This is a genomic window from Pseudomonas sp. GW822-FHT02D10 (assembly GCF_058802345.1).
This window is the reverse complement of the sequence record NZ_JBXAOB010000001.1, coordinates 458734-516404: the sequence shown is the minus strand read 5'-3', so window position 1 is coordinate 516404 and position 57671 is coordinate 458734. Positions and strand designations below refer to the sequence as shown.

Here is a 57671-nt window from a genome sequence, read left to right as displayed (position 1 = left end):
GTTTTCGGGCGTGCCGGCGAAACCGATCAACAGAGCCGGTGGCAGGACATGCTCAAGGCAGTAGTCGCTCAGGGCATAGGTGTGAATATTGTGCCGGGTCAGTTCCTTGGCGATGGCGTCGTCATCCAGTTCCACTGGCAGCCAGGCGATCAGGTGCATACCGGCTTCCACTGGAGTGATCGTGAAAAAACTGCCCAGCCGTTGCTGCAGCTGTTGGACCAGCGCTTGCTGGCGAGCCTGGTACAGCGTTCGCATGCGGCGGATGTGCCCGAGAAAATGGCCTTCGCGCATGAAGTCCGCAGTCGTGGCCTGCAGAAGTGTGGGCGGGCTGCGATCCATGACCGCCCGCAGGGTGCAGAACGGTTCGACCAAGGCATGCGGCAGTATCACGTAACCCAGTCTTAGTGAGGGAAACAGGACTTTGCTGAACGTCCCGACGTAGATCACTCGCGCCAACTGGTCCATGGCATAGAGCGCGGGGAGGAGACGGCCGCTGTAGCGAAACTCACTGTCGCAATCGTCCTCGATGATCCAGCTCTGGTTGCGCGCCGCCCAGTCGATGAGTTCCTGGCGCCGCGCAAAACTCATGGTGACGCCCAGCGGATGCTGGCGAGAAGGCGTGGTAAATACCAGGCGGGCGTCAGGGCATTCGGCCAGGCCTTGCCGGATATCGATCCCCTGTTCATCGATACGCAACGGCACCACATGAGCACCCTGGGCCTGGAGCGCAATGCGCGCCGCGATATGCCCTGGATCCTCCATCCAAACGCTGTCCTGCGGATTGAGCAACAACATGCCCAGCAGGTTAAAGGCTTGCTGAGCGCCGGAAACGATCACTACTTGCTCGGCACTGCAGTCGATGCCTCGGGCATCAAAGACGTACTCGGCAATCGCCGTGCGCAAGACCTGTAACCCTTGCAGTTCGCCATAGCCGAACATGGCCTTGGTCGGCTTGTGCAAGTGGCGGTTCATTAGCCGCTTCCAGATAGATTGGGGGAACACGTCATAAGTGCTGTGGCTGGGCAGGAACGAGGTTGGACTGTCGGGGGCCCAGTCTGCATAACAAACCCCCTGGAAATGATTACTGCGTAGTGACAACACGGACTGGCTCAGGTGGGACAGGCGGGGAGGCTGTCGCTGCGAGTCATTGTCAGCGATACCACGACGTTCCCATTCGTTGCCGACATAGGTGCCGGCTCCGGTGCGCGAAGCCAGGAAACCTTCGGCGATCAGCTGAGCGAAGGCATTGAGGATAGTGATCCGCGACAGCGCCAGCTCTTTGCTCAAGGTTCGGGTCGACGGCAGACGCACGCCCCGCTGAATTTTTCCACTGAGAATCTGTTTGCGAATCTGCAAATAGAGTTGGCGGTACAGGGGGATGGAGCTGGTACGGTCCAGCTCAATACCCGACAGCAGCAAACCTGCGGGGGATTTCATTGCATGCTCGTCTGGGGGAGTGTGGATTGACCTGGAATACCGCCAGGCACCGAGGTGCGCAGGGTATCGAGAGGCATTGGATAAGTCATCCACGCGCAGGCGTTGATGCAGCGCACACTCGCCGGCTAACTGTCATGAAATGAAAAGCCATTGTCGTCTGATGAGAAGCGGCCCGCCAGACTGCGTCCTACAGTCCAATCAGCGCAAATCGACGCAGCACGCCAACATTGCAGACTGGAGAATAAGAAAACATGGCCAAAGCCGTACGCTTCTACGAAACCGGTGGTCCCGATGTTCTTCGTTATGAAGAGGTCGAAGTCGGCGAACCCGGTCCAGGCCAGGTCCGTCTACGTCATGTGGCTGTTGGCCTGAACTATGCCGACACCTACTTTCGCAATGGTACCTACCCGATCCCGATGCCCAGTGGCATGGGGGTTGAAGCTTCTGGTGTGGTCCAGGCCCTCGGCGAGGGGGTTACCAACGTACAAGTGGGTGATCGCGTCACCTACACCGGTTTTCTCAATACGCTGGGTGCCTACAGCACTGAGCGTCTGATTCCGGCCGCGCCACTGATCAAACTGCCGGAAACCATCAGTTTCGAGACGGCCGCGGCCATGACCATGCGCGGCCTGACGTCGGCGTACCTGATGCGGCGCATTTACGATTTCAAGGTCGGCGACAGCATTCTGCTGCATGCCGCCGCCGGTGGAGTCGGCCTGATCGTCTCGCAGTGGGCCAAGCTGTTGGGTCTGACGGTCATCGGCACCGTGTCCACCGAGGCTAAAGGCGAAATCGCCCGGACCCATGGCTGCGACCACGTCATCAACTACAGCCATGAAGACGTCGCCCAGCGCGTTCGCGAATTGACTGACGGCGTCGGTGTCAACGTGGTGTTCGACAGTGTCGGCAAGAATACCTTCATGGGCTCCCTGGATTCGCTCAAGCGCCGCGGCCTGATGGTCTGCGTCGGCACGGCGTCCGGCCCGATCCCGGCCTTCGATCCGGTACTGCTGGCAATGAAAGGCTCGCTGTTCCTGACCCGTCCAGCCCTGGCCGACTACATCGCCGACCCTGCGGAGAAAGCGGCCCTGGCCGGCGAGTTGTTCGATCACGTCGGCAGCGGTCGAATCAAGATCGAGATCAACCAGCACTATGCATTGCAGGATGCCGTGCAGGCCCATCGTGACCTTGAGTCACGCAAGACCACCGGCTCATCGATTTTCATCATTTAAGGGAGCCACCTGCCGTGAAAGTCGAACAACTGACCTGCAACATCGGCGCGGAACTGATCGGCATCAATCTCGCCGATGCCATCCATGACGATGGTCTGTTTGCCGAGATTCGTGTCCAACTGCTTAAGCACCGAGTGGTGTTCCTGCGTGACCAGGACATCAGTCGCGCCGAGCATGTGGCCTTCGCCCGTCGCTTTGGCGAACTGGAGGACCATCCGGTGGCCGGCAGTGACCCGGATCATCCAGGACTGGTGCGTATCTACAAAAGTCCGGACCATCCGGCCGACCGCTACGAGAACGCCTGGCACACCGACGCCACCTGGCGCGAAGCTCCTCCGATGGGCTGTGTACTGCGCTGTGTGGAGTGCCCGCCGGTGGGCGGCGATACCATGTGGGCGAACATGGTGCAGGCCTACACGCAGCTGCCTGAAGACGTGAAGGTGAAGATCGCCGACCTGCGCGCCCGTCACAGCATCGAAGCGAGCTTCGGCGCGGCCATGCCGATTGATAAACGCCTGGCGCTCAAGGCGCAGTTTCCGGATGCCGAGCATCCGGTGGTACGCACCCATCCGGAAACCGCTGAAAAGGTGCTGTTCGTCAATGCCTTCACCACGCACTTCAGTAATTTCCATACCCCCGAACGGGTGCGCTTCGGCCAGGACGCGAACCCTGGTGCATCGGAGCTGCTGCGCTACCTGATCAGCCAGGCGTACATCCCCGAGTATCAGGTGCGCTGGCGCTGGAAACCCAACAGCATCGCCATCTGGGACAACCGCAGTACCCAGCACTACGCCGTCATGGATTACCCGCCCTGCCATCGCAAAATGGAACGCGCCGGAATCATGGGCGACAAGACTTACTGATCCACCGCTTGTGAACTCTCACATGTGTCCGCCCGGCATAGCCCGCCGAGTGGGTAACAAAAATAATAGGAGCCACTCATGCAATTCTTCGACGATTCCCTGCACCCGGAAAACATGGAAAAGGTGGTGATCACCGTCGCCCCGTACGGCCCTGAATGGATGCCGGAAGATTTCCCCGAAGACATTCCGCTGACCATGGACGAACAGGTGCAAAAGGCTGTCGACTGCTACGAAGCCGGTGCGACCGTATTGCACCTGCACGTGCGCGAACTGGACGGCAAAGGCTCCAAGCGCCTGTCCAAGTTCAACGAGCTGATTGCCGGTGTGCGGGAAGCCGTGCCGGACATGATCATTCAGGTTGGTGGTTCGATTTCCTTCGCGCCCGAAAGCGATGGCGAAGCTGCCAAGTGGTTGTCTGACGATACCCGCCACATGCTGGCTGAGCTGACGCCGAAGCCGGATCAGGTCACGGTGGCCATCAACACCATCCAGATGAACATCATGGAGCTGCTATATCCGGAATACCTGGAAGGCACCTCCCTGGCCAACCCGGCCTATCAGGCCGCCTACAGCGAGATGACTGTACCGGCAGGCCCGGCCTGGGTCGCGGAGCACTTGCGTCGACTGATGGCGGCTGGCGTGCAGCCGCATTTTCAGCTGACCGGAATGCATGCCATGGAGACGCTTGAGCGCCTGGTGCGCAAGGGTGTGTACATGGGGCCGCTGAACCTGACCTGGATCGGCATCGGCGGCGGTTTCGATGGCCCTAATCCGTTCAACTTCTTCAACTTCATTCACCGCGCGCCGGACGGTTGCACCCTGACCGCTGAGTCGTTGCTCAAGAACGTGCTGCCGTTCAACACCATGGCGTTGGCCATGGGGATGCACCCACGTGTGGGTATTGAAGACACGATCATTGATCAGAAGGGCAAGCGTTTCAGCTCCGTGCAGCAGATCGAGCAAACCGTGCGCGTTGCGCATGAGTTGGGCCGTGAAATTGCTTCGGGCAAGGAAGCGCGCGAGATCTATCGCATCGGTGTGCAGTATCAGAGTGTTGAGGAAACCCTGCTGGCCAATGGCATGTCGCCAAACCGCAAGCCTGGTCAGAAAGGCGTTCCACAACGCGGCTGACCGGTAGCGGGGCGGGTGGCCGATGGCTTCTCGCCCCGCTGCATTGGAACAAGATTCAGATGCACGACAACAATAATAAGTAAAAGCAGAGTTCCAAGGAGGCAGTATGGCCTTTCACACCTGCGCAGCAGACGATGACGAGCCTGGCTCTGTCGGTGTTGCGCGCAAATACGCCTGGATCGTCTTCGCACTGACGTTCGGCCTGTTGATTTCCGACTACATGTCGCGGCAGGTGCTTAACGCCGTGTTCCCGATGCTCAAGCGTGAGTGGGCGCTGAGTGACAGCCAGCTTGGCCTGCTCAGTGGCATCGTCGCCTTGATGGTGGGCCTCTTGACGTTTCCCCTGTCACTGATGGCTGACCGCTTCGGGCGGGTCAAAAGCCTGGCGCTGATGGCGCTGATGTGGAGCCTGGCCACGCTGGGCTGTGCGTTTGCGCAGGACTACCCGCAAATGTTCATTGCCCGCTTCATGGTGGGCGTCGGCGAGGCTGCCTACGGCAGCGTCGGCATCGCAGTGGTGATCTCGGTATTTCCCAAGCACATGCGTGCTACGCTATCCAGTGCCTTTATGGCCGGCGGCATGTTTGGCTCGGTATTGGGCATGGCCTTTGGTGGCGTGATTGCCACCCGGTTGGGCTGGCGTTGGTCCTTCGCCGGCATGGCGCTGTTCGGCCTGTTGATGGCGGTGCTTTACCCGATCATCGTCAAGGAGGCGCGCATTGCTCCACAGCGCGCAGCCATGGCCGCGAACAAAGCCGCTGCGGCGGTCAAGCGTCCGTTGCGCACGTTGTTTTCCAGTCGTTCGGTAATCGGTGCCTATGTCGGCAGTGGCTTGCAGCTGTTCGTCGGTGGCACCGTGATCGTGTGGATGCCGAGCTATCTCAATCGTTACTACGACATGGGGGCGGACAAGGCCGGTGGTGTAGCGGCGATCATCGTGCTGTGCAGCGGTGCAGGGATGATTCTGTGCGGCATGCTGAGCGATCGTCTGTGCCACCAATCGCCGGAACGCAAGATTGCCCTGGCCATCGCTTATTGCCTGGGCAGTTGCCTACTGTTGTCGCTGGCGTTCGCCCTGCCGGCCGGGCCTGCTCAACTGGCGCTGATCTGCCTGGGCATGCTGATTGCTGCCGGCACCACGGGGCCTGCCGGAGCGATGGTTGCCAACCTGACCCACTATTCGGTCCACGGCACGGCTTTCGCCACGCTGACCCTGGCCAACAACATGCTCGGGTTGGCGCCGGGGCCATTCATCACCGGCAAGGTGTCCGACGTGATCGGCTTGCAGGCGGCTTTCCAGTTAGTGCCCTTGGTCAGTCTCGCGGCAGCGGCGGTGTTCTTTTATGCCAAGTGCCATTACCACAAGGATATTGCCCGGCTTAAGGGCGAGCGTGTCGACGATTCGATGAGTGAAGCGGTGTTAGAGGTGAAGGTGTGAGTGTTCGTTTACGTATTGATGTGTTCTTCGATTTCATCTGCCCCTGGTGTCTGATCGGTAAGCGCCAACTGGAACGTGCGCAGGAGCTGCTGCGCATCCAGCAACCGGAGGTGGACATCACCACGGTGTGGCACGGGGTGCAGTTGCTGCCGCATCTGACGGCACAAGGTGAACCCTTTGCCGAGTTTTACCTCAAGCGCTTGGGCAGTGCCGACGCCGTGCGCATGCGCCAGGTCCAGGTGCAGCAGGCCGCCGCCAGGCTCGGGCTGGCTATCGATCTGAGTCGCATCGCCACCATGCCCAACACCGCCGACGCCCATCGTCTGCTGGAGCGTGCCTCTGCGCTGGGCAGCACGGCTCAGCGCGATGTCTTGCTTGAGCGGCTGTTCGCCGCCTACTTCCAGTACGGCGAGGACTTGGGTTGCCGTGAGACCTTGATCGCCATCGCCCGGTCGTGCGGCTACGCCACTGATACCGTGGCCGACGTTCTGCAAGGCGACGGCGACCCTTTCGTCGGCAATGAGGCAGGGGCGTCCAGCGGTGTACCCAGCTTTCAGTTCAACCGCCAATTGACGGTGGTGGGCGCGCAGCCTGCCGAGGAGCTGCTTGGCGCCATGGGCGAAGCCTTGCTCGATAGCCATCGCGCGCGGCGTCCGGCATGAGTCGGCGTGTACCGGTGCCTGCCGGAAAACGCCCGCAGGCGGGTGACCGTGCGCTGGTTGAGTTCGAGGGCAAAAGCCTGGCGTTGTTCAACGTCGAGGGCGAGCTGTTGGCCATCGACGACAGTTGCCCGCATCAGGGCGCCTCGCTGTGTGGCGGGCGCCTCGATGGGCGGGTGATTCAATGCTGCGCCCATGGCCTGCGCTTCGATCTGCGCAGCGGCTATTTGCTCAATTCAACCCAACTCAAAGTCGCCAACTACCCGGTCGAGGTCGTCGACGGCCAGGCATTCATTGTCATCGTTTCTGAGGAGTCCGCGCCATGAGTGCCATCGCTCTCACCCATATCCATAGCCGAACGCGCGAATTGGCGCCGGGTTTCATCGTCAGTCTGATTGTCGCGGCGGCTGCCTCCTTTCTGTCCGAACACTACGGTGCGCCGGTGATGCTGTTCGCCTTGCTGCTGGGCATGGCGCTCAACTTCCTCGCAGGTGACGGCGCATGCAAGGCCGGCATCGAATTCACGGCGCGCACCGTGTTGCGCATTGGTGTGGCCCTGTTGGGCATGCGCATCACTCTCGAACAGATCGCCGCGCTGGGCTGGAAGCCTTTTGCTCTGGTGGTGATCCTGGTGGTAGTGACGATCGGTGTCTCGGTGGTGGCGGCCAAGGCGCTGGGCTTCCAGCGCTTGTTCGGCATGCTCACCGGTGGGGCTACCGCGATCTGTGGCGCTTCGGCAGCGATGGCGCTGGCGGCGGCGTTGCCCAATCATCCGCAGAAAGAGCGTGCCACGCTGTTCACTGTCATCGGGGTGTCGGCGCTGTCCACCACGGCGATGATCCTTTACCCGATGATTGCTAACTGGTTGGCGTTGTCGCCGCAAGTGGCAGGGATGTTCCTCGGCGGTACCATCCACGATGTCGCTCAGGTCGTCGGAGCCGGTTACAGCCTGTCAACCGAGACCGGCGACATCGCCACCGTGGTCAAGCTGATGCGGGTCGCGATGCTGCTACCGGTGATTCTCTGCGCCACCATGATCACGCGTATGCAGGGCGCCGACACAGCAGGCAAGCGGCCGCCGCTGCTGCCTTGGTTCGCCGTCGGTTTCCTGATTCTCGCCTGCATCAACAGTACCGGCTGGGTTGCCCCGGCGGTGCAGGGCTCGGTCAACGAACTGTCGCGCTGGAGCCTGGTGGTTTCCATCAGTGCCTTGGGCATGAAGACTCAGCTCAAGGAGCTCGCTGCGGTCGGTATCAAGCCCATCCTGCTGATGGTGGGGGAGACGGTGTTTCTTGCCGTCCTGGTGCTGCTGTTGCTGCACTGGGGCTTATAAGCTGGCTAAAACTCGTTTGATGGCAGGGCCTCACTGCGTCGACTCCTCGTCGCAGTGAGGCTTTGGGCCGGTGTCACAATCACCGGTTCTTTCGCGGCGACTGTACCAGCAGTCGCCGTTTTTTTTGCGCACCGGCTGTTCGACGGGTTCAGAATTCTTTGGGGGTAGCGGAGTCCGTCAGATTTTTTGAGGTGGCCTGTTTTTGTGCGCTGCGCCACGCGGCTGGGGGCATGCCGAACTGGGTAATGAACCAGCGTGTGAAAGAACTCGCCATGGAGTAGCCGAGCATGTCGGCAATCCGGCCCAGTGAGTAATTCGGGTTTTCCAGGTAGCGCAGCACCAGATCGCGGCGCACGTCGTTGATCAGGTCGTTGAAGGCGCAGCCGTCGTCTTTGAGGCGGCGCTGCAGGGTCCGAACGTTCATGCCCTGGGTCTGGGCGATCTGCTCGATGGTGGCGCGGCCCATCGGCAACAGCAGGTAGATGGCTTTGCGCACCTCGAACAGCATCGAGGGGCCTGCGTGGCTCAGCAGTGAGTCGAGGTAACTCTGGGCGTAGCGAGCCATGGCCGGATCGGCATGGGGGTTGGTCATGTCGAGGCTGGCATCGGAACAGACAATGCCATTGAACTCGCTGCCGAACACCAGATTGCAGCCGAACAGGCGACGATGCAGTTGCAGGTTGTCGGGGGGCTGGTGCGTGAAGTTGACGCTGTAGGGATGCCAGTGCGTGCCGAGCAGAGCGGCGCACAGGCGGAACATCACCCCGATTGCCAGCTCAGTGGCTTGTCGACAGGGCATTGGCGATTCGGTGACCACCTCTTCGCGAATGATCACCATCTTGCCGGCCTCTTCAATGAAGATGGCCAGCGAATCGTTCATCAGATGACGGTAATGCACCACGACTTGCAAGGCATCACGCAACGTACGCTGGTGGCTGAGCAGCAGACTGACCACACCAAAGTCCGAGAGCTGACGCGACTCGGCCATGCTCAGGCCGAAGCTCTGGCAGCCACTGGCGGCGGCTGAATCTTCCAGCAGACGCACGGCGGCATCGATGGGAATACGGTGTTCAGGGGCTTGCAACTGAGCTTTGCTCAGGCCGACGGCAGCCAGTAAATCGCGCGGGTTGAACCCCAGGTATTGGGTAACCTCCAGGTAGTTGGTCAAGACGGCGGCGCGAACAAGCTTGGTCATGCGAAGGTCTTTCCTGGGCCGGTTGCGATGGAAATGAGCGTGGCGACTATATCCAGCACATCATCAATTGAACAGTTGTGACGTCATCGATGGCGTTCACCCGGTTCTGTCCTGAATCACCACCGCCTCATGGGCCAATCGACTCTCACCCGTTGATTACAGGGGCCTGGGCCGGACTTGTAGTGTTTTTTGACCGGTGGTCGCGCCACTCCAACACCTGGAATTTTGTCATCAAAAGAAAAGTGACTGACGTCCAATGAAAAGCGCCTCGGGTAGGCGCTCTTTAATGTCGGTACTACAAAAAGCTTCTGGCGATAGAGCCGGTCGAGTCATCGAGAAAGCGAAGGTGTTGATGTGGACAAACTACAAACTGCCGCAACCGTTCTGATCGTGCCGGGCCTGCGAGAGCATGTTGCCGAGCATTGGCAAACGCTGCTCGAGGCCAGATTGAGCAAAGTGCGTAGCGTGCCACCGCTTGAAACCGACAAGCTCGACTGCGCCGCTCGGGTCCGGGCCATCCAGCACGAGTTGGAGCAGATCGAAGGTCCAGTGATACTGGTGGCCCACAGTGCCGGCGTGCTGATGGTGGCGCACTGGGCTGCGCGCCACCGTCGTCCAGTCAAGGGCGCTCTGCTGGCGGCTCCGCCGGATCTCGACGCCAGCTGGCCGCAAGGCTATCCGTCCCCTGAAACCCTTCGTACAAATGGTTGGGATCCTCTACCCAAAGGTGCGCTGCCATTTCGCAGCATCGTCGCCGGCAGTACCAACGATCACCTTGCCAGCCTGGACGCTGTCACTCGCCTGGCTAAAGGCTGGGGTGCCGAACTGCTCAATCTGGGCGCAGTGGGTCATCTCAATCCGGCTGCGGGTTATGGCCGCTGGCCACAAGCCGAAGCACTCATCCTGGAGCTGGATCGCTAGTTCAGGAGCCGGTTGGCCTCAAGTCATCCGGCAATTGCCCTCACTCCTGAAAAACGCAAACTCCTGAAGCAAGGGTTGCGTGAGGGCGGCTGCGCTTAAAACAAATACAAAAAGGCGGAGACAACGCAATGCACAACAATAAGCGTCACGGGTTCACACCGTCGCGTTACACCTTGTTGGCCTCGGCCATCCTGGCCGCTTCCATGCCAACGGCCCACGCCTTCGAACTGGATACCGGTAATCCCGATTGGTCAGTGCGCTTCGACAACACCGCCAAGTACAACTACGGTGTGCGCACCGAAAATGCAGACAAACGCATGCTGGGGACGCCGAACAACAACGACGGCGACTACAACTTCCGAAAAGCCGGGACCAATATTACCGATCGCGTTGACCTGCTGACCGAACTGGATGTCGTTCACCAGGGCAACAAGGGTTTTCGTATCAGCACCGCGAGCTGGTACGACAAGGCCTATGACGACGTCGGTTCCAGTTCCAACCCCTTCGTCAACGGCAATGGCGCAACGTCGGGTCTGGTCGCCAATGACCCACGCCTGGCTGCGGTCAAGGGCAATGTCGGCAATGGCAGTTCCCACCTGAGCAACTACGCCCAGCGCTACTACAGTGGTCCGTCTGGCGAAATTCTTGATGCCTTTGTGTTCTACACCACCGAAGTGGGCGATGAGTCCCAGCTCAGCGTCAAGGCCGGTCAGCACAACGTGTTTTGGGGTGAGACCATACTGAACCCGGTGCATTCGGTCAGCTACGGCCAGTCCGGCCTGGACCTGGCCAAGCTGGCGGCGTCCCCGGGTACCGAAGCCAAGGAGCTGTTCGTTCCACGTAACCAACTCTCGATGACCTTCACTGTCAATCCCGAGCTGACCCTGGGCGCCCAGTACTTCCTGGATTGGGATGCTGCCCGCCTTCCGGAGGCCGGTACCTACTATGGCGGTTCCGATCTGGTGGGGTTCGGCGCGCAGTCTTTCCTGCTGGGCAACACCAATGCCATCGTCCCCGGAAGCCCGCTGGGCTGTGGTCTGGCGCCTTGCAACGGACTGACCAACGTGCGTCGTGGTCACGATCTGACGCCGGACAAAAGCGGAGACTGGGGCGTGATGGCGAAGTGGTCGCCCGCCTGGCTGGACGGTACCCTCGGTGCCTACTACCGCAAAACCTCGGATATTTTGCCTCAAGCCTGGTTGAACGCCACCGGGCTGACGTCGGCCAATCCCAACGGAACTCCGCCAGCGGGCATGGTGCCGGCGGTCGTCAATACGCTGAACTCGCTGAGTACCAGCACCTACCAATTGGCCTATGCCGACAATATCCACATCTTCGGCCTGAGCCTGTCGAAAGATATTGGCGGCGTCAGCGTCGGCTCCGACCTGAACATCCGTCATAACATGCCGCTTGCCAGCATCCCGGCCATTCTCAGCTCTACCGGACCGCTGGGTCTGGGCGCCGGTCTGGGTCTGTTGCCTGCTCGTACGGCCCAGACCGGTATCGTCTACGACGTCCCGAGCAAGGGCGACAGCATGAGCGCCACCGGTGACACGCTGCACTGGACGCTCAACGGCCTGATGACGTTCCCCAAAACACCTCTGTTCGATTCGGCAACCCTGCTCACCGAGCTGTACTACAGCAATCTGCTCAAGCTCGATAGCAAGAACGAGGCGCTCTACAAGGGCAACAGCAGCTACCGCGGCGTTGATGCTCCGACTCGTGATAACTGGGGTATCGCCGCCAACTTCACGCCGACCTGGTACCAGGTGCTTCCTGGTGTCGACTTCAACATGCCGATGTCCATCAACATGGGGCTCGCCGGCGTATCACCGGTGAGTGGCGGCGGGGCGAAAGACACCGGCAACTATGCGGTCGGCGTCGGTGCGGTTGTTTACAACAAATACTTTGTCGACCTGAAGTACGTGGATTCCTTCGGCAAGACCGACAAGTGTGATGTCAGTGGCATGAGTACCGGCGCAGCCAATGCCGGCAGTGGCAATGGCTCAACACCGAACGCCTTCAGCGGTAACCAGAACTATGCGTGTTATGGCGGTGGCTACTCGGCCTTCTCCGGCGCTGGCGCGACCACTCAAGACCGTGGCGCCGTTTACCTGACGATGAAAACCACCTTCTGATTCACGGATGGCTTACTCAAGTAAGCAGGAGAAAAACAATATGAAATTCGTGCACTCTCTTTTGACCGCTTCGTTGACCATGGCCTTGGCCATTGATGCTCAGGCCGCTGTATCGGCTCAGGACGCGGCCAAACTCGGTAGCAGCCTGACCCTGGTGGGGGCCGAAAAGGCCGGTAATGCCGATGGTTCCATTCCGGCCTATAACGGCGGTTTGACCACCGCTCCGGCCAGCTTCAAGCCCGGTGACAGCATGCGTCCGGACCCCTTTGCCAGCGAAAAACCGCTGCAGGTGATCAGTGGCAAGAACGTTGACCAGTACAAGGGCATGCTCACTGCCACCACGGCAGAGTTGGCCAAGCGTTTTCCCAGCTACCGCATTGACGTGTATCCGACTCACCGCACGGCAGCACTGCCGCAGGCGGTGCTGGACAACGGTCTGAAAAATGCCAGCGGCGCCAAGTCCCTCGAAGGCGGGTTGGCCATCGACAACGTACTGCCCGGCGTGCCGTTCCCGATCCCGCAATCGGGTGCCGAGGCAATGTGGAATTTCCTGCTGCGCTACCAGGGCGTCAACATCAACTCCAAGTACGACTCCTGGAACGTCGACTCGGCGGGCGTGCCGAGCCTGGCTATCACTGGCGAGGCGTTCATCGCCTATCCAATTTACGAAAACCTGTCGAAGCCCATCAGCAGCTCCGACATCTACTATCAGATGAAGCTGTACTACACCGGTCCCGCGCGCCGGGCCGGCGAGTCGATCATGCTCAAGGACGCCGCCAACCCGCTGCAGCAGCCGCGCCGCGCCTGGCAGTACTTGCCTGGCCAGCGTCGCGTAAAACTGGCACCGAACCTGGCCTACGACACGCCTAACCCGGGCACTGCTGGCGCAGGCACCTACGACGATGTCTTCGTGTTCAACGGTGCGCTGGATCGCTACGACTGGAAGCTGGTGGGCAAGCAGGAAATGATCGTGCCCTACAACACCTACAAGCTGACCTATGCCCAGGATCCCAAGTCGCTGACCACCCCCAACCACCTCGCACCCGACTTCGTGCGCTGGGAAAAACACCGGGTCTGGGTTGTGGAGGGCAACCTCAAGGCGGGTGCACGGCACGTCTACCAGAAGCGCCGCATCTACCTGGATGAAGACACTTGGGCTGCTCTGGCCTCCGACGAGTACGACGCGCGTGGTCAGCTCTACCGTGGCTCTTTCGCTTTCCTCAGCCAGAGCTATGACAAGCAGGTCCCGGACGCCACTCCTTTCATGATCTACGACCTGGTTGGTGGTTCCTACAACATCAATGGGGTGGTAGGCCCATACGGTGGCATCAAGTACATCGAACCACTGTCGAAGGTGCAGTGGTCGCCGGAGTCCCTGGCGGGTGCCGGTATTCGCTAAGCACAGGGTGACGCAGCGGCCCGCTCGGTCCACTGGCTCCCCCCGGCAGTGTGGCCGGGCGACTCTCGGTGTGATGCCGAGGGGCCAGGGCGCCTGACTTCAACGCCGGGACGCACGCAGCGTGCCCCCGGCGCAGTTCCCTCAAGAGGACGCAGTATGTGTTCGTACAAGAAGTACGTGTTGCTGGCGCTGGGCGTCACGCTGGCACTGTTGCAGGGTATCGCTCAGGCAGACAGCTACGTTGACGTGCTGGATCTGCCGGCCAGGGCCAGTGCCTTGGCGGCGCGCAGTCCCTTACTGGATACGGCCCGTGCGGGTGAGCGACTGGTTGCTGTCGGACAGCGTGGCCACATTCTCTATTCCGATGATTCCGGCAAGCACTGGCAGCTGGCTGCTGTACCGGTCAGTTCAGATCTGACTGCGGTGAATTTTCCTTCAGCAACGCAGGGCTGGGCGGTCGGCAATGACGGCGTGGTACTGCACAGCAGCGATGCCGGTGCGACCTGGAGCAAGCAGCTCGATGGCCGTCAAATCGGTGCCTTGCTGGTCAAGCACTACGGTGAGTTGGCCAGTGCCGATTCGGCCAACGAACAATGGGCGCAGCTCGTCGGCGACGGCCAGCGGCTGGTGGAGGAGGGTGCCGACAAGCCGCTGCTCGGTGTCTGGTTCGCCAACGACAAACTCGGTTATGTGGTCGGCGTGTTTAACCTGATCCTGCGTACCGAGGATGGCGGCAAGAGTTGGACTCCCTTTCAGGACCGTACAGACAACCCGCAGAGTTTGCACCTCAATGCCATCGCTTCGACTGGCGACGCGCTGTACATCGCCGGAGAGCAAGGCCTGCTGCTCAAGTGGGATGAGTCCCGCCAGCGTTTCATGGCCCAGCAGACACCTTATCAGGGCAGCTTTTTCGGTGTCATCGGCAAGCCGGGCGAAGTGCTGGTTTACGGTCTGCGCGGGCATGTGTTGCGCAGCGTCGACGGTGGCGACAGCTGGAGCGAGTTGAATACCGGACTGCCGGTCAGTCTCACCGCCGCCACCCTGGACTCGAAAGGCGACTGCCGGCTGTTCACTCAGGCCGGGCACATGTTGGTTAAGCCGGCAGGCAGTGCGCAGTTGCAATCAGTGCCGCAGCAGGGCCAGTCACCCGTGGCAGGTGCCGCGCTGGCCGCCGATGGCTCGCTGGTGTTGGTCGGCAGTCGTGGTGTGCGCGCGCTTCGCGTCGAATAAGAACTGGATCAATTAGAGCGAGTACCCTGACATGGGCGACCTCAAGCAAGACACCATGCCGGTGATCCGCCACTTGCGTGACTTCGATCAGCGCTCCGGCAACCGCCTGGAACGGTGGGTGTTTAACTACCGTCCGCTGTTCATGCTGATCATGGCGCTGGTCACACTGGTGCTGGGCTATATGGCGGCGACCCGCCTTGAGCTGCGCCCCAGCTTCGAGAAGATGATTCCGCAGAGCCAGCCGTACATCCAGAACTACCTGGAGAACCGCAAGTCCTTACGCGGTCTGGGCAACTCGGTGCGGGTGGTGGTGGAGAACACTCAAGGCGACATTTTCGACCCCGAGTATCTGAGTGTGCTCAAGCAGGTCAATGACAGTTTGTTCCTTGCCGAAGGCGTCGACCGCGCCTGGATGAAGTCGCTGTGGAGCCCGGCGGTGCGCTGGACCGAAGTCACCGAAGAAGGCTTCCAGGGCGGCCCGGTGATGCCCGATACCTACCAGGGCTCGCCCGAAGACATTGAACAGCTGCGCGAGAACATCAACCGCGCCGGCATCCTCGGTAGCCTGGTGGCCAGCGACTTCAAGTCGACCATGTTGATCGTGCCGCTGCTGGACAAGACCTCGGCCACCGGCCACGGCATCAATTACTATCAGTTCGCCCAGAGTCTCGAAGAACAGTTGCGGGACAAGATCGAATTCGCCGGTGATAGCTCCGCGCGCAAGGCCGGGAAAGAAGGCCACGGTAAGTACAAGGTCCACGTGATCGGTTTCGCCAAGTTGATCGGCGACCTGATCGACGGCCTGATCCAGGTGATGATGTTCTTCGGTCTGGCTGTGATCACCTCGTTTGTCATCATTTACCTCTACACCCGTTGCATCCGCAGCACCCTGCTGGTGATCTTCTGTTCGCTGACGGCGGTGGTCTGGCAGCTGGGCATCGTGGCCTGGCTGGGTTACGCCATCGATCCTTACTCGGTGCTGGTGCCTTTCCTGATCTTCGCCATCGGCGTGTCGCATGCGGCGCAAAAGATGAACGGCATCATGCAGGACATCGCCCGCGGCACCGACAAACTGGTGGCGGCGCGCTACACCTTCCGCCGCCTGTTCATCGCCGGCGTCACTGCGTTGCTGGCCGATGCGGTCGGTTTCGCGGTGCTGATGCTGATCGACATTCCAGTGATCCAGGACCTGGCCATCACCGCCAGTATCGGCGTGGCGGTGCTGATCTTCACTTCGCTGTTGCTGATGCCGGTGGCGCTGTCCTATATCGGCGTTAGCGCCAGGGCCGCCGAGCGCGCACTGACGATTGACACCAAGGCCGCCCAGCATCGCGGCTTCGGCAAACTTTGGGACATGCTCGACCGCTTCACGACCCCCAAGTGGGCCACCGGCAGCTTATTGATCGCGGTGTTGCTGGGTATCGGAGGCTTCGTGGTCAGCCAGCAGTTGAAGATCGGCGACCTCGACAGCGGCGCCCCGGAGCTGCGCGCGGACTCGCGCTACAACCGCGACAACGCCTACATCACCAGCCACTATGCGCTGTCCAGCGACCTGTTCGCGGTGATGATCAAGACCCCGACCGAAGGCTGTCTGAACTACAAGACATTGATCCTGGCCGACCGCCTGGCCTGGGAGCTGCAGCAAAACCCGGGTGTGCAAGCGACGTCATCGCTGGTCAACGCGGTACGCCAGATCACCGCTGGCTCCTACGAGGGCAACCCCAAACTGAACAGCATCCAGCGTAATCAGAACGTGCTGAACTACGCCGCGCAGCAGGCCTCGGTCAATGCGCCCGAGTTGTTCAATACCGATTGTTCCGTGATGCCAGTGATCGCGTACCTCAAGGACCACAAAGCCGAAACGCTGGACGCAGTGGTCGCCATTGCCGACAGGTTCGCCAGGGAAAACAGCACTGAGGATCGTCAGTTCTTGCTGGCCGCCGGCACTGCCGGCATCGAGGCCGCGACCAACATCGTGGTACGCGAGGCGAACCACACCATGCTGCTCTACGTCTATGCGGCGGTGACCCTGTTCTGTCTGATCACGTTCCGCAGCTGGCGCGCGACGCTGGTAGCACTGCTGCCGCTGGTGCTCACCTCGATCCTCTGCGAGGCATTGATGGTGGTCATGGGCATCGGTGTGAAGGTGGCGACTTTGCCGGTGATCGCCCTGGGCGTGGGGATTGGCGTGGACTACGCGCTGTACCTGCTCAGCGTGCAGCTGCAGTACCAGCGCCAAGGCCTGTCGCTGTCGGAGGCCTATCGCAATGCGGTGGCCTTTACCGGCCGGGTGGTCGGCCTGGTCGGCATCACTCTGGCTGCCGGTGTGGTGTGCTGGGCCTGGTCGCCGATCAAGTTCCAGGCCGACATGGGCATCCTGCTGACCTTCATGTTCATCTGGAACATGCTCGGTGCTCTGATCCTGATTCCGGCGCTGTCCTACTTCCTGTTGCGAAGCCCCGGCACTCCGTCAATCAAGCGCCATTGATGGCCCTGTTCGAATTTTTCAGCGTGCACCCGAGAGGGTGAAATTTCCACTGATCAGGGCATGTTCAATGCCCTGACATTGCCTGAGTATTTCAATCATGTCTGATTACAAAGCACCCCTGCGTGACATTCGTTTCGTACTCAACGAAGTCTTCGAAGTCTCCAGGTTGTGGGCTGCAATGCCGGCCCTGGCCGAGGTGGTGGATGAAGACACCGCCAATGCCGTCCTCGAGGAGGCTGGCAAGATCGCTGCGGACCTCATCGCACCGCTCAATCGCAATGGAGACGAGCAGGGCTGTTCGTGGCGTGACGGTGTTGTGCACACGCCTGCCGGTTTCCCGGCGGCCTACCGTGCTTTTGCCGAGGGCGGCTGGGTCGGCGTCGGGGGTGACCCGGCGTACGGTGGCATGGGCATGCCCAAGGTGATCGGCGCGCAGGTCGAGGAAATGCTCAACGCGGCCAACTTGTCTTTCGGCCTGTACCCGATGCTCACCGCCGGTGCCTGCCTGGCCATCAACGCGCACGCCAGCGAAGAACTGAAAGCCGCGTACCTGCCCAACATGTACGCCGGCGTGTGGACGGGTTCCATGTGCCTGACCGAGCCTCATGCCGGTACCGACCTGGGGATCATCCGCACCAAGGCCGAACCGCAAGCTGACGGTTCCTACAAGGTCAGCGGAACCAAGATCTTCATCACCGGCGGCGAGCACGACCTGACCGAAAACATCATTCACCTGGTACTGGCCAAACTGCCGGACGCACCGGCAGGTCCGAAAGGTATCTCGCTGTTTCTGGTGCCTAAAATCATGGTCAACGCCGATGGCCGTCTGGGCCAGAAGAACGCGCTGTCCTGCGGGTCAATCGAACACAAGATGGGCATCAAGGGCTCGGCCACCTGCGTGATGAACTTCGACGGCGCCACGGGCTGGATCGTCGACGCGCCGAACAAGGGCCTGGCGGCGATGTTCACCATGATGAACTACGAGCGTCTGGGCGTCGGTATCCAGGGCCTCGCCACTGGCGAGCGCTCTTACCAGAACGCGGTTGAATACGCCCGTGATCGTCTGCAAAGCCGTTCGCCAACCGGTCCGCAAACCTCGGGCAAGGTCGCCGACCCGATCATCGTTCACCCGGACGTGCGGCGCATGTTGCTGACCATGAAAGCCTCGAACGAAGGCGGTCGTGCATTCTCAACCTACGTGGCCATGCAACTGGACACCGCCAAGTTCAGCGAGGACGCGACCACGCGCAAACGCGCCGAAGACCTGGTGGCCTTGCTGACACCGGTCGCCAAAGCGTTCCTCACCGATCTGGGTCTGGAAACCACTATTCACGGTCAGCAGGTATTCGGCGGTCATGGCTACATCCGCGAGTGGGGCCAGGAGCAACTGGTTCGTGACGTGCGGATCACCCAGATCTACGAAGGCACCAATGGCATTCAGGCACTGGACCTGGTCGGGCGCAAGGTGGTCGGTACCGGCGGCGAGTTGTACACGCTGTTCGCTGACGAGATCCGCCATTTCACCGCCACCGCCAGTGCCGATCTGGCCGAGTTCACCAAGCCGCTGAACAGCGCACTGGACAACCTCGACGAGCTCACCGCCTGGGTGCTGGACCGTGCGAAAAACAATCCGAACGAAATCGGTGCGGCGTCGGTCGAGTACTTGCAAGCCTTCGGTTACACCGCCTATGCCTACATGTGGGCGTTAATGGCCAGAGCGGCCATGGGCAAGGAGGCTCAGGACGATTTCTACGCCAGCAAACTGGGCACCGCGCGTTTCTACTTCGCCCGCCTGCTGCCGCGTGTCCATTCGTTGGCGGCGTCGGTCAAGGCCGGTAGCGAATCGCTTTACCTGCTCGATGCAGCGCAGTTCTGACCCGGCGAGCCGGAGATGATCTCCCAATAACAGATTCATGAAGCCCCCGTGGTGACAACAAAAATTATCCCGCCCGCACAGGGCGCGTACACCTACCCACAGCGGCGGCGACGGGAGTGGCCTGTATGGAGGCCTGGGCGCGCCACGTACCCTTCAGCTTTCGGCATCGGTTGATTTCTGACAGTCGGTCAGCCTGGAGGCAGGGGAGAGTTCTGCGACTTTCTCCTGTCTTGGCGGTACGACACGGCACGCTGGAATTCTCGCTGGATTCAACGATAAAGCCTCGATTTATTGGGGCTTTATCGTGTCTGTGGGTTGAGAGATTCGACGGCGTAATCGCTGATCTCTATGCAGCCATAGACTCTCAGGGTCGCCAAAAAACATTTGAACAGGGCTCTAGATCAATGATTTCAGGCTGAAAGCGATTGGGGCTGCCCCCATATTTGCCCCCGATTGCAAGGCGTACTCGAGCGATAGCGACGGGTTTGCTGACTCCATCCCAGTCACCTTCGATCTGCTTTCGGTCCAAGGAGCCAAGCGTTGTGAAAGACAGAGATGTGAGGTTGAAGATCACTCTTCGCCGCTCCCCACTTCTCGTTCTTCGAATGCGGAGCGCACGGCTTCCACAACACGTTCCGCCCGGTGAGCGTCGTCCAGCTGCGGATACGCTTTCTTCAATTTGCCGGATACCTGCCAGCCATTTTCCTTGAGAGAGCGAATGATGCGGTTCGCGTCCTGATCCGGCATTTCTACCACCTCTTTGAGCCGCTCCTGGGCGCGCTGGAAAATGACCAGCACACGGGCCTCATCGGCCATTTCGGTACGGATCGTATGCGCCACGACCTGTGCCGTGTACAGGACGTGTTCGGTCAAATCGGGATAGCGCCATGCGAATTGCGCGTCGTCATAGTCATCGAAGACCAGGTTGCTCGAGGTGCCATCCTCGTAGACGACGAGTTCGCCAAACCGATAGGACGCTGCGTAGCGTTGCATGAATGGCCGCGAAAACACCTCTAGCGTACGATCGTAGCGCGCCCGAAAATCGATCGAGCTCGTGATGGTGGCCGACACCGGCAGGATCACGCCATCAGGCACTGCCTTATCGCGGATTAGGGTGTCGTTGATCAGGAAGCGATGGATCCGACCATTGCCGTCCCGCATGGGGTGGATATACACAAAGGCGAAGGCGATTGCAGCTGCCCGGGCCAGCGGCTCGGCGCCCCGTGTTGCCAGCTCAAATGCTTTCAGGCCATCGAGCAGTTGCGCTAGCACCTCAAATTGCGGCGCAATGTAGTGCACGATGTCCTCGCGCATGGTCGCCTGTCCTACGAAGACCGGCGAGTGCCGCAGGCCCAGTCCGAAGGACTCTTGACCCAAAATACCGGCTTGCAACGTGTGCAGGCTATCGTTGCTCAACGGATCCTTGATATGGCCACAGTACTTGGCGATCACGTGGGCAAACCGCTGGATCCTGTCGGCTTGGTCTGCCTCTTTCTCGATCAGAAAGCTCGCACGCGACTCCTTGAACGTCAGCCAACTGGCCGTGCGCATCAGGATGTCGGCGCCAAAGGTTTGGTTCAGCTCGCGCAGTGCCGCATCCAGGTCAAATTGCAGCGCTTGCTGTACGGTATCGGTACGGCGGACCAAGGGGCAGAACTCCGGCACGCCGGGCAGATTATCGTTGATGCGCCAGCGCCGTATCCGCAGTGGCTCAACGCGGGTCAGGTACTGCTGCGATGAAACGGCATCGACATAGCCGCCATTGGTCACATCTGGCACATCCAGATGCTGTCCGGTTAGCCATTCGTACAGGAATCCGGTGCGGCGGGCATATTGGCCAAAGGGCGCTTGCCGGCACCAGGCTTCGATGGACTCTGGGCCAGCAGCCGCAAACAGACGGGCGAAAAACTCGAGGTGAATTTCTTCGTACTTGAGCCCAAACTCAAAATGCCCCGCGAAATTGTCCACCGGCTGGTAGCTGGCGGGATACTTGTTCTCGACATGTCCGTTGCTCTCGCGGCTCATCCGTGTCGTACCGATCACCGATTCGACACGTAGGGGTTGTGCAAGCGCGATAGCGTAGCGATCGGCGAGTGCCTTGAAGCCTACTTGCATTGTCGAATCCCCTAACGAGAGCTAAAAAATGATAACCAGAAGGGGATAGTACGCGAAAGCAATAATTCGATGGGCGCGAAAACGCTAACGCTCACTAAAATTTGATAACGATTCAGCTGCTCTCGCCGAAAACGATAAGGGCTGGGATACCCCGTTGGACACTTGCCCTGGAGCCAGTGTCATGGAAGCCCATGCCTTGGTGGCACGTAGAGTGCTGGGTCTGCAACTGCCTAGCAGGACGGGGGCAAGTTTGGGCCAATGCCTGTACCTACTGGGTCACTGCCATTGGTTGCTGCTTCGATGGTGGTGATCTTCCTGCCCTCGGCGGCCGCGATAGGCGTGACACAGGAACGAATGGCCTGTCCATCAAGGTGAACAGTACAAGCGCCGCACAGAGCTGCGCCGCAGCCAAACTTGGTGCCGGTCATGCCCAGCGCGTCGCGCAGAGTCCAGAGAATCGGGATGCCAGGGTCTACGTCAACCGTGTAGTCACGGCCATTGATGTTGAGGGCGCTCATAGTGGGATAGCTCTCCGTGAATGAGTGGGATCAGTGTTCCGGGCATTTGCCAACCGTAGCGCCATACCTCCTGGATCGATTGCGCGATCTGCTTCAATGATTGCCCAATTTGACGGATGAGTTGAGCGTCCAATGCGCGCGACTCACAACGCTTGAAATTCTTGAATCGGTGATCGAATCAGGCAATGAAAGAACTGGATCGGGCAACTCTATGGGCTATTGGTCGACGCATACTTTAAAAGCTGGTGGAGGACTTGGAGAGCCGAGTCGCTGCGTTCTCGTTACTGGCAGTTTGTATTCGCCCAAGGAGGGCCCCTTCACGAGCCGTGAAGAACTGCTGCGAGAGGTCAGAGCGAAGAGGGTTGAACTGACACAACATTCGTCATTTTAGGCAATGAATGCGCCGATTGATGCAGCAACCAAAAGGAGAGGCTCGACACAATAGGCACTCGTTAGAAAAGGAACAATCACATGACTGAGAAAAAAGTTTGGTTCATCACCGGTGCAGGCCGTGGACTGGGTATAGACATCACCAAAGCGGCACTCGCTGCCGGCCATGCCGTCGTTGCCACCGGCCGTGATGCCGGGAAAGTGCTGGCGGCAATCGGCGAGCATGAAGACTTGCTGACCCTCAAGCTCGACGTTACCCGTCCCGATGATGCCCAAGACGCGGTCAAGGCTGCCATCGGCAAGTTCGGACGGATTGACGTACTGGTCAACAACGCGGGTAACTTCTATGCGGGCTTCTTCGAAGAGCTCAGCCCGGAACAGGTGCGCAGCCAGATCGAAACGCTGCTGTTCGGTCCGATGAATGTCGCTCGTGCAGCACTGCCGGTGATGCGCAAGCAGCGCTCGGGTTTGTTGCTGACCATTTCCTCTACGGCGGGCATCGCTGGCGGCATGTTCTGTACGGCCTATGCGGCGGCGAAATTCGGCCTCGAAGGATGGATCGAGTCGCTCGCGCCTGAGATCGCACCCTTCGGCATACGCACGATGTTGGTCGAGCCCGGTTTCTTCCGCACAGAACTGCTGACGGCCGATTCCACCACCTACGCGCTCCCCTCCATCAACGACTATGCCCAGCGGACGCGAGAGACCGTTACGGCCTGGAGTGGCATGGACGGCAAACAGGGCGGTGACCCTGCCAAGCTCGCCGACGCGATTGTGCAGCTTGCAGGGCTCGACGAGCCGCCGGTTCGTTTCGCCGCGGGCTCCGATGCGGTGCAGATCTTCGAGGCCAAGGCCAATGCGCTACTGGCACAGGCCGACGCCTACCGTCAGTTGTCGTCCTCTCTTGCTCACGGAGACGCGTGACTCTTGGTTTTCACTCTGATTCGCAAAGGACACATCCATGACATCAACACTCTCGGGCTCCGTCGCCATTGTCACCGGAGCCAGTAGCGGAATTGGCCACGCCACGGCGCTGGCGCTCGCTGCACGGGGCGCCAGCGTCGCCCTGATTGCTCGCCGCCAGGACCGATTGGATGCTCTCGCTGCGCAAATCCAGGCGGTGGGCGGCAGCGCCCTCGCGGTGCTTGCCGATATCACCGACCGCGCCCAATCCGAGGCGGCTGTTCAGACAGTCGTCGAACGGTTCGGGCGGCTGGACATTCTGGTCAACAATGCAGGGCTGATGCTGCTTGGCCCTATCGTCGGCGCCGATCCCGAGGAATGGGAGCGGATGATTGCGATCAACCAAAAAGGCCTGTTGTACATGACCAACGCAGCTTTGCCGCACCTGCTGGCTGCAGCCGAAGACGGGCCTCGCCGGGTCGCCGATATCGTCAACATCTCATCGATTGCTGGCCGTGTAGCCTGGGCCAACTATGGCGTCTACAACATGACCAAATTCGGCGTGAACGGATTCAGCGAATCCCTGCGTCAGGAAATCACCAAGAAACATGTCCGCGTGGGCGTGCTGGAGCCTGGCGGTGTCGACACGGAGTTGGGCTCGCATAACAGCGGAACGATGCGCGACAGCATCGATGCTTTCTACGAGAGCACCGAGGTGCTGCAGGCCGAGGACATCGCCGATGGCGTGGTTTACATGGTCACCCGGCCACGCCATGCCGCCGTCAGCGAACTGTGGATCATGCCCACCGACCAGGCTTAAGGGTTCTTCAGCGAGGGGCTCTCTATGAGCAGTCCCTCTAACGAGGTCGAGGTGGTATTTCACAATCACTCACATAGAAAAGGAAACCATCATGGAAACGGGATCAAAAAAGCTTCTGATGAAGCGCTTCACTGATTTCATAAACACCGCGAGCGATGAGTTGGCCAGGGAGTTGATCTCTGCGCAGGCGATATTTTTCGTCCCGGGCCGTTCTGAGCCTTTGCGGGGGCCGGACGGCTATCAGGAGATCATTGCGATGATGCGATCCGGCTTTCCAGATATTCAGTGGACGCTTGAGGAACTGATTATTGAGGGCGACAGGGTGGCCGCGCGCTTCACGATGCGAGGTACACATCTCGGAAGCTTCCTGGGTGTTCCACCCTCCGGAAAGACTATCGAGGTCAAGGCGGTCAATTTCTATCGGTTCGCCGATGGTCAAATAGTTGAAGAGCATGGTCAGCCTGACCTGCTGGGTCTGCTTCAGCAGATCGGTGCGGTACCGCTGTAGGTCTACGGTCGGACTCAGTGCATGGTCGCCATGGGTATTTCGCACCCGTGGCCCATGCAGGACGGCGGCCTCACCGCAGCTAAAAAACTTCGCATGGCCGCTACTGAAGGCTCCGTCGTGATTACCGAAGGTTATGTGCCTGCACCGCAGTAACCCGACGCCAGGTCTTTTGCAGTCCTGACCCTTTAGCAGATATCCGGAGCCTGACATGGCCAAGCCACTCGATATGCTCGTTCTCCCAGTCAGCGAGCCTTCGCAAAGCCGCCGCAACATGCTCAAAATCGGCGCAGTGATGGCCACACTACCCGTGATTACCTCGGCACTATCCTTTGCCCAGGCAGCGGAAAAACAGCAGATGACCGCAACCAAAGAAGATCCATTCGATGCTTTTATCAACGGTCTTGCTGATTTGATGGCGCACTCGACACGTACGCCTATTCTGCGCTGGCCCAACGAATACGGCATGGAGTATGAGGAAATTTTCTTCCCGGCAATGGATGGCGTGACCATTGAAGGCTGGTTCATTCCCGGTAAATCCAACCGTTTGGTGATCTGCAATCATCCGATGCCGTGTAACCGTTATGGTTACCCCGGACACCTGGAGCCCTGGACCGACTTCGGCGGCTTCGAGGTGAACTTTCTTCCGGAGTACAAGGCCTTGCATGATGCGGGCTACAACATTATTGCCTATGACCTGCGCAATCATGGTCGAAGCGGCATGGGCAGTGGCGGCGTCAACGGGCACGGGGTGCTGGAATACCGCGATGTGGTGGGTTCGCTGCGCTACGCCAAGTCCCGACCGGATACAAAAAACATGAAAACGGTGCTGTACAGCCGCTGCCTGGGAGCCAACGCCACCATCGTCGGGATCAAGAAGCACCCGAAAGAATTCAAACACGTCAAAGCGCTGGTGGCGCTGCAGCCGGTATCGCCGAGGGTTTTTGTGGAAACAGCGGTGGAGCGGCAAAAAATCACTAATGGCGTCGATCTCTTCGATGCCGCACTGCATCGGCGCACCGGCTATCGCCTGGCGGATGTCTGGCCCATGGAATATGCCAAAGCCGTGACGTTACCGACCTTTGTCGCTCAAGTGCGCAATGACTTCCTGACCAAGCCTTCCAATGTTCAGGAGATCTTCGACACCCTGTCTTCCAAAGACAAAGAGCTGTTCTGGATCGAAGGAACGGACCTTCGATTTCAGGGTTACAACTACTTCGGACAGCACCCTAAACTGATCCTGGACTGGTTCGACAAGCACATGGGCTGACCTTGTCTCACGGGGCTGTGCTCAACACTTCCAGCGCCTGGCAGCTGTGCCGGGCGTTGGTCACTCAGCAATCTGCTTGAATCAGGCAAGCAAGTACCCGGAGGTCTTGTTCACCGACCGGATCGTCGGGTACTGGCCGATCAAGTCGAACGCTCCCGTCAGGCCGACAGGGACGATGCACAAGCCAAGATTGTCGTGTGTGAAGCCATGGGGCTGAGCGTTGCTGCCTGGAAAGGCAATGCCCTGGCGGTGTATTTACCTGATCGAACGTCTCTACTTAAGGCTATTGATCATTACGACATCGGGATAAGGGCACCGACAAGCCACGACTGGAAAATACGAATCGATGACCCTGAGTTACAGCAGCAACTGCAGGCGGGGGGTGTTGCTCTGGATGATCGGCCGCACGTCGACTACATCTTTCATCGACTGTAGAACGGGCTCATTGGATTAGGCATTAAGATGGCCTGAAATACTTCGTAATATCTGGCTACGGCTAGTTGACGTTATAAAACTCCATTGAGCGGATCAAACGCATCGGTATGCCGAAAGATCAGGTACTTGAGCGGATTCATGCACCTATCGGCTTAAGGCTGGGGAGCAAGACCCCGGCGGAGATTGCCCTGGCGGTCATGGCAGACATTGTTCGTGTAAGCAACGGTGTCGTTCGTGACCAGCTATAGACCTCGTGTTTTCAAGGAGACCACTGTGCAGCCTGCTACCAAAAGTCACCAAATTGTCAGCGACACAAGTCGTCTCGCCGGCGTCGTCAGCCAGATTGTGCGCAGTGATTGCGACCTGCTCACCGCCGTTCCCGGCCTGAGCCTGCATCGACGCAAGTCTTCCACTGCGCCTGTGCACTGTATTTACGGACTGGGGATTGGGGTGACCTTGCAAGGCTGCAAGCAGGTCATGGTGGGTGAGGAGGTGCTTAGTTACGCGCCCGGTCAGTCGATGGTTACCAGCGTTGACCTACCGGTCATTTCACATGTGACTCAGGCGAGCGTCACACAACCATTCCTGGGCATGATGCTCACGTTCGACAGCGCCACGGTGATACAGCTCGCCGAGCGCATGCGGTTGTCACAGCGCATGAAGGATGAAGGGTTCCGGCCAATCACCGTACAGGCGCTGGACGCCGCGGTGCTTGATGCGCTGGAGCGTTTGGTCGGACTGCTCAGCGAACCTGAACTGCTTGAAACACTCGCGCCGCTGATCAAGGAAGAGATCATAGCTCGCCTGTTAAGCGGCGCTCATGGTTCGCAGTTGCTACATGTCGTCGCCGCGGGCTCACCGAGCCAACACATCGCCAAGACGCTTGCCTGGCTGAAACTTAACTTTCGCCATGCGCTACGCATGGACGACTTGGCGGCGAATGCACACATGAGTCCGTCTACCTTTCGCCAGCATTTCCGCACCGTAACAGGCATGAGTCCGCTGCAGTATCAGAAACAATTGCGGCTGCAAGCGGCTCGACAGTTGATGCTAAGTCAGAATGTCGACGCAAGCAGTGCGGGGGGATTGGTGGGCTATGAAAGCTCGTCGCAGTTCAGTCGCGAATACAGCCGTCTGTTCGGAGAACCGCCGCAGAGGGACATAAAACGAATGCGCTTGCAGTAAATAAGTTACAGCTGCCAATGGCGATCTTTCGCTGACCGTGAGATCGCCAAGCGGCCGACTGCGCAGTTAGTTGCCTATACCAAACCGAAGCTTTCGTCTTGTAATGTCTCCTCCCTCTGGCCGATGACCCAATTTCGCCGCAGGCCAGATGGGAGAGCCACTTTTTCAACAGAATCGGCCGAAACCGGTCGGTCAGCCAGCCGGCTGCTTCAGCGACTATGACGCAGTGCATCAACTAGCACGCCAAACGCAGACGAATGTTCGCGCCGGTTAGGGTAGTAGAGGTGATAGCCGGGAAAGGGTTGGCACCAGTCCTCCAGTACTCGCACCAGACTCCCGTCAGCAATTTCCTTCTGCACCATATCGTCTGGCAGGAAAGCCAGCCCGCAGCCCGCGACGGCTGCGCGCAGGATGGGCAGGCTGCTGTTGAATGTCCACTGGCCTTCTACGCGGGCCTTCAGTTCGTGACCGTCCTTCTCGAAATCCCATTGCAGGAGGCTGTCGTGGGTTGGCAGACGGAGATTGATGCAGCTGTGTTCGGCAAGATCGCCGGGAACCTTCGGCGCGGATCGCCGTTGGAAATATGCGGGGGCACCCACAACCGCCATGCGTAAATCCGGACCGACCGGTACGGCAATCATGTCCTTGGCAACTTGATCGCCAAGGCGTACGCCGGCGTCGTAGCGCTGCGCGACGATGTCGGAGAGGGCGTAATCGACGGTGATTTCGACCTTGATGTCCGGATAGTCTGGAAGCACCTTCAGCAGCTTCGGCCACAGAATGTTGTTCGCCGCGTGTTCCGAGGCCGAGATCCGCACATTGCCGGCCGGGGTGTCGCGAAACTCGCTGACGGCGGCCAACTCAAGTTCAATTTCCTCGAAGCGCGGTGCCATCGACAGGTATAGCCGTTGACCTGCCTCGGTCGGCGACACACTGCGCGTGGTCCGGGTCAGCAGACGAACACCGAGCCGGGCCTCTAGTGCGCGCATCGTATGGCTGAGAGCAGATTGTGAGACGCCCAGTTGCGCAGCAGCGCGGGTGAAGCTGCCCTCGCGGGTAATGACCACGAAGGCCTGGAGGTCATTGAAGTTGGCTCGGGACATTGATGAGAGGCTCTCATGAAGGACAGGGCATTACCTAATGTAAGCATGTCACGCCGGGATGCGCGCATTTTTGTCGCGACTGCGCCTGAACTGAATGGCCGGGAAATGAACTCCCGGCCATTAATGGCAGCGCCAGGAAACGGCTTACAGGGTTCTGGCATAAAACGCGGTGAGCTTGCCTACGGCCGCATCCACGTAGCGCGGAACCCAATAGGTTTCGATATGCGTTGCCCCATCGAGCTTGAACAGTTCCTTGTCTTGGGTGCCGGTAGCTTTGGCGAATGCGTCTTCAGTCATGTACAGGCTATCGGCCTTGCTGCCGGCGATCATCAGTAACGGTTGCTGGATCAGGTCGATCTGGTTGGTGGCGTCGAAACGCATCAGGTCGAGCAGGCTGCTGGTGGTGTACTTGAAGGTTGAATTGGGATGGGCGTGGGTTTTCCAGTAATACTCGTAGCCCTGACGGTAGAGGTCGAAGGGCAACTTGGCGATCTGCTCATCCGTCAGATTGGCATCCCCTGAATAAAGTACTTTGTCGCCGGCTACTTCCTGGGCGCGTGCAGTCGATGCTTGTTGCAAGCGCAACTGGATCGTATCCAGCTGCGAGTCGGCGTAGCCGTTGCGGCGAACTCGTCCGGAGTTGAACATGCTCACCGTCGCCAGTGATTTGAAGCGCTTATCGGTTTGCGCTGCGGCCAGCGAATACCCACCGCCGCCACAGATGCCGAGCAAGCCCACGCGTTTGCCGTCGACGCCGGCATATCGAGTGATGAAATCTGCCATGCCGTGGATGTCTTCGATACGCGAAGCAGGCTTGTCGACACTGCGCGGCTGTCCGCCACTTGCACCTTGATAGGCGGCATCTGCGGTGATGGTGATATAGCCTTGTTCCGCCAGACGTTGCGCATACAGGCCTGCGACTTGTTCTTTCACCCCGCCATTGGGGTGCGCAACCACAACACTTGGATAGATTTTCTTCGGGTCGTAATTGGCCGGGGTGTAAACGTTGGCGGCGATGTCCAAACCATTGAGCTTGTAGCTGACCGGATGGATGTTGACCTTGCCCGGCTCATTTTTGGTAATGGCGCCATCGTAGGCCAAGGTGAACGGGTTCTTTTTGTAGTCCGCGGCCAGGGTTTCGCCGCCGGAGATTCCGACCATTGCCGCCATGAGCGTGGCTTTCAAAATTGTCTTTCTCACGTGAGTTCTCCTGAATTGATATGCCATGCAAAGGCGCAGTTTTCTGGTTAGTCCAAATGTTTTTCAGCGAGGAATTTCGACACGAGATCGGCGATTTGAAGGTTGTTGAGATCCGACATGGGGAAGTGGGTATTGCCCTTGATGCCGATCTCCGGCAGGTGGATCAGTGTGACGTCGCCGCCGTGTTTGTTGACGACATCGCGCCAGGAGCGAGCCATGGCCAGGCGGGTACGCCAACTGTCCTGGGCGGGCAGGGCGACGGCCTGTTCCGGGATGTTGTCGCCGTACAGCACAAGGATCGGAATCCGCGTCAGCGCCATGAATTGCGCCACGGGTACCGCCGCACCTTGCACCGTGTCGAACGCGCTGGGAATCGGTGCCGGCACCTCTCCTTCAGGGAAGACAAAACTGCTGCCCGGTTCAAACGCCACGATCGCTTTCACCTTGTCGTTCTTGATCGCCGTCAACCAGCCCGGCCCGCCGCCCTGCGAGTGAGTGAAGAGGATGCCCGGGCCGATCCGGTTGAACAGCGCCGAAACCCCGTCGGAGACCACGCCCATGTCGAACGGCCCGGTGTTCGGCGTCATTGCCCGGAAAAACTGCTCGCGCGTCTGCGCGTCGCGGGCGACCTGCACGCCATTGAAATAGTTGGGCCACAGGCCGATACGGAACTGGTTGAACCACAGCTGTTCGTCCGGCGTGGGCTTGAGCGTAGTCTCGACCATGCTGCGCCCGGCATCACCACGGCGCGGCTGGTCGATCAGGTACACACCGAACTGCCGGCGCAGAAAGATGTTCTGAAAGCCTTCGCGACCATCGGCGGTGGTTTCCCACGTCTTTGAAAACTGACCCGCGCCGTGCCACATGACAATGGGCAGCTTTCGCGCATTCATCGGAATCTGGTAGAACGCGTAGGCATGGTCACCATGGTAAGTCTGGCCGTCCGGCGCCATTGGTTTGCGTGGGTTGAAGGTGCCGGGCGCTGTGGTCATCGTCCCGCCGACAGCGAAGCTGCCCTGTTGCTGAATCAGCAAAGGCCCATTGGCCTGATTAGAATTCTGGGTTGCGCAGGCAGCCAGCAAGCCGAGCAGGGCGATGCCCAGCAGATTTTTTCCATTCTTCATCTTCAACCTCCAGACGCTGTGAGTGCCTGCGTCAGCGCTGCACTGGAACGCTTGGCGGTTTGTTCATCCATGTGCCCGGCCAATAGCTCGGTGACTTGTCGCAACTGAGCGGCGCTCAACCCGACCCGCAGGCTCGCGCGCATATGCGAACGCAGTTGCGGTTCCACACCCGGGATGACGGCGAGTGCCCCGATGGTCGCCAGTTCGCGGCTCTGCCAGTCGAGGTTGTCGCGCTCGAAGATGTCGCCAAACAGATGGGCTTGTAGGAACTGGTTGATGACCGGCGCGAACTCGAACACCGGGCCTTTGACCGGGCCGCCCGAAATGCGTGTTTGATTGGCCGTGCCAGCCACCAGCAGGGCATCGCCGGTTGGAATCGCACGACCGGGCTCACGTCCGGGCGCGTCGTCGATGCCACGTTGTTTGCGCGCCTGCACCCGTTTCATCAGTTCATCCAGCGCGTTGAGGCTGCGCGGAAAGCCGACATAGGCGTACAGCTGCACGAGGATTTCCCGCGCTTCGCTGACCGTCAGGCCGGCGTCCAAGCCTTGGTTCAGAGCCGCGTTGAGCTTGGGCATATCGCTCACGGCCATGGCGGCGGCGATGAGCGGAATCGCCTGTTGCCTGGCTGACAGCGTGTCAGATACAGACTGAGTATCGGGCAAGGTTGGCGCTGTCACGTCCGCATATTCCGCGTCTGATACCTTCTCGGCCCAGGTGACGGTTTTGCCGTCCTCGGCTTCGGCGATAGCGATGTGAGTCATACCGGTCGTGGCGGTGGCGCCATGCCAATGGCGTACGTGCGGTGGGATCCAGACTGTATCGCCTGGACGGATTTCCTGTCGCGGGCCGCCTTGTTGCTGCACATAACCGACGCCGGCGGTGACAATCAGCGTCTGCCCCAGCGGATGGGTATGCCAGGCCGTCCGCGCCCCGGGTTCGAAGGTCACGGTGCCGCCGCCGACGCGGGCAGGGGGCTCAGCCTTGAACAGACCATCGACCCGCACTGTGCCCGTGAAGTTTTCCGCCGCACCCTGGATCGATGGCTGAGCACCTGCGCGGCTGATGCGCACTTCATTGGCGGTTTCGGCAGAGGTTTCGCCGGACAGGAGCGACAAGACAAACAGCGGTGCAATCAGAGTTTTCATCGGTGGCGTCCCTGCTAAAGGGTGAGATGGATTCAGAGCCCGGTCATCTTCAGTGCAGGCTCGGGCAGACGATCGCCCTGCACCTGGATTCCGGCAGTCTGTTCGTTGATCAAATGCAGATCCTCGCGGGTCAGTTCCAACTCGACAGCCCCAAGGTTTTCTTCGAGGCGATGCTGTTTCGTCGTGCCGGGGATCGGCACAATCCACGGCTTCTGCGCCATCAGCCAGGCGAGCGCAACTTGTGCAGGGGTCGCGTTTTTACTCTGGGCGACAGCCTTGACCACTTCGACCAACGCCAGGTTGGCCTTACGTGCCTGCGCAGCGAAACGCGGCACGACGTTGCGAAAATCTGAGGCGTCGAATTGGGTATTCTCGTCAATTTTGCCGGTGAGGAAACCGGCGCCGAGCGGGCTGAACGGCACGAAGCCGATGCCCAGTTCTTCCAGCACCTCCAAAAGTCCAAGCTCAGGGCCACGCCAGAACAATGAGTATTCGCTCTGAACCGCCGTTACCGGCTGCACCGCATGGGCGCGGCGAATGGTCTCGACACCGGCCTCCGACAGGCCGAAATGCTTGACCTTGTCTTCGGCGATCAAATCTTTGAGGGTGCCGGCAACGTCTTCGATCGGCACGGCGGGATCGACGCGATGCTGGTAATACAGATCGATACGATCAGTGCGCAGGCGTTTCAACGAGGCTTCGGCCACGGCCCGGATATGTTCCGGGCGACTGTTGGTGCCGCTGCCGCGTTCGCCTGTGATCAAGTCGATGTCGAAGCCGAACTTGGTGGCCACAACCACTTGATCGCGGATCGGTTGCAGGGCCTCACCCAGCAGCGTCTCATTGCTGAAAGGGCCGTACGCTTCGGCGGTGTCGAAGAAGGTGACGCCATGCTCATGCGCCGTGCGGATCAGCTTGATCATGTCTTGCTTGTCAGCTGCCGGCCCATACGCCGACGTCATGCTCATACAGCCAAGGCCCAGTGCCGAGACTTCCAGGCCATTGCCCAGCTTGCGAGTGTTCATGTGTCTACTCCGATTCAGAAATCGAGTCGCGCGGCGGATCCGCCAGTGAGCTTGCAGTCGCTCAGCCAGACGTTGACGCGTTCCATGGTTTTGCGCTCCTGCTCACCCTCCATCACGAAGCCATCCAGAATCTTCGCCTTGGGCGCGTGGCTTTCGAGAATCGATCGGCTGTTGCCGAGGCCGTAGCCCCCCATGGGTGATGATGGGGATGATGGTTTTCCCGGTCAGGTCGTGGGCTGAGAGAAACGCGCGCACGGTGGGGGGCGTGGTTTCGCCCCAGATAGGGAAACCGAGAAACACAACGTCGTAACGCCATCAGGGGCATGCTGGCGAGCGCTGCGACGACCGTTTCTCTCAGCGCCCGACGCGCGACTTGAGAGACTCGGGATAGCGCTCGCCCTCGATGTGGATCCGCGACAGTACCGACTCGATGGCCTCGAGTTCTGCCTTGGAGAGCGAGAGGGACGCGCCGCCGATGTTTTCTTCCAGGCGATGCAGCTTGGTGGTTCCGGGAATCGGAACGATGCATGGCGCCTGTGCGAGCAGCCAGGCCAAAGCGATTTGCGCGGGCGTGGCATCTTTCTGCGCTGCAATCTCACGGATCAGCACCACCAAGCCCTGATTCGCCTGGAGGGCTGATTGGCTGAAGCGCGGCACAATGCTGCGGAAATCGTCGCTGCCGAACGAAGCGTCTGCCGCTACCGATCCGGTGAGGAAGCCCTTGCCCAACGGGCTGAAAGGCACAAAGCCGATACCCAGCTCAGCGAGGGTCGGAATGATCTCCAGCTCCGGCTCACGCCACCACAGGGAATATTCGCTTTGTAGAGCGGTCACCGGTTGCACGGCATGAGCCCGGCGGATGGTTTGCGCGCCGGCTTCAGACAGGCCGAAGTGCTTCACCTTGCCTTCCTGAATGAGTTCTTTCACCGTACCGGCGACGTCTTCGATCGGTACGTCCGGATCGACTCGGTGCTGGTAAAGCAGATCGATAAAGTCCGTTCGCAAGCGCCGCAGCGAGCCCTCGACAGCGCTGCGGATATGTTCAGGACGGCTGTTTAGAATCTGCTGTTTGTTGTCTTCGCCAAAGGTGAAACCGAATTTGGTGGCAATGACCACCTGATCACGCACCGGCGCCAGTGCTTCGCCCACCACTTGCTCATTCAGATAGGGGCCGTAGACCTCGGCCGTGTCGAAAAATGTCACGCCCAGATCAACTGCTTTGCGGATCAGCGAGATGGCTTCGCCGGTGTCAGTGGCTGGGCCGTAGCCGTGACTGAGGCCCATGCAGCCCAGACCAAGGGCCGAGACTTCAAGAGAGCTGTTGCCAAGTTTCCGCTTTTGCATAGGAGATCTCCCTGTCTGGCGGGCAGCATTGAGCTGACCGTCAGTGGTTAGGAACAGCCTGCACTTCACCTGGAGCGGCGAGTGCAGATGCGTTGTGGACACACTAGGTGAGGTGGGCAAGGGACACTAGACGGTTAAATCAGCATGGACATATGAGTTGGTTTCATAAGTCGGCGGGCGACAGGCACCACGGATGGTCTACAGATTTATGAGTTGAGCTCATCTCATCATGCGCAGTTATGGGATTAATGAATGGGTCGCGACTGGTTAGGATGCGGGGTTATTCACGAGCAGGCTCCCGTCCTTATGTCTTCACTTCAACGACGCGCAACGCCAGATACCGCTTCTGCGAGCAGCAACGAGTCGCCGCGTAAGGTTGACCAACTGGGCTTGCTACTTAACCTCAGTGCATTGATGTCGTTTGCCTCGATCTCCACCGACATGTATCTGCCGGCATTGCCCACCATCAGTCGGGCGCTGCACACCGATAACGCGAGTATCGAGCTGACGTTTTCCGCCTTCCTGATCGGCTTCAGTGTGGGTCAGTTGTTGTGGGGACCAATCAGCGACCGCTACGGGCGCAAGCTGCCGATTGCGATCGGTATGATCCTGTTCATCATCGGCTCGGTCGGCTGCGCACTGTCGACTAACGTCACCCAAATGATGGTGGGTAGGGTTTTTCAGGCGTTAGGTGCTTGCGTAGGACCGGTGCTGTCGCGCGCCATGGTTCACGATCTGTACGGACGCGAGCAGTCAGCGAAAATGCTCTCGACGCTAATTCTGATCATGGGTGTTGCGCCTTTGGCAGGGCCACTGATTGGTGGCCAGGTGCAGCACTGGTGGTCGTGGCAAGGGATCTTTTGGTCGCTGGCTGGTGTGGGGCTGGTGACGCTTTTTTCGTTTCGCAATCTTCCGGAAAGCCTGCCTCCCGAGCGTCGAACTACCGAGCCGCTGCGGCTGATCTTGCGCACATATCTGCAACTGGTGTGTGACCCACTCCTGATCCGGTACGCCTTGTCGGGTGGTTTTTTCTACGTCGGCGCCTACGCCTTCATCGTCGGCACGCCGTTCGTCTACATCGATTACTACCACGTGTCACCGCAGGCTTACGGTTGGCTATTCGGGGTCAATATTCTGGGGATGATGATTGCCAACTTCGTCAACGGTCGATTGCTCGGCCGAATGGGCAGCGAACGATTGTTCAACATTGGGACCTGGGCTTTGGCATTCTTCGGCGTGACGCTCGGTCTATGTGCCTGGTTCGGTTGGGGAGGGCTCTGGGGTCTGGTCGTACCGGTCTTTTTCTATATGTCCATGAATGGACTCATTGTCGCTAACTCCGTGGCGGGTGCTCTCGCGCACTCTCCCCAACGAGCAGGATCGGCATCGTCACTGGTGGGCGCGATGCACTATGGCAGCGGCATTTTCAGCGCCGCGCTGGTCAGTTGGTTATCCGATGGAACGCCCCGAGGCATGGCGTTAGTGATGGGCTTAGCGGGTATAGGCTGCGTGGCGACAGCCGTTACTTCTAAAGGCGCTGCCTAGTCTCTTTATGCATCGTGCGATTTTGCGCTTAACGAACGTTCGCTCTGATGCAATCTGATTGCTCCTACGCCATACGAAGGACAGTTATCTGTCTAATTCGGATAGAACAAATGTACCGGGTCATTGCAGATAAACAGGTATTCAAGGCCAAGCATGGCTTGGCCGAACAATGCCCTGTCAAACAGCCCATGCCGCTCGGAATAAATCTATCAGCTCCCAGGCGGCATCTGTCGACGTCCAGGGTAGTAGATATAAAAGGCAGGTCCGATGGGCGCCCAGTCCGGGAGAATTATCGGCAGCTCCCCGCGAGCAAAGTCAGGGTATCTATGGCGCACGACCGGGGGAATCTCTTGTACCGCCACTCAAGACAGCGTGCGCACTTGTAGACTTTGACTACTGCTGATTACTGAGTAAACCAGTCTCGGCTTTTTCATAGACTCTCAGGGTCGCCAAAGAACATCTGAATCCTCGACCTTAGCCAGCGTTCACCCGGGTCGTTGTCCTGGGAGCCGCGCCAGGCCATGTGCAACTCGAAGGTACGCATCGGCAGCGGTGGGTCTTCGGCACGCACGCCACCGGCGGCGGTCAGTGCATCGGCGGTGTAGTCGGGCACAGTGGCAATGATGTCGGTGCCGGCCAGCAATGTACTCAAACCATTGAACTGCGGAACCGCGAGCACCACGTGTCGCTTGCGCCCGAGTTTCTCCAGTTCTTCATCGATGAAGCCACTGAGGTCGCCTGCAAAGGACACCAGCGCATGCGGGCGAGCGCAGAAATCGTCGAGGCTCAAGGCCCCGGGAACGGTGTCGGCGCGCAGCAGTTTGGGCATGCTGCGACGCAGCACTTTGCGTTTGGCGTTGGCTGGCAGATCCGTGGTGTAGCTGACGCCAATCGAGATTTCACCCGAGGCCAACAATCCCGGCATCAATAGGTAGTTGACCCGACGCACCACCAGTACGATGCCGGGGGCCTCGGCACGTAGTCGCTTCAACAGCATTGGCAGCAGCGCAAACTCGACATCGTCCGAGAGACCAATGCGAAACACTGCGGTGCTGGTGGCCGGATCGAATTCGGCGGCACGACTGACCGCAGTAGAAATCGAATCCAGAGCCGGAGAGAGCAGGGCGAAGATTTCTACCGCCCGGGCTGAAGGCTCCATGCTGCGGCCGGTACGCACAAAGAGCGGGTCGTCGAACAGACCGCGCAGGCGCGATAACGCCGCACTGATGGCCGGCTGGCCGAGAAACAGTTTCTCCGCCGCGCGGGTCACGCTGCGTTCATGCATAAGGGTTTCGAACACGATCAACAGGTTCAGGTCGACACGACGCAGGTCATTACGATTCATCTGGAGTCCTGGCAGAGTCAGCAAACTTGACGGGAGCGGCCATATGAGAACAATGGCCGGCATGAATCTTACGGGGAAAGGCTGGTACTCTGCACCGAGTAATTCAGTTTTCCCACAATGCTGGTTCGGTTTTCTACGTTGATTGACGTATTGCCGGAGCTGCGGAATCAATGACAGGCATGTCGACTATTAATAGCCACTGATGGTCTTGGTCAGAAAGCCCAGATAGAGTTCAGGGCATTAGAGGTTACTTTGACGAGGTTTGCGATGTCCCGCACGATCCGTTTTCACAAGTTTGGTCCAGCCGAGGTGCTCAAATGCGAAGAGCATGCGGCAGCTCTGCCAGCGCCGGGCGAAGTGCAGGTGCGTGTCGAGGCGATTGGCATCAGCTGGTATGACATCCTCTGGCGTCAGAACCTGGCGTCTTCCCATGCCCGGTTACCGTCTGGCCTTGGTCATGAAATGGCCGGCGTGGTGACGGCCATCGGCGAAGGTGTCGATGATCTGGCGGTGGGTGACAAGGTCGCCAGCTTCCCGGCAGAAAGCCCCAATGACTATCCCGTTTATGGCGAGCAAATCGTTCTGCCGCGTTCGGCGCTGACGCGTTACCCGGATGTGCTGAGTCCGATCGAAGCCTCCGTGCATTACACGCCGCTGTTGGTTGCCTACTTTGCTTACGCCGATCTGGCACGGGTCAAGCCGGGGCAGTTTGCACTGGTAACCGATGCGAGCCACTGCGCCGGACCGTCCTTTGTGCAACTGGGCAAGGCTCTGGGTGTACGGGTCATTGCCGCGACCAAAACCGCCGAAGAACGCGAGTACCTGTTGTCCCTCGGTGCCGAGAAGGTGATCGTCACTGAAGAGCAGGATCTGCTCATGCAGATCAACAAGCTCACCGACAACCGCGGTGTCGACGTGGTATTCGACGGCCTTGGCGGTCCACAGATGTCGATGCTCGGTGACGTACTGGCGCCTCGTGGCAGCCTGGTGTTGTATGGTCTGCAAGGCGGTAACCAGACTCCATTCCCGGCGTGTGCAGCGTTCCAGAAAAACATTCAGTTCTTCGTCCACTGCATCGGCAATTTCACCGGCAAACCGGAACTTGGCATCGTTCAGGATCAGGTCGCACTGCAACGGGCCTTGCGCGATATCAACCAGTTGACGGCTGACCGTGTTCTGCGGCCACTCAAGACTCGGGTCTTCCCGTTTACCGAATTTGTCGAGGCGCACCGTTACATGGACGAGTGTCCTTGCCGCGAACGTGTGGCGCTTCAAGTCGAACCTGCATGACGCTTGCGCAAGAGTCCGTGTTTACGGACTCTTGCATTTTTGTTGGACTTGCAAACCTCTCATTTTCCCCTCGTGATCGATTGGTTCAGCAACTGAACTGGTTTTTGCTCCTGATCTGTGTCTTCTAATCATCATATAAGCCCTGATAATTGAATGATTACTTTCATCTCAAGGAATGAGTCATGGCTGGGCATCTTCTTTTAATCGGTACCGGTTTTGGTGCTATGTATACGGGCCATTGCTCATCTGCGCCTCGCATTCAAGCACGGCAAATAATCGGTTCGCTTGTTAGTTGCCTAACTATTGCACTGCTCTGGTTTCTTCATTTCTCGTACTCATTGTCTGTGGGACGTTGTCGGAATAGTCCTAGGCCGTATTTCCGGTCTGCTGGAGCTCTCTGTCTCGGGCGTTGTGGGCAATTTATCCGTTCGTTAGAGTTGTTGCTAAACAATCGTTTCAAATAGTTACCACAATCAAAGTGTTAGCATTTGACAGCAGATACTCACGACAAGCCGTAATCAGCCATCACCGATCGCAGGTCGTGCAAACAAATGATTGTTTGTTCGATGTCGACTTTTTGAATATCAGGTAAATGACGATGAGCTCTATTCATGATCAAGCGATGAACTATGTCTACCAGCAAGTTTTGCAGCGGTTGCTGAGTTTCTTTTCTCGCGCGGAACGTACTGCATTGCAACTTTTAATCCAGCGTCTGGTGGTGGCTGCCGGAGGCATGGAGAGAATCGGCACTTACAAGGTGCTGATGATGCACTCGGGAACACGGGACAGTTGCTACACGTTGGCGTTCCTGCGTGCCGCGCAGTTGAGTATCGCGGGCAGAGCGCCAGCGACCTTCCAGCTGCGTGTCGCCACGCTACGTCTGGGCGGGACGACGCCAACGATCATGGAAAATATTCACCGCAGCTACGGTGCCCTGTTCGTCTACGACGATCCTCGGGTCGAGGTGCTGATGGTCGATAATCGCGAGGTGCTGCCATTCAGTCATTTGACCCCGATATCTGAGGCTGGCCGCGATTTGAATCGCACAAACATGCTGATGCTCGGTCACCTGCGAGGGACTGACGGGGTGTTCGAAGCGTGCGACGACTGTTATCTGGCCACAGGCGAGTTCTATACGCAGATGAGCCGATGGGAAGGCGGTGTCGATGCGTTGATCAGCAGTGAAACAGCGCGTCAGCAGAAGCAGTTTCTGGCAGGGCTGACGCGAGGCGCGCAAAAGGCCGGCCTGCCGGCGATCACTCATCCCGCCTGCAGTTTCGATGGGTTGTTTTCAACGCTCGATCAGTTGGGTGGCGATTGTTATCGCGTGCTTTATGCGGGCCATGAAACCGTCGAGTGGCGGCCACGCGAGAGTTTCGAGGCGCGCCGCTGTGTGGACTACATCGATATCCAGGATCTGGTGACCGGCAACATGGAAGAGCGCTGGCCATTGCTCACCGACTTTCTCGGGCTGCAACCTGACGAAGTTGACGCTCACCTGCGCGAAAACGAATACGCCAGTCCTTTGCTCTCGGCCCATTTACGGGGCTTGCAGGCCAGTTTCGTGAAGGGGCTGACCTACGAAAGTGGATTCAGAGCGTACATTCAGCGGGCGTTGTTGATGATGCGCAGACGACACTTGCCCGAGCGCCTTTGCGATCAGGTGCTAGAGGTTTACGGCAATTGGCAGGTGATGACTGAACTGCGGGCCCAGGCGGCCGTCGAGGCTCAGCAAACACTGGGACTTAATGAAACACAGCAGCTGTGCCTGCTCTTTGCACCCTTCGTCGATGCAGGTGCCGGGTTGGAAAACTTTTTACGCCGCTGTCATCCCGGCATGTTGGTAGCGATGCCTGAGCTGCACAAAGCGATGCAGGGCAATGCAGCCCCCGAGCAAGTCATGCAATGGATGATCGACGTCAGTGGTTTGTCCGTCAGCTTGATCTGCAAGCTCTACGGCATGCGTTCGGTTGCCGGGGGCGGACTTGAGACAGGTGATCCGGGCTTGAACACTGAAGAGCAGGGAGAGTTCAAGGAGGCTGATACGCTGAGTGAACTGTCGGCGAGACGTTGAAGGAGCCTGGTTTGACCGAATCAAAAAACACGCGCACAGCGATCGGCCACCGCCCATGAAAGGACAAAGAGAGACCGATTTTGCCTACCAGGCCGTGTACCGATACTTGACCAGTCTGATCAATGAAATGGGGGCAGAAACACCAATCAAACTGCCTTCGTTGAGGCAACTGGCAGACCGCTTGAACGTGTCGATTTCAACCATCCAGTACGCCATGATACTCTCGATTGTCAACGACTATGTAAAAAATAATAGTTTGCCACCAAAGCGCCACGCTATCTGGTTATAACCAGGGCCTCCCGCACCTCGCGGATCACGAATCCTAAAAAAATGTAAAAATACCCTGCTTTTAGGCCCTCCTGTTTACACTTTCATTTTGCTCACCAAACCCTAGCGGATCCGGCCTTCAGTCTGGTGGCATTTGAGCTGAAACCGGAGGAGTAACTGCATTTCGAAACATGGCCGGATCTGAGAAACTGCAGCCATTCGGACGTGACCTTCCGTGCCGATGATGTAAACGCTCCCGCCATCGAAAAAAGGATTGCTCGTGGTTCCATCTGCTTACGTTGTGATTTATACGGAAGAGAAGCGCAGGATTTTTGTCGTGTTCTCACAAGCATACGGCGATTTTGTTCTTACCAAAGAATGCACGGGTATCGAGTGCGGTTGCTTGGGATGTATGTTGTGCCAAGCGACAATTCACACATATGAGGGGGAGATTCCTGTCCTCGACCTGGGCTCGCTAAAACGGCTAGAGGACAATATGGTTGTCGTTCCCTTTGCGGAAGAGGGAGAGATGTTTTTGCAAGGGGTCAAGATTGAGCGGTACAAGCGTTACCGGGGCCGTCTGAATAAGACGATGCTAGACAATATGTGCCAAACCCCAGACGCAGTGCTTTATATCAGAGCAGAAAGCGATGGAACGTACACTCATTCCTACTTCTCAGTAAGCTTGGATCAACGAGTGATAGCCAAAGGTTGTATCGCCAAAAACTGCCCCTGTATTGGCTGTCGCATTCAAGACATGGAGTACATTAATGCGTCCGGCGAACTGGTCAGGATGATCGATCTGGCAAAGGCTGGAGTCAATTCAGATGGGGAGGTCGTAATTCCGATTTTTCAGGGCGAGGAAATCCTATCGAAGCTGCTCGGTCGAGACCCCAGTATTCGCCATGACTATGAGCCTTATCCGTTCGGCTCTCCCATCGAAGAGATGTTTTTTGAGCTGGCTTTCCTCGACTTACACATCTTTGCTCAACACAAGGTCGGAAAATACCGCCTTGATTTTGCCATTCCGAACAAACGAATAGCTATCGAGCTGGATGGCCATGATTTTCACAAGACAAAGTATCAGCGAACCGAAGATGCCCAGCGTGATCGATGGCTTTTTGGTGAGGGTTGGAATGTCTTGAGGTTCACCGGCTCGGAGATTTACAAAGATCTAGACGGATGTATTGATGAGATTTGCAAGTTGGCAAGGGTAGAGCGACTGAGTGCCAAGCCTGGGAATCCATTTTAAGAATATGGGCTCATGCCGAAATTCTAGGGACGCTACTAAAAATACAACAGCGGCTACGCAGTTCAGGAGGCGAATCAATCGGTGGATTGCGGGGCTTTCCAGCAACTGACGACAGGCATACGATGGTTCCGGACTCCCTGTTGCCAAGGATAGCGTCGTGATAAAAAATATAATCCTACGAGGCGTGTCGAGCTATTCCCCCGACACAAACTCCACGATCGGCCCGCTCACAAAGGTTAATGTGTTCTACGGACACAATGGCACCGGTAAGACCACTATTGGTAACTATCTCCAAGACCCTGCAAACCTGGTGTACCACCGTTGTAGCGCGTTGCCCGCAGATGCTGAGCGTGAGGTGTTGGTTTACAACCACACCTTTATGGAGAGCAATTTTCACGCAAGCTCTCAGCCGGGCGTTTTTATGTTGAACGAAGGCAACATCGAAGCAGGGAAGGCCCTAGAAGCTGCCGAGTCTGCACTCAAGAAGCTCACAGAAGAACGCCAAGCTGTGGTGGTGTCAGGGAATTCGCTTGGTGAGGCTCAGAAGGTCAACAAGGGTGAATTACAAGACCGTATCTGGGCATTGAAAAAGCCTTTCGACAACGCGCCCTTGAAGTACTGTTTTGCGTCCCTGAATACCAAGGAAAAACTGACAGAGAAAGTCGTCGCTCTCAATTTGGTTCCGACTTCCGATACGTTTGAGTCGCTCTCGGCAGAGGCTGAGCAACTGCAACTGGCTAGTGATGCTGTGCTGCCGGGGATACCCATACTGAGCTTTGCTGAGGGCGAAATAGAAGGCCACGCTTTACTCATGGAGACTATTACCGGGTCAGGTGACTCGTATTTGTCGGCCCTGATAAGCGAATTAGGCAATTCCGATTGGGTCAAGCAAGCCTTGGGTTTTGTTCCCAAAGAGGAGGAGCGTTGTCCCTTTTGCCAGCAACAGCTGCCTGCCCAGTTTTATGATGAAATCAGGAGGGTATTCGATAAAACGTATGAGCAACGAATTGGGCAACTCACTTCGCTAAAAAGCCGATACGAAGCTGGCGTAGCTCGCCTGCAGTCCCAGTATCACCGCACTGAATACCAGCTGCCTGCATTCCAAGCGCACATCGCGAGCCTGGAAGCGAAACTGCGTCTAAACATTCAGAGCCTCTCAGCCAAAGTGGCGAGTCCATCTGTCCCGATCATGCTGACATCAACTGCAGATGCCCTTGCAGACCTCAATGCCTTGGTAAGAGTTGAGCAAGGAAAAATCGATGTGATCAACCTCAGGGTAAGGGACAAGAAAACCCATTTGGAGAAGATAAAAACGCGCTTCTGGAACTGCTTTCGCTCGAACTGCGATACGTTGATAACCTCGGCAAGAAAGGTACACAACGACTATGCATCGCAGCGGGAAGAAAAGCGCAACGCAATGGAAGTCATTCGCGCGCAGGAACAAATACACCAGGACATCATCGCCGACAGCAAATCAAAAATCACAAACATCGATCAGTCCATCGACAGCATCAACGCGTCCCTCAACATGCTTGGACTGAAAGGTTTTACCGTGGTGAAGGAGGAGGGCGAACTTCCTCGGTACCGGCTCCAACGACCGGATCAGCAGGCGGGTGTTTTCAAGACGCTCAGTGAGGGAGAGAAAACCCTGATCTCGTTCCTCTACTTTCTAGAGGTCTGTAATGGCGAACTCGATGGCAAGGAGAGCAAGCTCAAAAGCAACCGCATCATTGTGATCGACGACCCGATATCGAGCCTGTCCCACAATTACATCTATGACATTGCGTCGATGATTTATCGTCGTGTACTCAATCCCAAGGATCGTTTCAAACAAGTATTCATCCTCACCCACAATCTGTTTTTCTTCCACGAAATGTTGAAGCACCTGAGGAAGGCAGACGAGTTTTCTCTGTTCAGGATAACCAAGGCGATATACAGCACGATTACGCCGATGAAACCTACAGACGTGCAAAACGACTATCAATCTTTCTGGCAGACCATCAAGGATGCACAGGAAGGGCGTACCTCTGCGTCTGTGATTCCAAACATGATGCGCAATATCCTTGAATATTACTTCACGTTCGTCCACCGACAAGATGAGCTGCAGAACGCACTGCTGGAACTGGCCGACGAGGACACGGAATTCAGAGCGCTGTACCGGTACGTGAACCGGGAGTCGCATTCAGATGCTATCAACCTCACTGACTTTGGTGAGATCGCTCCTGAGCACTTTATTGAGCAATTCAAGCAGGTGTTCGTCAAAACAGGTTTTGGGGAACACTACGAAAAAATGATGAGCTAATAGCGCGAGCGAGGTGTTCGATACAGCCTTATCTATTCGTCCTTGTCACGGCCCCGAATCCAGTCGTGGTCAGGGACAATCAGCGATCCGACTAAGCTGTCTGCTCGCTGTGCCAATCTTTTTTCGTGTTGAGAAATTGCAAGTGCGAGCATCTGAATGGCCGACCTGGCAACACGGATCGCGCGCAACACCTCCTGGGTGAAATGTTCGCGATGGTGATGCTCCACTTCGGGGGCCTGCCTGCTGGAGCCAGGATCGCCAAGATCATGAAGAATCACGAAGCGGTGCGTACTGGAGTTACGCAAAGCCTTTTGGTGGCGAAGGATGCCAGATTTGCCGGCATAGTCTTCAGCGAGTTCCACAAGGCCGTACAAAGCACTGGCACCTCCACGAATTACCGCTTCAACTTTGTCGGTGAGTGGACGTACGTTGGTTAATTTATCCGGGGCTCCTCGCCATAACGTGCCGAAGTAAATCTTGTCGCAAGGCTGTCCTAACTCAAAGTAGTGATTCGCCGTTACAGCCACCTTGTCGAGAAGGTCAAGGGCCGTTCGGTGCGCGAGTATGAGTGCGGAAGCATCCGGGCCGTAGGTGGCATAGTCGAGCGTGTCCGCGAATCGCCCTGTCGTCGGCCAAACATTTTCGTCGAAAGCTCGCCATGCCAGATCGCGAGCAAGAATAAAGTCGCTCTTCAGCATGTTGAACATGGCGAACACGGGCGGTGGTGTTGCAGCTGCCCCGAGCTCACGTTCTAAGATGCCGGGAAGCATTAGCCAGTCCAGCTTCCCCAAGGTTGGATCGACGAGCTCAACGACTGGCGCGAGCGTTAGCCGTTCGGTTTCCACCCATAAGATGAAAGGATCGGTATGTGGCGATCGTGGTGCAGGATCTACGAGCTCGTTAGCGAAAGCTGATATTTCTTTTGCTGCGCGCGCACCAGCGTACTCGACAACTCGATCCTCATGTCTATGCGCGATTTTAGCCAGCATGATTGCTTCTGTGTGGGTAAGGTCTGAGCATCCCCCTTGGTCAAAAAGCCATAACAGATCTCTAGCTGCGCAAGCTGCGGCAACTCCATTCTCTGGGTCAATCTCAAGCGCCGCGAGCCTTGCATCATGGGCTTCGCCAAGCCGTAAACTATTGCTGAACTGATTCGCGAGATTCGTCCAGGCTTGCGTTCTCAGTGATGGGTCGGCATCCATGTTTTGAGCGACCGTCCAGAAATAGTGACGCGCTTGCGAACGATACTCCCGAGTGCGCTCTTGATGATCCAGCCAGCTTCGATCGCTGGGCGGATGCCCTGTGGCAGCGACAAGACCGTTCGCGAGGTTGTATGTGACGCCTGAGGTTGGGAACGAACTATAAAGCTCACGAAATAAAGCAAGACCATCTTCAATAGCATCCTGTTGTTGAGTCAATGCGCCTCCATCGACCAGTATGCTTGCCTGCAGATTCATCCAATTGGGTCGATCAGGGGTATCAAGATTGATCTCCCGAGCTTGTGTCACTGCGAGCGCAGGATCGGTATTCAACAGGTGATCAAGATGCGCTGACAGCTCGTTGTAACGTCTAAGCGTTGATGGCATTGGAGCCCCTCGTGTCATGGATACAATTTGTACTATTCACTGGCGTACCATAGTTCACAACGCTGCAACGTCATGGTCGACCATTTAATCAGTGTTATTTTTGCCGCGCTTCGAGCCCTGTTTAGCTTGGGATCTCATCCCTGGATCGTCACAGAAGGTGGGCTAGGATTACCTAGGCATCGACTCACTTAACGATCAATCCTCTCGAAGCGCTAGCCCTATGGAAGACAATCCAGCCACTCCCGATTCCGACGCTGAATCGCCCGAGGACACCGTGACCAGGGAGTCTCTGTACGAGCAAGCCTGGTCAACCCCAATGACGAAAATCGGGGAGCGATATGGGGTTTCCTCAAGTTACCTCGCTAGAATTTTTACCAGCTTGAATATACCGCGTCCTCCGGTGGGGTATTGGGCTCAAGTAGCAGCGGGAAAAGGAAAAGCTCGTCCACCTTTGCCAGTGGCTTTACCCGGCGCAGTCATTGCCTGGAGCCGCAACGGTGCCCCTTTAAAGATTTCACAGACATTACCTAAAGCACTGAAAAAGATAGGGCGTAAAGCGGGAAACATCCCTGTGACACTGCCTCGCAAACATCCATTGTTGTTGGATATTGAAGAACATTTCCAAAAGGTTCGTGAAAGCGAGAATGGCTATTTACGACCTTCAAAGCGCTCCATGGCAGACTTGATTGTGAGTCGTACGGGTATCACCCACGCAGTGGCTTTCGCCAACCAGTTATATTTGGCGTTGATGAAAGAAGGTCTTGCTGTAGCGCTCTGCGACCCCTCCACGCATATGAGTCGCGAATCAGTTGATCATCGGGAGAAGGCCTCAACGAGGCATATTTACCCCTCACTTTGGCAGCCGCAACGACCTACGGTGGTTTACATTGGCACCATAGCTTTTGGTTTGTCGATTTACGAAGTCAGTGAGTACGTGCAGGTTAAGCATGTTGATAAGGAATACGTGCGGTTGAGTTCACTTCCAGCCAGCCAGCGCCGCTCTCCCTTTCACGATGGATGGGTAATGAGTGAGGACATGCCCACAGGTCGGCTGTGTCTGCAGGCTTATTCTCCCTACTACGGCGCGAAATGGGTTAGCCGCTGGATTGAAGATAAGCCGGGCGATTTGGCCAGCAAAATTCCGAGCATCATAAAGCTCCTGATTGCAGAGGCGCCCTCGCTTGCCAACAAAGTTGAAGCAGAGCGGGAGAGGAGGGAGCTTGAGTGGCAGAAACACCAATTGGAGGTAGCTGAATGGCAAAGAAAGGAAATCGAAAAGCGCCGACTGAAGGTGATCCAGGATAGCCGCAATCAATTAGAAGCGGTGATTCAGACCTGGGCGAAAGCGAACAGCATTCAGGCTTTCTTTGAAGACATTGAGCGATCTGCCGGGACACTCGACAGTGAGGCGCGGGAGGTCGTTTTGGAACGATTGGCTAAAGCGAAGGAGTTGATTGGGGATTTGGACGCGTTGAAACACTTCAATGGTTGGGAGCCTCCGGTGCTGTAAACCTACCTGTTGAGAGATTTGGAAGCGGCGCGGTCTACCATATGAGGCACGAAGCGCACCTAAGCGAACTCGTTTCATTCGGCACCGTTACGATGTCTTCGATGTGACGGTACGATTCAATATCATCAGTTTCTATAGGGCTTCGGCCGTAACTCACACTTCATCTGGTAGTTAATGCCGGGCGCCACTGCACCGCGTTTCCATCCTTCAGCGAAAAGTCTTCATTCGACAGTGCCCGCACTTCCCCCCAACCTCGCAATCCCCTGTTTGATATGCCCGGCGTTCTCACCAATCCTTTCAAGTGCGGCACGCGCATTCTCACAAGTCTCAGATGGGCCGCGCTGCTCCTCCAACAGGACAAGTTCCATCAGCGCAGCTTCGATCGCCAGTTGGTTTTCGTACATTCTTGCCAGTACGTCGGGAAGGGAATATTGCTCGGCCATGACTCGACTCCGTTCGGATGGAGAGCAAAGCATAGCAGTGGTTCGATGATGGCCAGGGGCGGCGAGTGGGTGAACGCGTAAGCACCGGTCTACCCGGAAAGTGGAACGAGCTTAGCCAGAGCGATGCCAATGACGCTGAACCGTGGTCTTTGCCATCCCAAGCCTCCTCGCGATTTCAGCTTGCGAAAGGCCTTGTTCTTTGAGTGCTTGAACTTCCTCTCGCATTTTTGCCGCAGCGGTAACGCGAGGGTGAGGCATCTCCTCAATTTCCAGCGGAATCGAAGCCTGCAGTAGCGCCAAATCCTGAAGATCCTTTTCAGCGATTTTCAGGACATCGCCCGCGCTCAGCTCGTCTTGTGCACCACACACCAGTGCCATGAGCGCAACAGGACTGATCTCCAAAACCCTGGCGAGCTCAATGATGGCTTCCAAGCTAGGGGAGGTCTTTTCATTTTCGATGCGGCTTACATGCGATTGATCGACCTTTTTGCTCAGCTCATGCTGTGTGAGGCCACGCTTTGTTCGCAAAAGCTTCAGTGCTACGGCGAATGCGGTGCGCACAGACATTTTTCCGTTCCGTCAAAACAGAGCTGTATGCCGTGATTGCCATGATCCACTCAAATGTATATATTCATACGAGTGGATCTGGTGGCGAAATTGTGCGTTATCAATCTATGAGAACCAGCCGCGTGCCTGTCTTCAGGTATTTCAATTTAGCTGTAAATCGAGATCGGGCTACAGATGAAGCTCTACGTGCTTTCGGATCTGCATAACGAATTTTCTCCATTTGCCCCTGAGCCTGGAGACTACGACCTGGTCGTCTTGGGGGGAGACATCGACATCCAGTCACGTGGTGTGCGATGGGCAAACGAAAACTTCCGCTGTCCCGTCATCTACGTCTGCGGGAATCACGAATTCTACAAAGGCCACATCGATCACACGCTTCGCAAAATGCGAGAGGCTGCCGCCCCAAATGTAAATGTCCTCGAAAACCAAGTCTGGATTTGCAACCACAACCAAACGCGGTTTTTGGTCACCACCGGCTGGACAGACTTCTCCTCCATGGGTAACGCAGTAGAGGCGATGATCACCAGTGGAATGTGGATGAATGACTTTCAGGTGATCAGAGCCGAGGAGAGCTTTCGACGGCTACGTCCAGCAGACGTGATTGAACGAAACCACGAGGCTTTTGATTTTTTGGTAAGTGAGCTCAACAAGCCTTTCGACGGGAAAACCATAGTTATCACACATCATTGTCCGATCCCGGAAGCCGTGGGTGACAAGCAGGACGGCCACCTGATTGCCGCTTACACCAATCGCTGGCACGCGCTTGTACCTCTGGCGGATGTTTGGATCTTTGGCCACACGCATCGCGCCATCGATCTCGAATGGAAGGGCTGTCGGATTATCTCCAATCCGCGTGGGTACCCTCAGGAAGAGACAGGTTTTGTTCCAGATTTCACGATTGAATTCTGAGTGCAGCGAGAAATGTAACCAGGGTGTACTGGATCAAAACGTTTGGAGCGGATCTATCTGACTTCAGTTTGCACAGATTGCCAAAAGTCATAGAGCGAGCGCGGGCGGCCATCCCTGACCCCGATGTCGTTGGATACCTTCTGTGCGCCTTGGAGCACCCCCGCGCATGACTGGGCTGTTGTTTTGCGATCACACACGGAGCTTTCCGGAAGGGCTACCCATCCGTACGCCTGCTATTGCTGGACGATGCCCGCGCGCGGGATACGAGGTCGTGACAGCGACCGATGGGGGAGTGTATGTCATTGCACATTGGCTACACGAAAACGGTGCATTAGACCGTTTTGACCGAGTTCATTGATGTTGTCCTCGGACGTTTTTAGTCAAAGAAGGTAAGAGAATGGGATTCCCAAAATGCGTGCTGGACGCAAAGGCCGTTGATTTTGGCGTTCAGATCACGGGGTACCTGTGCTGCGCCGAGTTTCAGCCTCCCTGCATGATTGGAGTGGTTTTTTCAGAAACGCGAGGGCGGTTTGCGGATGGTAAACGATCCGTAGTTCCAAGCTCGAAAGAGTGTTCAAGCTTAAGGGGTATCAGCTCTGTGAGACATTCAACGGGAGCAGATACGTGATCTGTCACTGGTGGTTTGAAAATGGTGCCTTGCCCTTGGTCAACATAATTCACTGACGAATGCTCAGTTGAGGGAGGCGAGGGTGCGCCGATGCAGGCCCGTCGAATCCAACAGGCAATCAAAGCTGAAGGTTTTGATTGGCTATTTCAAAAGGTAGGGAACCGCGTGGATAGTGAATTAGTAGAGCTGCTGCATGGTGGTGGTAAGCCTATGAGTGGCTTCGGGAAGGACATTTGGGAGGCTGAAGTTGAAGCCGTACTGAATTTTCCGAATAAGCCGTATTGCATTGTGAGGGACTGGCGAATCATCGAGTTAGACGTCGATGAAAGTTACAGGGACTCGTTGGTGAACGATGGGCTTGCACCGTATGTGCTGTATGCGGCAGAAGTGGTTCTCCATAGCAGCGAGAAACGCCGGAAAGGCGAGTGGGTGCGCAGCACCTTTCAACGCTCATTCACACATGGATATCTATTCGAAAGTACCAACACGGTGTACGTCTTGTTGGGGCGTGGTTTGCGGAAAAAAGGCAGTGCCAGAGCAGTGATGGAAATTGGCAGGTAGCCTCAACCATACGAATTTTGACGAGTGTACGAGAGTCGATGTCGCACCAGGCCTTCACAGGGAAGCGTCCAGCGTGCATTCAAAAAAACTAAGTGGGGTAGTGTGGAATTAATACTGTTGGCGGATCTGCTCTATGGCCCCGCGTGCGTTTTGAATGGCGCAAAGCTCGACGACGTTGAGTTGATTCGAGCATCACATGAGGCATTCAACGGACGACCTTTTTGCGTCGTGAGGCATTGGATGCTGTTGGATGTCATGCTCCCAGCCTCTCAGGAGCAAGAGGTCATCGCGCAGGGCCTTAAGTCATGTGTCTTGTATTCCCCGCTGATCGTGCACGACAGCCAAGACAAGTATCGACCTGGCGACAGCATCCTCAGCGGTTACCAACGCGATTTTGACGGCTGTATTTTTGAAAGCAAAGACATGCTGTACATACTGGCCGGCCGTGGGGCACGCAAGCACGCGAGTCTTTCGGCTGTTCAGGCATTAGCCGCGTATCAGAAATCGAGCACGAAAATCCAATGACTGAAAATCTCCTGTCTGTCTTGCGTGATCGTTACCCAGAGTTTTTTTGCAGCGCCCCTCTTCGCGAAATCGCATGCCTGCCAGGATGGCTGAATTTGATCGACGAGCTGTGCTGCACGCTGAAAACTCACATGGACGCCCACCCCGAACTGCCGCCATTAAAAGTGCGCCAAGTTAAGGAAAAGTTCGGAGGGTTACGGTTCTACTACTCCGGTGGTGATACGGCTTGCCGTGAAGCGGTTGCCGCTGCAGAAGATCGTTCGATGTCGACCTGCGAGGTATGTGGTCAGACTGGGACTTTAGGAGGGGAGCACTGGCTCAGCGTACGATGTCCTGACCATAAAAATTGGTCACCTCAGATGCCTGCCAATGAACTCATTTGAAGCAAGCCATCGACCCATTGAGAACAGATATTTTGGCAGCTTTAGGGCTACCTTCGCCAGGCACTCAACATCACGACTTCGCTCGTCGACGGATGCATTACGCTCCGTTTCAATCTCTGGCACTCATGCTGGGTGTAGATGAAGAAACGCTTGGAGGGGGCTTAAGGATCTCTCCGGAGCTAATATCGAAGAGGGCGATGACAGGGCTTTTTTCTTTACGCGAAAGCAAACGCTTTTATGCGTTGATTGGTGTAGTACAGGCGTCCTGTGATCTGTTCGAGGGCGACGCCCAAGTAGCAGCGACTTTCTTGCGTTCCCCGTCGCGGGGGGTCAATTCAAAGTCACCATTGGAGATGCTCATTACCGGGGAAAACTCTAGTGCCGTGATTGATCTGATCGGCCGACTTGAGCACGGCATACCTACCTAAATGGCGTCTTTTCACGTAGTGAAAAACACGGTGTTGGGAGGGGGCTGAACCCTTGGAAGAAGATCTTGCGGTGATCCGGATACTGGTTTCTTTGGCGTCTGACATTCATCACCACTCCGAGCGATTGCGGCCTCTGAGCTCCGAGTTGGTCATTCGAAACATCTCACTAGTCGGTGATGTCGTAGTTGATCTGAATGAACCTCTCGTGGCCGATGACGAATGATGCACAGGAGTTTCTGATCCTCCCCCACATCTGCCTCACTGTCCGGTATTAGGGGCCAGGCTTTCATGTGAGTGGATGGCCACGCAAGAGTGAGTTGCTTGCACGATCGACTTGGCAGTACGTTGACCCAAAATTTGCCGCCTCTGGTCTTACAAAACGTCCTTTTTAAGATGCTCGATCAGCGCCTCTCGAAGCACGTCCAAGGCTGCTAGCAAGCGCCGTTTCTCCCTAGGGTCATCCCCCTGAGGCACAAAGCTCTCGCAATGTCGGATAAGGGCCTCACAATCGTTTGTGTTCAAATCAAACTCGATCATTTTGACTCCCCCTTTCGGTGAGCTTTGAGATGCTCCATGTCTCGCTGCCACACCCTCAGAAATCGGCGCCAGTCGTGTGCGTAGCTCCCTTCCGAAAAACGTTCGGAGAGCGCATTGGCTGCTTCGAATCTCGTTCGCCAAACTTCAGGGATGTGTTGGTCTAGAACGATCAAGAAATGGTGGCCATCGCAGCTTTCGTACGGTGTTTCAGGCACAGAATCTCTCAACTCCTCAATCGTCATAAATTGAACCTCTCCATTAGGTTGTTCGAGATCTTGTCGATCAATTTCATCGAGCATGCTCAGTTGAGGTTTTGCGCGTTCATCACCGGGTCGCAATCCCTCCAAACTCCATAAAGCCGCCCGCCTTGCACGCTCACGCTGCCACAGGCTTTTCAAATCGACCGCCATCAAGGCTCCTTAACATTCGTTCTGCGCTGACGCGTATCGGCAGGAGTGGAATCAATTTCAGCCACCACCTTCCTGGACGACCCAGGCGTTTCTACAGGAAGCTCAATTGTACGCTGTTGGACGTTTAGATCTGAATGCACTCATCGCACACTCTTCAAGCAAAAAGAGTATCGGGTCGTCGTGAATTCTTGCTGGGCAGTGTCAACAAATATATTTTTTCAGAAGGCCCCTTGAAATTTTTTTTGAGCGACGGATCTCTATATTTGAGGACAACAAAAAAGCAGCGATCTCGGCGCCTCACCATCCGTCGATCCTGCTGGGGAAATGATGTAGGTTTTCGCTTTTGCAGTGATCCTGCTTCTGGCCTTTTTCTTGCGATGTATCCTGCTGACGCTGATGTGTGACTGCCCTATGGGCATAGCAAAATCGCCACTTCGCGGCGTAAGCCGCTGCTTTCCAGTTTGATTTCAAAACAACGAGTCATTTTTTAAAAAATACCCGTGTCGGACAACTTTCACGCGCGCGGAGTCTCGTATGAACTGGAGAGAGCAGATGGAAGATGAGATTGAGGTGAAGGTTTGGCGCTTAGTGCAGCAGGCGTCTGACGCGGCAGCGTTTGTGCTGCTGGTTGAAGAGGCGGTCGGTAGTTTCAAGAGAGAGCCCGGGTTCGATCCTACCGTACGGCTGCACGCGTCATGGATTGGCACGGAGAGCATCAGGGTGCTGCGTGATGTTCTGGAGCGTCGTGATATCTATGCAGGCCCATCTGCCGGCTACGTAGAGCTCAGATCTCGTCTAAGGATGCATTTGCGCGACCAATTGCAATTGCACCTCATGGAGTCGGGGCAGGCCACTGACGAAATGAAAGCGGATCAGTTGAATCGAGATCTGGGGCTATAGTGCGGATTCCACGCCATCCGGACACTCAGCCCACCAACATCCGGACACCCATTCCACGCTCATTCGGACAGGCAGTCGGAGCGCAGCGACGCAGGTTTGCATTGTTAGTCTGAAGTCCCTGTTGCCGTCAATTTCGTTGCGCGCCTGCGCATCGATTCGCCTTTGAGTTCGATCCGATAAGTGTTGTGCACCAGCCGGTCGAGGATCGCATCACCCAGGGTTGGATCGCCGATCAGCGCATGCCATTTGTCCACCGGCATCTGGCTGGTGACCAGCGTCGAGCGGTTGCCGTAACGGTCGTCAAGCAGTTCCAACATGTCGCGCCTTTGCGAGGCGGTAAACGGAGCGAGATCTGCGTGACCAAATTAAGCGCGACTGGGTGCTGAAGAAATGCTCGGTCTCGGATGTATGGGGTGTCGGACGCAAGATGACGCTTCACCTCGAAGGCATGGGCATCAAGACAGCTTGGGATCTGTCCAAAACGGATCCCTGGATGCTGCGCAAAAAAATCAGCGTGGTGATCGAGAAGACTGCCCATGAGCTGGCCGGCACGGCGTGCCTTGAGCTCGATGAACCTGACCCACCCAAGCAAGAGATTTGCTGCAGCCGGATGTTCGGGAAACGTCTCACCGAGATTGCGCCGATCAAAGAGGCGGTGGCCACTTACATGATGCGAGCCACGGAGAAGCTCCGGGCTCAACAGTCGTTATGCAAGAAGATCAGGGTCAGCATTCGCACGGGCATGTTCAATCCCGAGGAAGCGAAATACGCCAACGGTGTACTGGTGGAGTTACCCTATCCAACGGACGACGTTCGCTTGATGACAAAGGCTGCCGTGCGCGGTGGATCGAGTCTTTCGGCCAGGCTTCATATACAGCAAAGCCGAGGTGCTCTTGGTCAACCTTTGCCAAAAAGGCGAATACACCGAAGATCTCTTTTCTATATCTCAGCCGGAAACGACCGAGGAAGTAATGGGCGTTTTGGATGCCATCAATGGCAGGTGGGGCAGGGGGACGATGCGCCTAGCCAGTGTGCCGACCGATCCGGATTGGGGCATGCGCAGGGAGATGATGAGTCAGAGCTTCACGACAAGGGTTGATCAGCTTTGGACGGTGTACAGCAAATGACTAGTGTGCGTCTCGGCGGCGATGAACATCTTGCTCCATTCAACGGTTATGAAAAATCTGGCGGAAATGGACGGAAGGTTCCTGCGAATTTGCTGAAATGGGATTGCCTTGCTTAGTAACGAATCATACGCTGGGTGTGTATCGTGTTCCCGGGCCGACATGCCTGAGGACGACGATACGCCCGCCGTCAGCAATGGAAAAAACACTGCGAGTCATAGCGCAGGCTCATTAGCGAAGCACCAACGATTTCGTCCTCGTTGTTTCGCTGAATAGAGTTGCGCGTCAGCCGACTTCAGTAAGGTAGCTGGCGACACCTCTTCGATGCTCGGCTGGCTTGTAGTAATGCCTGCACTGGCAGTAACCTTTCCCAACGGATGCTCGGAGTGCTCGATGCTCAGTGATCGAATGGCTTCCAAGATATCTTGGGCGACTTGTTTTGCGCCCGCGCTGTCGGTGTTGGGAAGTAGAACTGTGAATTCTTCACCACCGTACCTGACGGCCAGATCCCCGGGTCTTTTGACCGCTTGCTGGATCGCGCCTCCAACAGCGCTCAGGCAGTCATCGCCGGCCGCATGTCCATACCTGTCGTTGTAGCGTTTGAAGTAATCGACATCGAGCATGATCAATGAGAGCGGTGATCTTTGGCGCTTCGCCAAGCGAATCTCATCCAGCAGCGCGCTATCCAGCCGTCGACGATTGCCCAGTCCGGTCAGACTGTCAGTGAGCGCCATGTCTCGCATGGCTTGGTGTGCGTGACGTAACTCTCTCTCCATCACCATTCTTTGACGTAGCTGGCTCAAAACGATGAGTCCAAAGATCGCGAGCACGGCGATCAGGAACACCAGCACGAACCCTGTTTTTAGTAGATCACGGCGCCAAGGTGCAGTGATGGATTCACGAGACAGCCCGGCTTCAACGACCAGAGGATAGGTCGTCAATGCTCTATAACCATACAGGCGCTCGGTGTCGTCGATGACGGCCTTAACCTCAGCAATGCCTTCGTTGGAGTTCGGCAGGTAGCTCTTGAAAATCTCGCTGTTCGCCAAGCTTTTACCGACGACGGATGCGATGAAGGGACGACGCACCAGAATTGTTCCGCTGCGCATGGCCAGAACCAAAGCGCCCTTGTCATCGATTTTGAAATCGCCGTAGTAGTCCACGAAGTAACTAACCTTGATCGTCCCCAGCAGTACGCCCGCGAACGACCCATCTGGATTGTTCAATCGGCGAGAGATGGGAATGATGAGATCGTCGGTTGATCTACTTCTGACTACTTCGCCGATACGCACGTTTCGATCATCATGAGTGCGGTGATACTGGAAATAGTCTCGGTCTGCGTTGTTCGCCGGCTCTGGAATGGCTTCCTTGTCGGTCACGATCCATTGGCCGTCAGAGCCGTAAATAAACAGTCCGTGCAGTTGGGGCATTATTTTGGATTGCTGAACCAATAGCTTGTGGATGCGAAGGACGTTGATGTTCTGTAAGCCGTCGCCTTCCACCCGCTCACCGAGCGCGGCGGTCAGCACATCTACTTGCCGAATGGCATCTTCTGCGTGTTGAGCCGTCGCACGAGCCAGATTCGTTACTGAGTCGCGGGCAGATGCAAAGGCAGCACGATAGTCGCGCCACGTCCGCCAGCCCTCAACTGCCACGAATGCGACGATTACGACTAGCATGAAGCTCGTTATGAGTCGGAATGTAGCTCCAGCCCACACAGCCTTCGCAGAAATGGTTTCAGTGGAGCTGTCTGCCTTGTCCTCTGACTGCATGCATCCAAGCATCTAGTTGTCCTTTTACGACTGTTCTACACACGCCCCTCTGGATGCATGCGGTTAGTGCCTTATGGAAAGGTACCACTCAGCATAGGGGGTATTGCCGACCTGGTAACTATTGAAATCAGGATTCCCATCGTCCCACCAAACTGGCCCGCGCTCCCCTAGCGCTTCCTTCGCTGTTTGCACGCATGCTCTTGCCGCCGACAACGGCCTAGGATCTCCAGAGGGTTTAGCTGCCTTCACATCACATCACATCACGTCGCGCTGCCATGAGTTCATCGACAAAACGCTGCCGAACATCTGCAGGCAACGACGAGTTGCTGCAACGCCACAGCTGCCCTTTGACTACAAAGTAGCGACCGTCAGGTGTCGTCGGATACATGTCGGAAACGCCTTGTTATTCAAAGTGCCGTGGCTTGGCTCGTACTAGACCGCAAATGGCGCCACCAGAACGGTTCTCAGGGGGGGCAGCGCTTGGGCGTCTCACAGAGGCATCTTCGGGTATTCGCCCTGGCACTTCAAAGGCTGTTAGCACCAAACAGATGATTCAGTGATGTGCTTAGCAGCTAAGGCTATACGAGACCGACAAACGAAAGAATAACTAGGACGATCACAACGGCCCCGACGATGTAGATAATATTGTTCATGAAAACCACCTCTCTATCTCAACAGGATTGCGACACTGATGTGTCTAATACAAATGACACCTCGCCCCCAGCTCCGTTCCGCGAGTCAGTCTCAGACGTGGCGCCATCGCACTAATGTTCCCTATTCGCGATTATTCAAACATTCTCTTGTCGCCACTTCATGTATATCGCTGTTTTGGTGTACCGTTAGGTGACTAATTACATAGAGATTGCCCATGTCTAAGCTTGCAGAGTT

48 protein-coding genes and 7 pseudogenes (2 of these 55 only partly in view) are annotated in these 57671 nt (G+C 57.1%); 36 read left to right on the top strand and 19 right to left on the bottom strand.

Features of this window, described 5'->3' with window-relative positions; genetic code table 11:
- A protein-coding gene (gene pdxR / locus AC1RPZ_RS02415; RefSeq protein ID WP_493134413.1) for a MocR-like pyridoxine biosynthesis transcription factor PdxR crosses the window boundary here: on the bottom strand, window positions 1–1437 show its 5' portion. Its footprint begins 72 nt before the window's first position; only the first 1437 of its 1509 coding nucleotides appear in the window; it begins with the start codon at window positions 1435–1437; the stop codon falls past the left edge of the window.
- 251 nt (window positions 1438–1688) lie between these two features.
- On the opposite strand from pdxR, the gene AC1RPZ_RS02410 reads away from it, so the two are divergent.
- From AC1RPZ_RS02410 to AC1RPZ_RS02380, 7 genes are all read left to right on the top strand, one after another.
- On the top strand, window positions 1689–2669 hold the full coding sequence (locus tag AC1RPZ_RS02410) for a quinone oxidoreductase family protein (protein WP_493134411.1): 981 nt from the start codon (window positions 1689–1691) through the stop codon (window positions 2667–2669).
- 14 nt (window positions 2670–2683) lie between these two features.
- Window positions 2684–3532, top strand: coding sequence for a TauD/TfdA dioxygenase family protein (locus AC1RPZ_RS02405; RefSeq protein WP_493134409.1), 849 nt, complete (start codon window positions 2684–2686; stop codon window positions 3530–3532).
- A 78-nt stretch (window positions 3533–3610) separates the two neighbouring features.
- Complete coding sequence (locus AC1RPZ_RS02400; RefSeq protein WP_493134407.1) at window positions 3611–4663, top strand: beta-keto acid cleavage family enzyme; 1053 nt, start codon at window positions 3611–3613, stop codon at window positions 4661–4663.
- Window positions 4664–4769: 106 nt separating this feature from the next.
- Window positions 4770–6101: an MFS transporter gene (locus tag AC1RPZ_RS02395; RefSeq protein WP_493134402.1), complete on the top strand. Its 1332-nt coding sequence runs from the start codon at window positions 4770–4772 to the stop codon at window positions 6099–6101.
- Window positions 6098–6763, top strand: a complete 666-nt coding sequence (locus AC1RPZ_RS02390) for a DsbA family oxidoreductase (RefSeq protein ID WP_493134398.1) — start codon at window positions 6098–6100, stop codon at window positions 6761–6763. The genes AC1RPZ_RS02395 and AC1RPZ_RS02390 overlap by 4 nt, the downstream gene beginning before the upstream one ends.
- Window positions 6760–7086 (top strand): Rieske (2Fe-2S) protein, encoded by a 327-nt coding sequence (locus AC1RPZ_RS02385; protein WP_493134396.1) that lies wholly within the window; start codon window positions 6760–6762, stop codon window positions 7084–7086. Before AC1RPZ_RS02390 ends, AC1RPZ_RS02385 begins: the two co-directional genes overlap by 4 nt.
- Complete coding sequence (locus AC1RPZ_RS02380) at window positions 7083–8093, top strand: YeiH family protein (RefSeq protein WP_493134394.1); 1011 nt, start codon at window positions 7083–7085, stop codon at window positions 8091–8093. The genes AC1RPZ_RS02385 and AC1RPZ_RS02380 overlap by 4 nt, the downstream gene beginning before the upstream one ends.
- 148 nt (window positions 8094–8241) lie before the next feature.
- On the opposite strand, the gene AC1RPZ_RS02375 is transcribed toward AC1RPZ_RS02380, so the two are convergent.
- Complete coding sequence (locus AC1RPZ_RS02375; protein ID WP_493134393.1) at window positions 8242–9288, bottom strand: AraC family transcriptional regulator; 1047 nt, start codon at window positions 9286–9288, stop codon at window positions 8242–8244.
- Between the two features lie 354 nt (window positions 9289–9642).
- On the opposite strand from AC1RPZ_RS02375, the gene AC1RPZ_RS02370 reads away from it, so the two are divergent.
- From AC1RPZ_RS02370 to AC1RPZ_RS02345, 6 genes are all read left to right on the top strand, one after another.
- On the top strand, window positions 9643–10209 hold the full coding sequence (locus AC1RPZ_RS02370) for an RBBP9/YdeN family alpha/beta hydrolase (protein ID WP_493134390.1): 567 nt from the start codon (window positions 9643–9645) through the stop codon (window positions 10207–10209).
- A 128-nt stretch (window positions 10210–10337) separates the two neighbouring features.
- On the top strand, window positions 10338–12347 hold the full coding sequence (locus tag AC1RPZ_RS02365) for a DUF1302 domain-containing protein (RefSeq protein ID WP_493134386.1): 2010 nt from the start codon (window positions 10338–10340) through the stop codon (window positions 12345–12347).
- A gap of 40 nt (window positions 12348–12387) precedes the next feature.
- The gene (locus AC1RPZ_RS02360; protein ID WP_493134382.1) at window positions 12388–13746 is read left to right on the top strand and encodes a DUF1329 domain-containing protein; all 1359 of its coding nucleotides are present in this window, start codon (window positions 12388–12390) and stop codon (window positions 13744–13746) included.
- A 156-nt stretch (window positions 13747–13902) separates the two neighbouring features.
- Window positions 13903–14976: a WD40/YVTN/BNR-like repeat-containing protein gene (locus AC1RPZ_RS02355; RefSeq protein ID WP_493134378.1), complete on the top strand. Its 1074-nt coding sequence runs from the start codon at window positions 13903–13905 to the stop codon at window positions 14974–14976.
- Between the two features lie 31 nt (window positions 14977–15007).
- Entirely contained in the window at window positions 15008–17464 is a 2457-nt protein-coding gene (locus AC1RPZ_RS02350; protein WP_493134375.1) for an efflux RND transporter permease subunit, read from the top strand.
- Window positions 17465–17561: 97 nt separating this feature from the next.
- Complete coding sequence (locus AC1RPZ_RS02345) at window positions 17562–19340, top strand: acyl-CoA dehydrogenase C-terminal domain-containing protein (RefSeq protein WP_493134372.1); 1779 nt, start codon at window positions 17562–17564, stop codon at window positions 19338–19340.
- Between the two features lie 570 nt (window positions 19341–19910).
- Here the strand turns inward: AC1RPZ_RS02345 and AC1RPZ_RS02340 are convergent.
- On the bottom strand, window positions 19911–21455 hold the full coding sequence (locus AC1RPZ_RS02340; RefSeq protein WP_493134368.1) for a Fic family protein: 1545 nt from the start codon (window positions 21453–21455) through the stop codon (window positions 19911–19913).
- A gap of 257 nt (window positions 21456–21712) precedes the next feature.
- Window positions 21713–21973: pseudogene (locus AC1RPZ_RS02335) on the bottom strand ((2Fe-2S)-binding protein); the annotation flags it as partial.
- Window positions 21974–22444: 471 nt separating this feature from the next.
- Between AC1RPZ_RS02335 and AC1RPZ_RS02330 the strand changes: the two are divergent.
- From AC1RPZ_RS02330 to AC1RPZ_RS02300, 7 genes and pseudogenes are all read left to right on the top strand, one after another.
- Window positions 22445–23287, top strand: coding sequence for an SDR family oxidoreductase (locus AC1RPZ_RS02330; protein WP_493134365.1), 843 nt, complete (start codon window positions 22445–22447; stop codon window positions 23285–23287).
- Between the two features lie 37 nt (window positions 23288–23324).
- On the top strand, window positions 23325–24086 hold the full coding sequence (locus AC1RPZ_RS02325) for an SDR family NAD(P)-dependent oxidoreductase (RefSeq protein ID WP_493134363.1): 762 nt from the start codon (window positions 23325–23327) through the stop codon (window positions 24084–24086).
- A 91-nt stretch (window positions 24087–24177) separates the two neighbouring features.
- Window positions 24178–24594: an ester cyclase gene (locus tag AC1RPZ_RS02320; RefSeq protein WP_493134360.1), complete on the top strand. Its 417-nt coding sequence runs from the start codon at window positions 24178–24180 to the stop codon at window positions 24592–24594.
- 21 nt (window positions 24595–24615) lie between these two features.
- The gene (locus AC1RPZ_RS02315; protein ID WP_493134358.1) at window positions 24616–24747 is read left to right on the top strand and encodes a hypothetical protein; all 132 of its coding nucleotides are present in this window, start codon (window positions 24616–24618) and stop codon (window positions 24745–24747) included.
- Window positions 24748–24802: 55 nt separating this feature from the next.
- Window positions 24803–25861, top strand: a complete 1059-nt coding sequence (locus tag AC1RPZ_RS02310; protein WP_493134356.1) for an alpha/beta hydrolase family protein — start codon at window positions 24803–24805, stop codon at window positions 25859–25861.
- 518 nt (window positions 25862–26379) lie between these two features.
- A pseudogene (locus AC1RPZ_RS02305) lies at window positions 26380–26544 on the top strand (XdhC family protein); the annotation flags it as partial.
- 25 nt (window positions 26545–26569) lie between these two features.
- Window positions 26570–27481, top strand: a complete 912-nt coding sequence (locus tag AC1RPZ_RS02300; protein WP_493134354.1) for an AraC family transcriptional regulator — start codon at window positions 26570–26572, stop codon at window positions 27479–27481.
- A 209-nt stretch (window positions 27482–27690) separates the two neighbouring features.
- Here AC1RPZ_RS02300 and AC1RPZ_RS02295 read toward each other — a convergent pair whose 3' ends face one another.
- The 7 genes and pseudogenes from AC1RPZ_RS02295 to AC1RPZ_RS02265 all read right to left on the bottom strand — a co-directional run bounded on the left by AC1RPZ_RS02295 (window position 27691) and on the right by AC1RPZ_RS02265 (window position 34425).
- The gene (locus AC1RPZ_RS02295; RefSeq protein ID WP_493134349.1) at window positions 27691–28584 is read right to left on the bottom strand and encodes a LysR family transcriptional regulator; all 894 of its coding nucleotides are present in this window, start codon (window positions 28582–28584) and stop codon (window positions 27691–27693) included.
- A gap of 144 nt (window positions 28585–28728) precedes the next feature.
- Entirely contained in the window at window positions 28729–29811 is a 1083-nt protein-coding gene (locus AC1RPZ_RS02290; protein ID WP_493134347.1) for an alpha/beta hydrolase, read from the bottom strand.
- A 20-nt stretch (window positions 29812–29831) separates the two neighbouring features.
- A complete protein-coding gene (locus AC1RPZ_RS02285) occupies window positions 29832–30908 on the bottom strand; it encodes an alpha/beta hydrolase (RefSeq protein WP_493134345.1) in 1077 nt (358 codons plus the stop codon).
- Window positions 30909–30910: 2 nt separating this feature from the next.
- Window positions 30911–32056: a (R)-mandelonitrile lyase gene (locus tag AC1RPZ_RS02280; protein WP_493134343.1), complete on the bottom strand. Its 1146-nt coding sequence runs from the start codon at window positions 32054–32056 to the stop codon at window positions 30911–30913.
- A gap of 32 nt (window positions 32057–32088) precedes the next feature.
- A complete protein-coding gene (locus AC1RPZ_RS02275; protein ID WP_493134341.1) occupies window positions 32089–33081 on the bottom strand; it encodes an aldo/keto reductase in 993 nt (330 codons plus the stop codon).
- A gap of 14 nt (window positions 33082–33095) precedes the next feature.
- Window positions 33096–33390, bottom strand: a pseudogene (locus AC1RPZ_RS02270) (flavodoxin); the annotation flags it as partial.
- Between the two features lie 45 nt (window positions 33391–33435).
- Window positions 33436–34425 carry an aldo/keto reductase gene (locus AC1RPZ_RS02265; protein WP_493134339.1) on the bottom strand — a complete coding sequence of 330 codons (990 nt, stop codon included), beginning with the start codon at window positions 34423–34425 and terminating at the stop codon, window positions 33436–33438.
- 306 nt (window positions 34426–34731) lie between these two features.
- On the opposite strand from AC1RPZ_RS02265, the gene AC1RPZ_RS02260 reads away from it, so the two are divergent.
- Entirely contained in the window at window positions 34732–35970 is a 1239-nt protein-coding gene (locus tag AC1RPZ_RS02260; protein ID WP_493134337.1) for a Bcr/CflA family multidrug efflux MFS transporter, read from the top strand.
- A gap of 430 nt (window positions 35971–36400) precedes the next feature.
- On the opposite strand, the gene AC1RPZ_RS02255 is transcribed toward AC1RPZ_RS02260, so the two are convergent.
- Window positions 36401–37315: a LysR family transcriptional regulator gene (locus AC1RPZ_RS02255; protein ID WP_493134335.1), complete on the bottom strand. Its 915-nt coding sequence runs from the start codon at window positions 37313–37315 to the stop codon at window positions 36401–36403.
- A 267-nt stretch (window positions 37316–37582) separates the two neighbouring features.
- Between AC1RPZ_RS02255 and AC1RPZ_RS02250 the strand changes: the two genes are divergently transcribed.
- The 5 genes and pseudogenes from AC1RPZ_RS02250 (at window position 37583) to AC1RPZ_RS02230 (ending at window position 44500) form a co-directional block, all read left to right on the top strand.
- Window positions 37583–38605: a zinc-dependent alcohol dehydrogenase family protein gene (locus AC1RPZ_RS02250; protein ID WP_493134333.1), complete on the top strand. Its 1023-nt coding sequence runs from the start codon at window positions 37583–37585 to the stop codon at window positions 38603–38605.
- A 598-nt stretch (window positions 38606–39203) separates the two neighbouring features.
- A complete protein-coding gene (locus tag AC1RPZ_RS02245; RefSeq protein ID WP_493134330.1) occupies window positions 39204–40679 on the top strand; it encodes a hypothetical protein in 1476 nt (491 codons plus the stop codon).
- Between the two features lie 55 nt (window positions 40680–40734).
- Window positions 40735–40902, top strand: a pseudogene (locus tag AC1RPZ_RS02240) (GntR family transcriptional regulator); the annotation flags it as partial.
- A gap of 324 nt (window positions 40903–41226) precedes the next feature.
- Window positions 41227–42198 carry an endonuclease domain-containing protein gene (locus AC1RPZ_RS02235; protein WP_493134328.1) on the top strand — a complete coding sequence of 324 codons (972 nt, stop codon included), beginning with the start codon at window positions 41227–41229 and terminating at the stop codon, window positions 42196–42198.
- A gap of 157 nt (window positions 42199–42355) precedes the next feature.
- Window positions 42356–44500, top strand: coding sequence for an AAA family ATPase (locus AC1RPZ_RS02230; protein ID WP_493134326.1), 2145 nt, complete (start codon window positions 42356–42358; stop codon window positions 44498–44500).
- 32 nt (window positions 44501–44532) lie between these two features.
- Here the strand turns inward: AC1RPZ_RS02230 and AC1RPZ_RS02225 are convergent, their stop codons facing one another.
- Window positions 44533–46086 carry an LA2681 family HEPN domain-containing protein gene (locus AC1RPZ_RS02225; protein WP_493134324.1) on the bottom strand — a complete coding sequence of 518 codons (1554 nt, stop codon included), beginning with the start codon at window positions 46084–46086 and terminating at the stop codon, window positions 44533–44535.
- A 220-nt stretch (window positions 46087–46306) separates the two neighbouring features.
- Between AC1RPZ_RS02225 and AC1RPZ_RS02220 the strand changes: the two genes are divergently transcribed.
- A complete protein-coding gene (locus tag AC1RPZ_RS02220; protein WP_493134322.1) occupies window positions 46307–47596 on the top strand; it encodes a hypothetical protein in 1290 nt (429 codons plus the stop codon).
- Between the two features lie 221 nt (window positions 47597–47817).
- On the opposite strand, the gene AC1RPZ_RS02215 is transcribed toward AC1RPZ_RS02220, so the two are convergent.
- Together AC1RPZ_RS02215 and AC1RPZ_RS02210 are read right to left on the bottom strand one after the other, a co-directional pair.
- The gene (locus tag AC1RPZ_RS02215; RefSeq protein ID WP_493134321.1) at window positions 47818–48039 is read right to left on the bottom strand and encodes a hypothetical protein; all 222 of its coding nucleotides are present in this window, start codon (window positions 48037–48039) and stop codon (window positions 47818–47820) included.
- A gap of 111 nt (window positions 48040–48150) precedes the next feature.
- Window positions 48151–48606: a helix-turn-helix domain-containing protein gene (locus AC1RPZ_RS02210; protein WP_493134320.1), complete on the bottom strand. Its 456-nt coding sequence runs from the start codon at window positions 48604–48606 to the stop codon at window positions 48151–48153.
- 174 nt (window positions 48607–48780) lie between these two features.
- Here AC1RPZ_RS02210 and AC1RPZ_RS02205 point away from each other — a divergent pair, with 174 nt between their 5' ends.
- The 6 genes from AC1RPZ_RS02205 (at window position 48781) to AC1RPZ_RS02180 (ending at window position 52263) form a co-directional block, all read left to right on the top strand.
- Complete coding sequence (locus AC1RPZ_RS02205) at window positions 48781–49515, top strand: metallophosphoesterase (RefSeq protein ID WP_493134318.1); 735 nt, start codon at window positions 48781–48783, stop codon at window positions 49513–49515.
- Between the two features lie 718 nt (window positions 49516–50233).
- A complete protein-coding gene (locus AC1RPZ_RS02200) occupies window positions 50234–50704 on the top strand; it encodes a DUF6957 family protein (RefSeq protein WP_493134316.1) in 471 nt (156 codons plus the stop codon).
- Between the two features lie 102 nt (window positions 50705–50806).
- A complete protein-coding gene (locus AC1RPZ_RS02195; RefSeq protein WP_493134314.1) occupies window positions 50807–51229 on the top strand; it encodes a DUF6957 family protein in 423 nt (140 codons plus the stop codon).
- Window positions 51226–51612: a hypothetical protein gene (locus AC1RPZ_RS02190; RefSeq protein WP_493134312.1), complete on the top strand. Its 387-nt coding sequence runs from the start codon at window positions 51226–51228 to the stop codon at window positions 51610–51612. The genes AC1RPZ_RS02195 and AC1RPZ_RS02190 overlap by 4 nt, the downstream gene beginning before the upstream one ends.
- The gene (locus tag AC1RPZ_RS02185) at window positions 51609–52040 is read left to right on the top strand and encodes an antitoxin Xre/MbcA/ParS toxin-binding domain-containing protein (RefSeq protein ID WP_493134310.1); all 432 of its coding nucleotides are present in this window, start codon (window positions 51609–51611) and stop codon (window positions 52038–52040) included. Before AC1RPZ_RS02190 ends, AC1RPZ_RS02185 begins: the two co-directional genes overlap by 4 nt.
- 52 nt (window positions 52041–52092) lie before the next feature.
- On the top strand, window positions 52093–52263 hold the full coding sequence (locus tag AC1RPZ_RS02180) for a type II toxin-antitoxin system PrlF family antitoxin (RefSeq protein ID WP_493134308.1): 171 nt from the start codon (window positions 52093–52095) through the stop codon (window positions 52261–52263).
- Between the two features lie 310 nt (window positions 52264–52573).
- Here AC1RPZ_RS02180 and AC1RPZ_RS02175 read toward each other — a convergent pair whose 3' ends face one another.
- Complete coding sequence (locus AC1RPZ_RS02175) at window positions 52574–52987, bottom strand: hypothetical protein (RefSeq protein ID WP_493134306.1); 414 nt, start codon at window positions 52985–52987, stop codon at window positions 52574–52576.
- A 552-nt stretch (window positions 52988–53539) separates the two neighbouring features.
- Between AC1RPZ_RS02175 and AC1RPZ_RS02170 the strand changes: the two genes are divergently transcribed.
- The gene (locus tag AC1RPZ_RS02170; RefSeq protein WP_493134304.1) at window positions 53540–53887 is read left to right on the top strand and encodes a hypothetical protein; all 348 of its coding nucleotides are present in this window, start codon (window positions 53540–53542) and stop codon (window positions 53885–53887) included.
- A gap of 104 nt (window positions 53888–53991) precedes the next feature.
- Here AC1RPZ_RS02170 and istB read toward each other — a convergent pair.
- Window positions 53992–54237 (bottom strand): annotated as a pseudogene (gene istB, locus AC1RPZ_RS02165) (IS21-like element ISPre4 family helper ATPase IstB); the annotation flags it as partial.
- On the opposite strand from istB, the pseudogene AC1RPZ_RS02160 reads away from it, so the two are divergent.
- A pseudogene (locus tag AC1RPZ_RS02160) lies at window positions 54237–55014 on the top strand (DUF4113 domain-containing protein); the annotation flags it as partial. The pseudogenes istB and AC1RPZ_RS02160 sit on opposite strands and share 1 nt — an antisense overlap.
- Before the next feature lie 212 nt (window positions 55015–55226).
- Here the strand turns inward: AC1RPZ_RS02160 and AC1RPZ_RS02155 are convergent.
- Window positions 55227–56795 carry a sensor domain-containing diguanylate cyclase gene (locus tag AC1RPZ_RS02155; RefSeq protein WP_493134302.1) on the bottom strand — a complete coding sequence of 523 codons (1569 nt, stop codon included), beginning with the start codon at window positions 56793–56795 and terminating at the stop codon, window positions 55227–55229.
- A 51-nt stretch (window positions 56796–56846) separates the two neighbouring features.
- A pseudogene (locus AC1RPZ_RS02150) lies at window positions 56847–57171 on the bottom strand (hypothetical protein).
- Between the two features lie 480 nt (window positions 57172–57651).
- Between AC1RPZ_RS02150 and AC1RPZ_RS02145 the strand changes: the two are divergent.
- On the top strand, window positions 57652–57671 hold the 5' end (the start) of the coding sequence (locus AC1RPZ_RS02145; RefSeq protein ID WP_493134300.1) for a histone-like nucleoid-structuring protein, MvaT/MvaU family. The gene runs 346 nt beyond the window's last position; 20 of the gene's 366 nt are visible here — the first part of the coding sequence; the start codon lies at window positions 57652–57654; its stop codon lies beyond the right edge, outside the window.

Excerpts from the sequence above, each read along its gene's own strand:
- AC1RPZ_RS02360 (WP_493134382.1), top strand. The coding sequence starts at position 12,388 with ATGAAATTCGTGCACTCTCTTTTGACCGCTTCGTTGACCATGGCCTTG.
- AC1RPZ_RS02275 (WP_493134341.1), bottom strand. The coding sequence starts at position 33,081 with ATGAACACTCGCAAGCTGGGCAATGGCCTGGAAGTCTCGGCACTGGGC.
- AC1RPZ_RS02205 (WP_493134318.1), top strand. The coding sequence starts at position 48,781 with ATGAAGCTCTACGTGCTTTCGGATCTGCATAACGAATTTTCTCCATTT.
- AC1RPZ_RS02175 (WP_493134306.1), bottom strand. The coding sequence starts at position 52,987 with ATGGCGGTCGATTTGAAAAGCCTGTGGCAGCGTGAGCGTGCAAGGCGG.
- AC1RPZ_RS02315 (WP_493134358.1), top strand. The coding sequence starts at position 24,616 with ATGGTCGCCATGGGTATTTCGCACCCGTGGCCCATGCAGGACGGCGGC.
- AC1RPZ_RS02330 (WP_493134365.1), top strand. The coding sequence starts at position 22,445 with ATGACTGAGAAAAAAGTTTGGTTCATCACCGGTGCAGGCCGTGGACTG.
- AC1RPZ_RS02375 (WP_493134393.1), bottom strand. The coding sequence starts at position 9,288 with ATGACCAAGCTTGTTCGCGCCGCCGTCTTGACCAACTACCTGGAGGTT.
- AC1RPZ_RS02210 (WP_493134320.1), bottom strand. The coding sequence starts at position 48,606 with ATGTCTGTGCGCACCGCATTCGCCGTAGCACTGAAGCTTTTGCGAACA.
- AC1RPZ_RS02400 (WP_493134407.1), top strand. The coding sequence starts at position 3,611 with ATGCAATTCTTCGACGATTCCCTGCACCCGGAAAACATGGAAAAGGTG.
- AC1RPZ_RS02265 (WP_493134339.1), bottom strand. The coding sequence starts at position 34,425 with ATGCAAAAGCGGAAACTTGGCAACAGCTCTCTTGAAGTCTCGGCCCTT.
- AC1RPZ_RS02295 (WP_493134349.1), bottom strand. The coding sequence starts at position 28,584 with ATGTCCCGAGCCAACTTCAATGACCTCCAGGCCTTCGTGGTCATTACC.
- AC1RPZ_RS02355 (WP_493134378.1), top strand. The coding sequence starts at position 13,903 with ATGTGTTCGTACAAGAAGTACGTGTTGCTGGCGCTGGGCGTCACGCTG.
- AC1RPZ_RS02350 (WP_493134375.1), top strand. The coding sequence starts at position 15,008 with ATGGGCGACCTCAAGCAAGACACCATGCCGGTGATCCGCCACTTGCGT.
- AC1RPZ_RS02255 (WP_493134335.1), bottom strand. The coding sequence starts at position 37,315 with ATGAATCGTAATGACCTGCGTCGTGTCGACCTGAACCTGTTGATCGTG.
- AC1RPZ_RS02285 (WP_493134345.1), bottom strand. The coding sequence starts at position 30,908 with ATGAAGAATGGAAAAAATCTGCTGGGCATCGCCCTGCTCGGCTTGCTG.
- AC1RPZ_RS02170 (WP_493134304.1), top strand. The coding sequence starts at position 53,540 with ATGGAAGATGAGATTGAGGTGAAGGTTTGGCGCTTAGTGCAGCAGGCG.
- AC1RPZ_RS02290 (WP_493134347.1), bottom strand. The coding sequence starts at position 29,811 with ATGGCATATCAATTCAGGAGAACTCACGTGAGAAAGACAATTTTGAAA.
- AC1RPZ_RS02380 (WP_493134394.1), top strand. The coding sequence starts at position 7,083 with ATGAGTGCCATCGCTCTCACCCATATCCATAGCCGAACGCGCGAATTG.
- AC1RPZ_RS02365 (WP_493134386.1), top strand. The coding sequence starts at position 10,338 with ATGCACAACAATAAGCGTCACGGGTTCACACCGTCGCGTTACACCTTG.
- AC1RPZ_RS02345 (WP_493134372.1), top strand. The coding sequence starts at position 17,562 with ATGTCTGATTACAAAGCACCCCTGCGTGACATTCGTTTCGTACTCAAC.
- AC1RPZ_RS02155 (WP_493134302.1), bottom strand. The coding sequence starts at position 56,795 with ATGCTTGGATGCATGCAGTCAGAGGACAAGGCAGACAGCTCCACTGAA.
- AC1RPZ_RS02260 (WP_493134337.1), top strand. The coding sequence starts at position 34,732 with ATGTCTTCACTTCAACGACGCGCAACGCCAGATACCGCTTCTGCGAGC.
- AC1RPZ_RS02215 (WP_493134321.1), bottom strand. The coding sequence starts at position 48,039 with ATGGCCGAGCAATATTCCCTTCCCGACGTACTGGCAAGAATGTACGAA.
- AC1RPZ_RS02340 (WP_493134368.1), bottom strand. The coding sequence starts at position 21,455 with ATGCAAGTAGGCTTCAAGGCACTCGCCGATCGCTACGCTATCGCGCTT.
- AC1RPZ_RS02410 (WP_493134411.1), top strand. The coding sequence starts at position 1,689 with ATGGCCAAAGCCGTACGCTTCTACGAAACCGGTGGTCCCGATGTTCTT.
- AC1RPZ_RS02325 (WP_493134363.1), top strand. The coding sequence starts at position 23,325 with ATGACATCAACACTCTCGGGCTCCGTCGCCATTGTCACCGGAGCCAGT.
- AC1RPZ_RS02200 (WP_493134316.1), top strand. The coding sequence starts at position 50,234 with ATGCAGGCCCGTCGAATCCAACAGGCAATCAAAGCTGAAGGTTTTGAT.
- AC1RPZ_RS02395 (WP_493134402.1), top strand. The coding sequence starts at position 4,770 with ATGGCCTTTCACACCTGCGCAGCAGACGATGACGAGCCTGGCTCTGTC.
- AC1RPZ_RS02310 (WP_493134356.1), top strand. The coding sequence starts at position 24,803 with ATGGCCAAGCCACTCGATATGCTCGTTCTCCCAGTCAGCGAGCCTTCG.
- AC1RPZ_RS02220 (WP_493134322.1), top strand. The coding sequence starts at position 46,307 with ATGGAAGACAATCCAGCCACTCCCGATTCCGACGCTGAATCGCCCGAG.
- AC1RPZ_RS02225 (WP_493134324.1), bottom strand. The coding sequence starts at position 46,086 with ATGCCATCAACGCTTAGACGTTACAACGAGCTGTCAGCGCATCTTGAT.
- AC1RPZ_RS02280 (WP_493134343.1), bottom strand. The coding sequence starts at position 32,056 with ATGAAAACTCTGATTGCACCGCTGTTTGTCTTGTCGCTCCTGTCCGGC.
- AC1RPZ_RS02385 (WP_493134396.1), top strand. The coding sequence starts at position 6,760 with ATGAGTCGGCGTGTACCGGTGCCTGCCGGAAAACGCCCGCAGGCGGGT.
- AC1RPZ_RS02250 (WP_493134333.1), top strand. The coding sequence starts at position 37,583 with ATGTCCCGCACGATCCGTTTTCACAAGTTTGGTCCAGCCGAGGTGCTC.
- AC1RPZ_RS02245 (WP_493134330.1), top strand. The coding sequence starts at position 39,204 with ATGAGCTCTATTCATGATCAAGCGATGAACTATGTCTACCAGCAAGTT.
- AC1RPZ_RS02190 (WP_493134312.1), top strand. The coding sequence starts at position 51,226 with ATGACTGAAAATCTCCTGTCTGTCTTGCGTGATCGTTACCCAGAGTTT.
- AC1RPZ_RS02320 (WP_493134360.1), top strand. The coding sequence starts at position 24,178 with ATGGAAACGGGATCAAAAAAGCTTCTGATGAAGCGCTTCACTGATTTC.